The organism is Streptomyces sp. NPDC059906 (genome assembly GCF_042730645.1).
GTDB classification, from domain to species: Bacteria; Actinomycetota; Actinomycetes; order Streptomycetales; family Streptomycetaceae; genus Streptomyces; species Streptomyces rubrogriseus.
In genome coordinates this window covers 169,972-225,988 of record NZ_JBHWKU010000004.1, presented here as the reverse complement: position 1 = coordinate 225,988, position 56,017 = coordinate 169,972, and the positions used below count along the sequence as shown (strand labels likewise).

The 56,017-nt window shown below is 72.3% G+C and carries 52 protein-coding genes, 1 tRNA gene and 2 pseudogenes (2 of these 55 running past the window's edge); 27 read left to right on the top strand and 28 right to left on the bottom strand.

All coding sequences use genetic code 11. The annotated features are described in order from the left end of the window. A protein-coding gene (locus tag ACFV9J_RS08735; protein ID WP_385351824.1) for an MHYT domain-containing protein crosses the window boundary here: on the bottom strand, positions 1–173 show its start. 706 nt of this gene lie to the left of the window's left edge; the window shows 173 of its 879 coding nt (coding positions 1–173); it begins with the start codon at positions 171–173; its stop codon lies off the left edge, out of view. Between the two features lie 290 nt (positions 174–463). Here ACFV9J_RS08735 and ACFV9J_RS08730 point away from each other — a divergent pair, with 290 nt between their 5' ends. Together ACFV9J_RS08730 and ACFV9J_RS08725 are read left to right on the top strand one after the other, a co-directional pair. Then, the gene (locus ACFV9J_RS08730) at positions 464–1,333 is read left to right on the top strand and encodes a glycerophosphodiester phosphodiesterase (protein WP_385351821.1); all 870 of its coding nucleotides are present in this window, start codon (positions 464–466) and stop codon (positions 1,331–1,333) included. Positions 1,334–1,370: 37 nt separating this feature from the next. Continuing rightward, positions 1,371–1,925, top strand: a complete 555-nt coding sequence (locus ACFV9J_RS08725; protein WP_385351819.1) for a methylated-DNA--[protein]-cysteine S-methyltransferase — start codon at positions 1,371–1,373, stop codon at positions 1,923–1,925. 24 nt (positions 1,926–1,949) lie between these two features. Here ACFV9J_RS08725 and ACFV9J_RS08720 read toward each other — a convergent pair whose 3' ends face one another. Further along, a complete protein-coding gene (locus tag ACFV9J_RS08720; protein WP_385351816.1) occupies positions 1,950–2,378 on the bottom strand; it encodes a VOC family protein in 429 nt (142 codons plus the stop codon). Between the two features lie 141 nt (positions 2,379–2,519). Here ACFV9J_RS08720 and ACFV9J_RS08715 point away from each other — a divergent pair, with 141 nt between their 5' ends. Then, on the top strand, positions 2,520–3,425 hold the full coding sequence (locus ACFV9J_RS08715; protein WP_385352230.1) for a pseudouridine-5'-phosphate glycosidase: 906 nt from the start codon (positions 2,520–2,522) through the stop codon (positions 3,423–3,425). Next, the gene (locus ACFV9J_RS08710; RefSeq protein WP_385351813.1) at positions 3,422–4,357 is read left to right on the top strand and encodes a carbohydrate kinase family protein; all 936 of its coding nucleotides are present in this window, start codon (positions 3,422–3,424) and stop codon (positions 4,355–4,357) included. The genes ACFV9J_RS08715 and ACFV9J_RS08710 overlap by 4 nt, the downstream gene beginning before the upstream one ends. Before the next feature lie 13 nt (positions 4,358–4,370). On the opposite strand, the gene ACFV9J_RS08705 is transcribed toward ACFV9J_RS08710, so the two are convergent. Further along, a complete protein-coding gene (locus tag ACFV9J_RS08705; protein WP_385351809.1) occupies positions 4,371–5,165 on the bottom strand; it encodes a methyltransferase domain-containing protein in 795 nt (264 codons plus the stop codon). Between the two features lie 245 nt (positions 5,166–5,410). On the opposite strand from ACFV9J_RS08705, the gene ACFV9J_RS08700 reads away from it, so the two are divergent. Then, positions 5,411–6,535, top strand: coding sequence for a magnesium and cobalt transport protein CorA (locus tag ACFV9J_RS08700; RefSeq protein WP_385351806.1), 1,125 nt, complete (start codon positions 5,411–5,413; stop codon positions 6,533–6,535). An 18-nt stretch (positions 6,536–6,553) separates the two neighbouring features. Here ACFV9J_RS08700 and ACFV9J_RS08695 read toward each other — a convergent pair whose 3' ends face one another. Further along, complete coding sequence (locus tag ACFV9J_RS08695) at positions 6,554–7,186, bottom strand: uridine kinase (RefSeq protein WP_385351803.1); 633 nt, start codon at positions 7,184–7,186, stop codon at positions 6,554–6,556. A gap of 214 nt (positions 7,187–7,400) precedes the next feature. Between ACFV9J_RS08695 and ACFV9J_RS08690 the strand changes: the two genes are divergently transcribed. Then, a complete protein-coding gene (locus tag ACFV9J_RS08690) occupies positions 7,401–7,880 on the top strand; it encodes a DUF1772 domain-containing protein (protein ID WP_385351800.1) in 480 nt (159 codons plus the stop codon). 177 nt (positions 7,881–8,057) lie between these two features. After that, positions 8,058–9,548, top strand: coding sequence for a glutamate synthase subunit beta (locus ACFV9J_RS08685; RefSeq protein WP_385351797.1), 1,491 nt, complete (start codon positions 8,058–8,060; stop codon positions 9,546–9,548). A 137-nt stretch (positions 9,549–9,685) separates the two neighbouring features. Here ACFV9J_RS08685 and ACFV9J_RS08680 read toward each other — a convergent pair whose 3' ends face one another. Together ACFV9J_RS08680 and ACFV9J_RS08675 are read right to left on the bottom strand one after the other, a co-directional pair. Then, the gene (locus ACFV9J_RS08680) at positions 9,686–9,961 is read right to left on the bottom strand and encodes a DUF397 domain-containing protein (protein WP_003976841.1); all 276 of its coding nucleotides are present in this window, start codon (positions 9,959–9,961) and stop codon (positions 9,686–9,688) included. Next, positions 9,962–10,822 (bottom strand): helix-turn-helix transcriptional regulator, encoded by an 861-nt coding sequence (locus ACFV9J_RS08675; RefSeq protein ID WP_003976840.1) that lies wholly within the window; start codon positions 10,820–10,822, stop codon positions 9,962–9,964. A 292-nt stretch (positions 10,823–11,114) separates the two neighbouring features. Here ACFV9J_RS08675 and ACFV9J_RS08670 point away from each other — a divergent pair, with 292 nt between their 5' ends. Both ACFV9J_RS08670 and ACFV9J_RS08665 read left to right on the top strand, forming a co-directional pair. Beyond that, on the top strand, positions 11,115–11,837 hold the full coding sequence (locus ACFV9J_RS08670; protein WP_385351792.1) for an ATP-binding protein: 723 nt from the start codon (positions 11,115–11,117) through the stop codon (positions 11,835–11,837). Continuing rightward, entirely contained in the window at positions 11,828–12,268 is a 441-nt protein-coding gene (locus ACFV9J_RS08665) for a hypothetical protein (RefSeq protein WP_385351789.1), read from the top strand. The genes ACFV9J_RS08670 and ACFV9J_RS08665 overlap by 10 nt, the downstream gene beginning before the upstream one ends. Positions 12,269–12,286: 18 nt before the next feature. Here the strand turns inward: ACFV9J_RS08665 and ACFV9J_RS08660 are convergent, their stop codons facing one another. From ACFV9J_RS08660 to ACFV9J_RS08640, 5 genes are all read right to left on the bottom strand, one after another. Next, positions 12,287–12,469: a hypothetical protein gene (locus ACFV9J_RS08660; protein WP_385351786.1), complete on the bottom strand. Its 183-nt coding sequence runs from the start codon at positions 12,467–12,469 to the stop codon at positions 12,287–12,289. A 155-nt stretch (positions 12,470–12,624) separates the two neighbouring features. Next, complete coding sequence (locus ACFV9J_RS08655; RefSeq protein ID WP_385351783.1) at positions 12,625–13,314, bottom strand: DUF899 domain-containing protein; 690 nt, start codon at positions 13,312–13,314, stop codon at positions 12,625–12,627. 137 nt (positions 13,315–13,451) lie between these two features. After that, positions 13,452–14,867, bottom strand: coding sequence for an amidohydrolase (locus ACFV9J_RS08650; RefSeq protein ID WP_385351781.1), 1,416 nt, complete (start codon positions 14,865–14,867; stop codon positions 13,452–13,454). Further along, positions 14,867–16,723 (bottom strand): FUSC family protein, encoded by a 1,857-nt coding sequence (locus ACFV9J_RS08645; RefSeq protein WP_385351778.1) that lies wholly within the window; start codon positions 16,721–16,723, stop codon positions 14,867–14,869. Before ACFV9J_RS08645 ends, ACFV9J_RS08650 begins: the two co-directional genes overlap by 1 nt. Before the next feature lie 230 nt (positions 16,724–16,953). Next, on the bottom strand, positions 16,954–17,736 hold the full coding sequence (locus ACFV9J_RS08640; RefSeq protein ID WP_385351775.1) for a nucleotidyltransferase domain-containing protein: 783 nt from the start codon (positions 17,734–17,736) through the stop codon (positions 16,954–16,956). 187 nt (positions 17,737–17,923) lie between these two features. Between ACFV9J_RS08640 and ACFV9J_RS08635 the strand changes: the two genes are divergently transcribed. Further along, positions 17,924–18,337 (top strand): RidA family protein, encoded by a 414-nt coding sequence (locus ACFV9J_RS08635; protein ID WP_385351772.1) that lies wholly within the window; start codon positions 17,924–17,926, stop codon positions 18,335–18,337. After that, positions 18,334–18,825: a GNAT family N-acetyltransferase gene (locus ACFV9J_RS08630; RefSeq protein ID WP_385351769.1), complete on the top strand. Its 492-nt coding sequence runs from the start codon at positions 18,334–18,336 to the stop codon at positions 18,823–18,825. Before ACFV9J_RS08635 ends, ACFV9J_RS08630 begins: the two co-directional genes overlap by 4 nt. Positions 18,826–18,829: 4 nt before the next feature. Here ACFV9J_RS08630 and pip read toward each other — a convergent pair whose 3' ends face one another. Continuing rightward, positions 18,830–19,801 carry a prolyl aminopeptidase gene (gene pip, locus ACFV9J_RS08625; RefSeq protein ID WP_385352228.1) on the bottom strand — a complete coding sequence of 324 codons (972 nt, stop codon included), beginning with the start codon at positions 19,799–19,801 and terminating at the stop codon, positions 18,830–18,832. A 55-nt stretch (positions 19,802–19,856) separates the two neighbouring features. Beyond that, complete coding sequence (locus ACFV9J_RS08620; RefSeq protein WP_385351766.1) at positions 19,857–20,570, bottom strand: uracil-DNA glycosylase; 714 nt, start codon at positions 20,568–20,570, stop codon at positions 19,857–19,859. A gap of 129 nt (positions 20,571–20,699) precedes the next feature. Here ACFV9J_RS08620 and ACFV9J_RS08615 point away from each other — a divergent pair, with 129 nt between their 5' ends. After that, positions 20,700–21,260, top strand: a complete 561-nt coding sequence (locus tag ACFV9J_RS08615) for an RNA-binding S4 domain-containing protein (protein ID WP_385351763.1) — start codon at positions 20,700–20,702, stop codon at positions 21,258–21,260. Between the two features lie 26 nt (positions 21,261–21,286). On the opposite strand, the gene ACFV9J_RS08610 is transcribed toward ACFV9J_RS08615, so the two are convergent. Further along, positions 21,287–21,742, bottom strand: a complete 456-nt coding sequence (locus ACFV9J_RS08610; RefSeq protein WP_385351761.1) for a DoxX family protein — start codon at positions 21,740–21,742, stop codon at positions 21,287–21,289. A gap of 121 nt (positions 21,743–21,863) precedes the next feature. Continuing rightward, positions 21,864–22,550 (bottom strand): class I SAM-dependent methyltransferase, encoded by a 687-nt coding sequence (locus ACFV9J_RS08605; protein ID WP_385351759.1) that lies wholly within the window; start codon positions 22,548–22,550, stop codon positions 21,864–21,866. Between the two features lie 172 nt (positions 22,551–22,722). Here ACFV9J_RS08605 and ACFV9J_RS08600 point away from each other — a divergent pair, with 172 nt between their 5' ends. Then, the gene (locus ACFV9J_RS08600) at positions 22,723–22,980 is read left to right on the top strand and encodes a DUF6343 family protein (protein ID WP_361007619.1); all 258 of its coding nucleotides are present in this window, start codon (positions 22,723–22,725) and stop codon (positions 22,978–22,980) included. A gap of 8 nt (positions 22,981–22,988) precedes the next feature. Here ACFV9J_RS08600 and ACFV9J_RS08595 read toward each other — a convergent pair whose 3' ends face one another. The 4 genes from ACFV9J_RS08595 to rpsA all read right to left on the bottom strand — a co-directional run bounded on the left by ACFV9J_RS08595 (position 22,989) and on the right by rpsA (position 26,661). Further along, positions 22,989–23,369, bottom strand: coding sequence for a M48 family metallopeptidase (locus tag ACFV9J_RS08595; protein ID WP_003976823.1), 381 nt, complete (start codon positions 23,367–23,369; stop codon positions 22,989–22,991). 49 nt (positions 23,370–23,418) lie between these two features. Beyond that, the gene (coaE, locus tag ACFV9J_RS08590) at positions 23,419–24,021 is read right to left on the bottom strand and encodes a dephospho-CoA kinase (RefSeq protein WP_385351756.1); all 603 of its coding nucleotides are present in this window, start codon (positions 24,019–24,021) and stop codon (positions 23,419–23,421) included. 32 nt (positions 24,022–24,053) lie between these two features. After that, positions 24,054–24,992, bottom strand: coding sequence for a PAC2 family protein (locus tag ACFV9J_RS08585; protein ID WP_385351753.1), 939 nt, complete (start codon positions 24,990–24,992; stop codon positions 24,054–24,056). Between the two features lie 157 nt (positions 24,993–25,149). Next, a complete protein-coding gene (gene rpsA, locus ACFV9J_RS08580) occupies positions 25,150–26,661 on the bottom strand; it encodes a 30S ribosomal protein S1 (RefSeq protein ID WP_109031901.1) in 1,512 nt (503 codons plus the stop codon). A gap of 375 nt (positions 26,662–27,036) precedes the next feature. Between rpsA and ACFV9J_RS08575 the strand changes: the two genes are divergently transcribed. Continuing rightward, the gene (locus ACFV9J_RS08575) at positions 27,037–27,849 is read left to right on the top strand and encodes a class I SAM-dependent methyltransferase (RefSeq protein WP_385352226.1); all 813 of its coding nucleotides are present in this window, start codon (positions 27,037–27,039) and stop codon (positions 27,847–27,849) included. Between the two features lie 66 nt (positions 27,850–27,915). Then, positions 27,916–30,951, top strand: a complete 3,036-nt coding sequence (locus ACFV9J_RS08570; RefSeq protein ID WP_385351749.1) for an ATP-dependent helicase C-terminal domain-containing protein — start codon at positions 27,916–27,918, stop codon at positions 30,949–30,951. A gap of 51 nt (positions 30,952–31,002) precedes the next feature. On the opposite strand, the gene ACFV9J_RS08565 is transcribed toward ACFV9J_RS08570, so the two are convergent. From ACFV9J_RS08565 to polA, 3 genes are all read right to left on the bottom strand, one after another. Then, on the bottom strand, positions 31,003–32,808 hold the full coding sequence (locus ACFV9J_RS08565; RefSeq protein WP_385351747.1) for a lytic transglycosylase domain-containing protein: 1,806 nt from the start codon (positions 32,806–32,808) through the stop codon (positions 31,003–31,005). Between the two features lie 301 nt (positions 32,809–33,109). After that, entirely contained in the window at positions 33,110–33,478 is a 369-nt protein-coding gene (locus ACFV9J_RS08560; RefSeq protein WP_385351744.1) for a hypothetical protein, read from the bottom strand. 319 nt (positions 33,479–33,797) lie between these two features. Then, complete coding sequence (gene polA / locus ACFV9J_RS08555; RefSeq protein ID WP_385351742.1) at positions 33,798–36,521, bottom strand: DNA polymerase I; 2,724 nt, start codon at positions 36,519–36,521, stop codon at positions 33,798–33,800. Between the two features lie 210 nt (positions 36,522–36,731). On the opposite strand from polA, the gene ACFV9J_RS08550 reads away from it, so the two are divergent. The 9 genes from ACFV9J_RS08550 to ACFV9J_RS08510 all read left to right on the top strand — a co-directional run bounded on the left by ACFV9J_RS08550 (position 36,732) and on the right by ACFV9J_RS08510 (position 46,935). Next, the gene (locus ACFV9J_RS08550; protein WP_385351739.1) at positions 36,732–39,011 is read left to right on the top strand and encodes an FdhF/YdeP family oxidoreductase; all 2,280 of its coding nucleotides are present in this window, start codon (positions 36,732–36,734) and stop codon (positions 39,009–39,011) included. Between the two features lie 90 nt (positions 39,012–39,101). Beyond that, complete coding sequence (locus tag ACFV9J_RS08545) at positions 39,102–39,590, top strand: PaaI family thioesterase (protein WP_385351736.1); 489 nt, start codon at positions 39,102–39,104, stop codon at positions 39,588–39,590. A gap of 452 nt (positions 39,591–40,042) precedes the next feature. After that, on the top strand, positions 40,043–40,288 hold the full coding sequence (locus ACFV9J_RS08540) for a hypothetical protein (protein WP_385351733.1): 246 nt from the start codon (positions 40,043–40,045) through the stop codon (positions 40,286–40,288). Next, positions 40,285–40,881, top strand: a complete 597-nt coding sequence (locus tag ACFV9J_RS08535) for a Tat pathway signal sequence domain protein (protein WP_385352224.1) — start codon at positions 40,285–40,287, stop codon at positions 40,879–40,881. Before ACFV9J_RS08540 ends, ACFV9J_RS08535 begins: the two co-directional genes overlap by 4 nt. A 287-nt stretch (positions 40,882–41,168) precedes the next feature. Then, positions 41,169–42,407: a branched-chain amino acid ABC transporter substrate-binding protein gene (locus ACFV9J_RS08530; RefSeq protein WP_385351730.1), complete on the top strand. Its 1,239-nt coding sequence runs from the start codon at positions 41,169–41,171 to the stop codon at positions 42,405–42,407. 115 nt (positions 42,408–42,522) lie between these two features. Beyond that, positions 42,523–43,455 (top strand): branched-chain amino acid ABC transporter permease, encoded by a 933-nt coding sequence (locus tag ACFV9J_RS08525; protein WP_385351727.1) that lies wholly within the window; start codon positions 42,523–42,525, stop codon positions 43,453–43,455. A gap of 5 nt (positions 43,456–43,460) precedes the next feature. Continuing rightward, the gene (locus ACFV9J_RS08520; protein WP_385351725.1) at positions 43,461–45,287 is read left to right on the top strand and encodes a branched-chain amino acid ABC transporter permease; all 1,827 of its coding nucleotides are present in this window, start codon (positions 43,461–43,463) and stop codon (positions 45,285–45,287) included. Positions 45,288–45,292: 5 nt separating this feature from the next. Further along, entirely contained in the window at positions 45,293–46,222 is a 930-nt protein-coding gene (locus ACFV9J_RS08515; RefSeq protein ID WP_385351722.1) for an ABC transporter ATP-binding protein, read from the top strand. Beyond that, positions 46,219–46,935, top strand: a complete 717-nt coding sequence (locus ACFV9J_RS08510) for an ABC transporter ATP-binding protein (protein WP_356864234.1) — start codon at positions 46,219–46,221, stop codon at positions 46,933–46,935. The genes ACFV9J_RS08515 and ACFV9J_RS08510 overlap by 4 nt, the downstream gene beginning before the upstream one ends. An 82-nt stretch (positions 46,936–47,017) precedes the next feature. Here the strand turns inward: ACFV9J_RS08510 and ACFV9J_RS08505 are convergent, their stop codons facing one another. Beyond that, the gene (locus tag ACFV9J_RS08505; RefSeq protein ID WP_385351718.1) at positions 47,018–47,674 is read right to left on the bottom strand and encodes an ANTAR domain-containing response regulator; all 657 of its coding nucleotides are present in this window, start codon (positions 47,672–47,674) and stop codon (positions 47,018–47,020) included. Between the two features lie 100 nt (positions 47,675–47,774). On the opposite strand from ACFV9J_RS08505, the gene ACFV9J_RS08500 reads away from it, so the two are divergent. Both ACFV9J_RS08500 and ACFV9J_RS08495 read left to right on the top strand, forming a co-directional pair. After that, positions 47,775–47,849, top strand: a tRNA-Leu gene (locus ACFV9J_RS08500). Between the two features lie 106 nt (positions 47,850–47,955). Then, positions 47,956–48,732, top strand: a complete 777-nt coding sequence (locus tag ACFV9J_RS08495; protein ID WP_385351714.1) for a transcriptional regulator — start codon at positions 47,956–47,958, stop codon at positions 48,730–48,732. On the opposite strand, the gene pyk is transcribed toward ACFV9J_RS08495, so the two are convergent. Then, positions 48,733–50,169: a pyruvate kinase gene (gene pyk, locus ACFV9J_RS08490; RefSeq protein WP_385351711.1), complete on the bottom strand. Its 1,437-nt coding sequence runs from the start codon at positions 50,167–50,169 to the stop codon at positions 48,733–48,735. It abuts the gene before it with no gap. A gap of 214 nt (positions 50,170–50,383) precedes the next feature. On the opposite strand from pyk, the gene ACFV9J_RS08485 reads away from it, so the two are divergent. After that, positions 50,384–52,192 carry a bifunctional metallophosphatase/5'-nucleotidase gene (locus ACFV9J_RS08485; RefSeq protein WP_385351708.1) on the top strand — a complete coding sequence of 603 codons (1,809 nt, stop codon included), beginning with the start codon at positions 50,384–50,386 and terminating at the stop codon, positions 52,190–52,192. A gap of 37 nt (positions 52,193–52,229) precedes the next feature. Here the strand turns inward: ACFV9J_RS08485 and ACFV9J_RS08480 are convergent, their stop codons facing one another. The 4 genes and pseudogenes from ACFV9J_RS08480 to pepN form a co-directional block, all read right to left on the bottom strand. Next, on the bottom strand, positions 52,230–53,642 hold the full coding sequence (locus tag ACFV9J_RS08480) for a lysine N(6)-hydroxylase/L-ornithine N(5)-oxygenase family protein (RefSeq protein WP_385352222.1): 1,413 nt from the start codon (positions 53,640–53,642) through the stop codon (positions 52,230–52,232). Beyond that, a pseudogene (locus ACFV9J_RS08475) lies at positions 53,639–54,028 on the bottom strand (aspartate aminotransferase family protein); the annotation flags it as partial. The pseudogene ACFV9J_RS08475 and the gene ACFV9J_RS08480, both read right to left, overlap by 4 nt. Before the next feature lie 187 nt (positions 54,029–54,215). After that, positions 54,216–55,184, bottom strand: a pseudogene (locus ACFV9J_RS08470) (pyridoxal phosphate-dependent decarboxylase family protein); the annotation flags it as partial. Between the two features lie 166 nt (positions 55,185–55,350). Further along, positions 55,351–56,017, bottom strand: the 3' portion of a protein-coding gene (gene pepN, locus ACFV9J_RS08465) for an aminopeptidase N (RefSeq protein ID WP_385351706.1). 1,832 nt of this gene lie beyond the right edge of the window; 667 of the gene's 2,499 nt are visible here — the last part of the coding sequence; its start codon lies off the right edge, out of view — the gene reads right to left on this strand; it ends in the stop codon at positions 55,351–55,353.

Below are 56,017 nucleotides of genomic sequence, written 5' to 3'. Positions count from 1 at the left end.
CCGGAGCCGATCGCCGCCGAGCCGAGGGCGAGCCAGCCGGGGCGCCAGGAACGGCTGACCAGCACGGCCCTGGCGGTGCAGCGCAGACCGAGGGCGCCGCCGAGACAGGCCATGAGGTAGGCCACCAGCGGTGTGACGAGTCCGTAGCTGAATCCGTGGACCGTGCTGTGCATGTGCGGCTGCCCTTCCGCCTTCTTACGCCCCGGTGGTGTTCCGGATTCTCCTGATGTGCGCCCCTCCCAGGACCGCGCGAACGATTCAGGGTCGAGGCAGAGAGTATGGCGTCCACCGGAATGGTCGAACGATTCTCCGGCAAAGAATCACGGTCTCGCCCCAGTTGTGCCGCCCCCGTGAGCGTAGTTGAGCAACTCCATTCAGCCTGTGGCCACTCCGCACCCCTCTTTTGTTGAATCTCTGATGTCACAGTGGTGCTGTCCGTGATCGTTCGACGCGAGGAGTACGCATGCACGTGCGCGCAGTAGCCGTCACGACCACCGCCCTTCTTGGAGTCGCCCTCACGGCTCCGCTCTCGCACGCGCGAGCGGACGAGGCGGGGGACGACGGGCCCACGGTCGTGGCCCACCGGGGTGCTTCCGGTTACGCGCCGGAGAACACGCTGGCCGCCGTCGACCGGGCGGCCGAGCTGGGCATCCGCTGGGTGGAGAACGACGTCCAGCGCACCCGGGACGGCGAACTGGTCGTCCTTCACGACGAGAGCCTGGCCCGGACGACCGACGTGGAGCAGGTCTTCCCCGACCGCTCGCCCTGGAAGGTGAAGGACTTCACCGCCGCCGAGATCGCGCGGCTGGACGCGGGGAGCTGGTTCGGGTCCCAGTACGCGGGCGCGCGCGTGCCGACGCTGGAGCAGTACGTGCACCGCGTGGAGCACAACCACCAGAAGCTGCTCCTGGAGCTGAAGAGCCCGGGGCTGTACCCGGGCATCGAACGGCAGACCCTCAAGGTCCTCGCCAACGAGGGCTGGCTCGACCGGCGGCACGTGGCCGGGCGGCTGGTCGTGCAGAGCTTCGACGCCGACAGCATCCGGACGGTCCACGACCTCAAACCCGCCGTCAAGACCGGGTTCCTCGGCACCCCGGCCGTGTCCGAGCTGCCGGCGTACGCGGAGTTCGCCGACCAGATCAACCCGTCGTACGGCTCCCTCTCCATGAGCTACGTGTCCGCGGTCCACGCGTTCACCGGGCCGCACGGCAGGCCGCTCGAGGTCCTCACCTGGACGGTGAACGACGCGGACACCGCGCGCCGGGTCGCCGGGTACGACGTCGACGGCATCATCACCAACAAGCCCGACGTGGTGCGGGACGCCGTGGACTGACCCGGGCGTTGTCGGTGGCGGGCCGTACCGTGGGCACATGGACAGCCACGGGCAGTACGAGCAGCAGGTCGTGTGGACCGTCGTCGGCACCGGCATAGGTCCGCTGCTGCTGGCCGCCACCCACGACGGCCTCGTCAACGTCGTGTTCCACGCCACCGACGCCGCGCGCGGCCGGGCGCTCGAAAGGCTCGCGGCCCGGCTGGGCACGGAGCCCGTCGAGGCGCCCGGCTCCCCGCTGCTCGCCGAGGCGGTACGCCAGGTCGAGGCCTACTTCGCGGGCCGGAGGCGCGACTTCGAGCTGCCCTTGGACTGGTCGCTGATCTCGGGCTTCAACCGGCAGGTGCTGCGCGAGCTGGCGTCCGGCGTCCCCTACGGCTCGGTCGTCGGCTACGGCGACCTGGCCGGCCGGGTGGGCCAGCCGGGTGCCGCCCAGGCGGTGGGCCTGGCCATGGGGGCCAATCCGCTGCCGGTCGTCGTGCCGTGCCACCGGGTCGTGGAGAGCGACGGCGGCATCGGCGGGTTCGGCGGCGGCGTGGACACCAAGCGGCGGCTGCTCGCGCTGGAGGGGGTGCTGCCCGAGCCGCTGTTCTGAGGGGCGGACAGCGGCCGGGCGGGGCTATTCGTAGTGCCGGGCCTCGATGATGTTGCCGTCCGGGTCGCCGAAGTAGAAGCTTCGCCTGGCCATGCCGCGGGCGCCGTAGGAGTCGTACGACAGGTCCGAGACCGGGACGGACTGCTCCTCCAGGCGGGTGCGCAGGGCGTCGAAGTCGTGCGGGGACAGGGACACGCAGATGTGGTTGACGGGATGCCCGGCACTGGCGTCGGCGCCGGGGAGCATGCGCATGCGGTCCGCCATGGCGTGCGGTGCGAGGTCCAGGATGGTCTCGTCGTTGAGGCGCACGGAGGGGAAGCTCACGGTCCCCGCGGCGTACTCGGTGGTCCGCAGGGGCTCGAGGCCCAGGTTCTTCTCGTAGAAGCCGGCCGCGGCGACCGGGTCGCGCACCCAGAGGACGATGTGGTCGAGACGTGTCGTGTTGTCCGTCATGGCTCCCAGGCTCACGGCCGGTCCCCGGGGCCGCAAGGGGTCGGTTCCGGGGCCGTCGGGGTTTGGCCCGGTCCCGCACCCGCCAGGGATGAGGGGAGACCGGAGCTGAGGGAGAACCGTCGGACAGGAGGCAGGCGCGTGATGCTGGTGGTGTCGGAAGAGGTGCGGGAGGCGGTGGACGCGCGTCGCCCCGTGGTGGCCCTGGAGTCCACGATCATCGCGCACGGCTTGCCCCGCCCGCGCAATCTGCTGGTGGCGCGGGAGCTGGAGGAGGCGGTGCGGCGGGAGGGCGCCGTACCGGCGACGATCGCCGTGCTGGACGGCCGGCCGCATGTCGGCCTGGACAAGGAGCAGCTGGAACGGGTCGCCAACGAGGACGGCATCCGCAAGCTGGGACACCGGGACCTGCCGCTCGCGGTGGCCTGCGGCGCGAGCGGGGCGACCACCGTGTCGGCGACCGCCCTGCTGGCGGACCTCGCGGGCGTACGGGTGTTCGCGACGGGAGGGCTGGGCGGCGTCCACCGGAAGTGGACGGTGACGCAGGACGAGTCGGCCGACCTGGGTCTGCTGGCCCGCACCCGGATCACTGTGGTCTGCGCGGGCGTGAAGTCGATCCTGGACGTACCGGCGACGCTGCAGCGGCTGGAGACGCTGGGGGTCGCCGTGGCCGGTTACGGAACGGACCGCTTCCCCGGCTTCTACCTGTCCGACTCGGGGCATCCGGTGGCCTGGACGCTGGACGACCCGGGGCAGGTGGCGGCGGTCATGCGGGCGCAGGACGCGCTGGACGGGCCGCGGTCCGCGCTCGTGGTCGCCAACCCCGTTCCCGAGCAGGAGCAGCTCGATCCCGCGCTCCACGCGCGCGTGCTCGCCGACGCGCTGCACGCCTGCGAGGCGGAGGGTGTCACGGGCCAGGCGGTCACGCCGTTCCTCCTCGAACGCCTGGTGCGGCTCACCGACGGCGCCTCGCTGAGCGCCAACCTGGCGGCGGTGCGGGGGAACGTGCGGCTGGCGGCCCGGATCGCGGCGGCCTGGACCGGGGCATGAGCCTGGCCCCGGGCGGTGCGCTGCTGGTCGTCGGGGACGTGGTCACCGACATCGTCGCCCGGCATCGGGGACCGCTGGCCCCCGGCACGGACACCGCTGCCGCGGTGCGGCGGCTGCCCGGCGGGGCGGGCGCCAACGTGGCCTGCTGGGCCGCGCACGAGGGGTGCGGGGACGTGCGGCTGCTGGGCCGGGTGGGCACCGACGCGTCCGCGTGGCACGAACGGGAGCTGACGGCGTGCGGGGTGCGTCCGCTCCTCGTCGTCGACTCGGCGGCGCCCACCGGGACCGTGATCTGCCTGGTCGACACCGCCGACTCGGCCGAGCGGACGTTCCTCACGGACAGCGGGGCGGCGTTGCGGATCGGGCCGGGCGACTGGTCGGACACGCTGCTCGACGGAGTGGGCCGGCTGCACCTCTCGGGCTACCTCCTCTTCTCGGAACCGGGCCGCGCCCTGGTGTCGGTCGCTCTGGGGGCGGCCCGCGCGCGCGGGGTGCCGGTCAGTCTGGACCCGGCGTCGGCCGGGTTCCTCACCACGCTGGGCGTCGACCGTTTCCTCGGCCTGGTCGAGGGCGTGGACGTGCTGCTGCCCAGCCGTGACGAGGCGCGTCTGCTCACCGGCCTGCCCGACGTGGCGGACGCGGCGGCGAAGCTCAGCCGGCACGTACCGCTGGTGATCGTCAAACAGGGGGCCAAGGGGGCCCTGGTGGCGCGGTCCGGCACCGTGGGCGCGCGGGTCGCCGCGGTCACGGCGGCACCGCGGGACAGTACAGGCGCCGGTGACGCCTTCACCGGCGCGTTCCTCGCCGCACTGCTCGCGGGCGCGGAGGCCGAGGAGGCCACGGCCGCCGGGTGCCGGGCGGGCGCACGGGCGGTCGAACGGGTGGGCGGGAGACCGCCACGAGCGGCCGGCCGGGAGCCGGGCGACGGTTAGCGGGGTTCAGGGGTCAGCCCTTGCGTCCCCACGCCGAGATCATCGGCGCCGTCGCGAGGTCCATGCCGCCGGACGCGACGTTCGCGAGGTGGCGGTCGATGTCGTCGTGGGTGGCCACTTGGGCGGCGACCAGTTGGTCGCGGATCTGTCGTACCGTCGCGGACTCCAGCGCGGCGCACGCGGGTGAGGTGACCGGGAAGTAGGCGTCGGCCTCCACCCTGCGCAGTCCCGCCTCCCGGAGCATCCGGGGCAGCCGGCGGCCGTAGGAGAGGTCGGCGCCGCGACCGGACAGAAGTTGGCGGAAGCCGTGCCGGAGCCGGTTCGCCAGCTCCTGCTCGGGTCCGTGCTCGTCGGGGCAGAGCAGGGGCTGGAGTGCCGGGTCGGCGTCCTCGACCAGGAGGCGGCCACCGGGACGCAGGGCCTTGATCATCGACCGCAACGCCCGGTCCCGGTCGGGGACATGGACGAGGACGAGTCGGGCGTGGACCAGGTCGAAGCCCTCCCCGGGCGGTTCCTCCGCGCCCACGTCGTGCACGCGCACCTCGACCGGCGGCCGGCCGGCCGGGGCGACCCGTGAGGTGTCGATGTCCGTCGCGAGGACCCTGCCGGTCGGCCCCACCCGCTTGGCCAGCCACGACGCCACGGAGGTGCCTCCGGCGCCGACCTCCCAGCAGCGCCAGCCGGGGCCGACGCCGAGTGCCTCCAGGTGCCGGAACGTCGTGGGATCGAAGAGGCTGGCGAAGGCGTCGAAGCGCTCCGCCGCCTCGGACTGCCCGTTGTCGAGGAGGTATCCGTCGGTTCGCGTCATGCTGCGATCATCCCAGTTGTCCCGCTTGCCCGATGGGGGCGACGCTCCGGCAGGCGGGCCACCTCCGCGGCGGCCGGACCGGTTGGGGCCGGGGCGTGCGGGCGCCCGGGCGGTCCGTCCACAGGCGGGAACAAAGCGGAATCCCCCGTTTCCACAGGCTCGTTCGCCGGTTCCACCGGCCTGGCAGACTGGCCTGCCAGGGCGCGGGAAGCACAGCGCGAGGGGACATACGCGGGGAGATTCGGATGACCATGGCGGGCAATCTGCGGAAGGTCACGGGGCTGGGCAGGGTCGGCGGCCTGCGGAAGGTGGCACGGCTGGCCCGTCGGCGGCGGGTGGACCTGAGCCACCCCGCCCGTTCCCCGCTGGGCTCCTCGGTGGTGAACTGCGTGACCTACCGGGACGGTGTCCGCATGCCCGAGGCCGGCGATCCGGTCGACGTCGTGGCGCGGATGCGCAGGCGCGGGGCGGGCTTCGTCTGGCTCGGTCTGCACGAGCCGACGGACCAGGAGTTCGCGGGTGTGGCGGAGCTCTTCGAGCTGCATCCGCTGGCGGTCGAGGACGCGATCGAGGCCCATCAGCGGCCCAAGGTGGAACGGTACGGCGAGACGCTCTTCGCCGTGTTCAAGACGGTCTGCTACGTGGAGCACGAGGAACTGACGGCCACGAGCGAGGTGGTGAGCACCGGCGAGATCATGGTGTTCGCCGGGCCGGACTTCGTGATCACCGTGCGGCACGGGAGGCACGGCTCGCTGGGGCCTCTGCGGGAAGGACTGGAGTCCGATCCGGCCCAGCTCGCCAAGGGCCCCTCGGCGGTGCTGCACGCGATCGCGGACCATGTGGTGGACGACTTCCTGAGCGTCATCGAGTCGGTCCAGGAGGACATCGACCATGTCGAGACGGAGGTGTTCGCGGAGAACGGCGCGCGGGTCGACCCGGGGCGCATCTACCAGCTCAAGCGTGAACTCCTGGAGCTGCGGCGGGCCGTGGTGCCGCTCGGCCGGCCGCTGGAGGAGCTGGCCACCCGGCCGTTCCGGGTGGTCGAGCCGGAGATACAGGCCTACTTCCGCGACGTCGCCGATCATCTGCTGCGGGCCACCGAGCAGATCGCGGCGTTCGACGAACTCCTCAACTCCATCCTCCAGGCCCACCTGGCGCGCGTGACGGTCGCGCAGAACGAGGACATGCGGAAGATCACGGCCTGGGCCGCCATCGTCGCGGTGCCCACGATGGTCTGCGGCGTGTACGGCATGAACTTCGACCACATGCCGGAGCTGGGCTGGCGGTACGGCTACGGCCTGGTCATCGGCGTGATAGCCGTCGGCTGCCTGGCGCTGCACCGGGGCTTCCGGCGCAACGGCTGGCTCTGAGGTGCCGGCCGCACCGGGTCAGCCGCTCCAGGCGGGATGCCGTGGATCGTCGGCGCGCACCAGCACGTCGGCGGTGCCCGACGGGTCGGCCTCCTGGTCGTAGCGCTCGAAGGCGGGCAGGGTCCACTGCTCCGTCTCGGGGGTGCGGCGGCGCAGGGCGCCCGGGGTGAGGACGAGATGGACGCTCAGATCGAGGGGGAACCAGTGACGGAGCAGAAAGGGACCGTGGAGCAGCAGCGCGCCGCCGGGCGGGAGTCGGGCGTAGGGGCTGCGGGTGGCCCGGTCGGTGACCGGGTCCCACAGGTCGGGCAGGACCCGCCCGTCGCCGCCGGGACCGACGGGATCGAAGACCTCGCGCCACAGGGCACCGGTGTCGTACCAGCCGTTGTAGTAGGACTCGGCGTCCTGGTGCCCGTACTCCAGACGGAGCGAGGCGGGTCGCAGGAAGCCCTGCGTTCCGACGACGAGGGAGGGGCGTCCGCGCACGCGCAACGCCTCACCGACCCGTTCGGCGAGGTCGCCGGGACGGGCGGCGGGTGCGCCGTCCAGGGCGACGCGCGTCCAGGCACTGCCGTCGGTGGGCTCCAGGTCGAGCAGTCGCTCGGCGAGACGGTCGCCGAGCCGGTCCCAGGTGATCGCTTCCAGTCGCACCCGCCCATGATGCGTCAGCTCCGGTGTCGGTCGGCACGACGGTTGCCGCGCCGGGCAGCGCCCCGCCCTCCTGGACGCTCGCGCATGGGTTCGCGGCGCTCGGCCATGGTCACCGTGCCGGTGCGGCGGTTGACTTGGGGTGATCGACGGGCGGTGCCGCCGCGAGGGCGTGCTCCGGGCCGACAGTTACTCGACGGGTGGGAGTTGACGCGACATGGGCGAGGGACCGTACTTCGTACTGACGGTGCTGGGCGTGCTCGGGACCGGTGTGGCCGCTGGTGTCTTCTGTGCCTTCTCCACCTTCGTCATGCGGGGGCTCGCCGCGCTGCCGCCCGCCCAGGGGGTCGCCGCGATGAACGCGATCAACACGGCCGCGGTGCGGCCGGCCTTCATGTCCGTGTTCCTCGGGACGGCGGTGCTGGCCGCGGTGATCGCGGTGGTCACGCTGGTGCTGTGGCCGGAGGAGGCGGCGGTGGAGCTGCTGCTGGGCAGCGGGCTGTACCTGGTCGGGTCGTTCGGGGTGACCGCGGCGGCCAACGTGCCGCGCAACGCCGCGCTGCTCCGGCTGGAGCCGGGCGCCGCGGAGGCGGCCGAGCGCTGGCCGGCCTATGTGCGCGAGTGGACGGCCTGGAACCACGTGCGCGCGGTTGCCTCGGCCGCCGCGGCGGTGGCGTACGTGCTGGCCCTCGCCTGAGCCGGCCGCGGCACGGGCCGCGGCGCACCGACCCGGCGCGGCCCGGTCCGGCGCGGTCCGGTCCGGGCGAGGAGCAGTCCGGCGCTCTGCGGGCGGAGCGGACCGGTCGTATCGTGGAGCGCGTGAGCGCCGCCCCCCGGCGCACGGCCAGCCACCGCGCACGCAAGGAAGACGGCCATGGCCGATCCCAAGGGTTTCCTGACGACACCCCGCGAGGAGTGGCCCCGCAGACCGGCCGACGAGCGGGTCCGGGACTGGGACGAGGTGTACGTCCCGGGTGCGCTGCTGCCGATCGTCGGCCGGCAGGCCGACCGGTGCATGGACTGCGGCGTCCCCTTCTGCCACGAGGCATGTCCGCTGGGCAATCTGATCCCGGAGTGGAACGACCTGGTCTCCCGGTCGGACTGGCGGGCGGCGAGCGAGCGGCTGCACGCCACGAACAACTTCCCGGAGTTCACCGGCCGGTTGTGTCCGGCGCCGTGCGAGGCGGGCTGTGTGCTCGCCGTCAACCAGCCCGCCGTCACCATCAAGAACGTCGAGTGCGCGATCGCGGACACGGCCTGGGAGGAGGGCTTGGTCCCGCCCCTGCCGCCGGAGCGGCTGTCCGGGAGGACGGTGGCGGTGATCGGTTCGGGACCGGCGGGGCTCGCGGCGGCGCAGCAGTTGACCCGGGCCGGGCACACGGTCGCGGTGTACGAGCGCGACGACCGGATCGGTGGGCTGCTGCGGTACGGGATCCCCGCGTTCAAGATGGAGAAGCGGCACCTGGAGCGGCGCGTCGGCCAGATGCGGGCGGAGGGGACGAGGTTCCGTGCGTCGACGGCGGTCGGACGGGACGTGGACGCCGCCGCGCTGCGGGCTCGCTACGACGCGGTGGTGATCGCCACCGGGGCGACGGCGTGGCGCGAGCTGGCCGTGCCCGGCCGGGAGCTGGCGGGGGTGCATCAGGCGATGGAGTACCTGCCGCTGGCCAACCGGGTGTGCGAGGGCGACCTCGAGTGCTCCCCGCTGTCCGCCGCCGGGCGGCACGTGGTCGTCGTCGGTGGTGGCGACACGGGCGCGGACTGTCTCGGCACGGCGGTGCGGGAGCGGGCCGCCTCGGTGACGCAACTGGACATCTACCCGCGGCCGGGTGCGGAGCGCGACGAGCAGGCCGAGCCCTGGCCGACCTATCCGCGCCTGTACCGGCTGTCGGTGGCGCACGAGGAGGCACGCGACCTGCGGTCCGCGCCGGCGGCGGACGCGGACGCGCGGCTGTTCGCGGCGTCCACGCTCCGCTTCACCGGCGACGAGCGGGGGCACGTGCGTGCGCTGCACCTGGTCGGGGTGGACGCCGGGCGCCGTCCGCTGCCCGGCAGCGAGCGGTCGCTCCCCGCGGACCTGGTCCTCCTCGCCCTCGGCTTCTCGGGGCCCGACCGGCAGGACGGGCTCGTCGACGGGCTGGGACTGGACATGGAGCCCCGTGGCACGATCGCCCGGGACCGGGGCTTCGCGACCAATGTCCCCGGGGTGTTCGCCGCCGGGGACGCGGCGCGCGGGCAGTCACTCGTCGTCTGGGCGATCGCGGAGGGGCGGGCGGTGGCGGCGGCCGTGGACCGCCACCTGTCCGGCGGCAGCACCCGGCTGCCGGCCCCGGTCGGCCCGTACGACCGGCCGATGACGGCCTGACCGGGGTGCGGCCGGACGTCGGCCTGGAGGTACTCGGTCCTTTCCGCCGGGATACCGGCCGTACGTCCGCGCGGGGCGATGGGTGATCAACTCAGTGCCTAACAGCTTAAAAACAACAATCCAAGGGGGTGCACGTTTCAGGACAGAAGGAAGTCCGCCTCTCCCGCCTTCGCTCCCTCGATGAAGGCCGTCATCTCGGCGGAGGTGTAGATCAGCGCCGGCCCGTCCGGGTCGGTGGACTGCCGTACCGCGATCCGGCCGTCGGCGAGCTTCATGGCCTCCAGGCAGTTGCCTCCGTTGCCTCCGCTCCACGGCTTGTGCCAGCCCTCGCTGCCCAGGTCACGGGCGGGCATGCCGTTGTAGATCCGCTCGGCGCGGTTGAGTGGTGAGCGCTGGGGCTTGATGCGGTTCATTCACAGCTCCTTGCGGAGATCCCGGAGGATCTCCTTCGTGCGATGTGCCGTGGCGGCCTGCGCCGCCATGCGGTCCATGACCTCGAGGTGGGTCGCCACCTCCGCGCGCGCGTCGAGATAGACGGCGCCGGTCAGGTACTCGCTGTAGACCATGTCCGGCAGTTCCGGCATGGCGAATCGGAACAGCACGAAGGGCCCGTACGTGCCGGGGTGCGGCCCGCTCGAGAACGGGGCGATCTGCAGCGTCACGTTGGGCAGCTTCGTGGCCTCGAGCAGCCGGTCGATCTGGGCACGCATCACCTCCGGCCCCCCGACGGGGCGGCGCAGCGCGGTTTCGTCCATCACGACCCACAGCCGGGGTGCGTCCTTACGGGTGAGCAGTTCCTGGCGTTGCATGCGCAGGTCGACGTGGCGCTCGATGTCGTCGGGCCGGGTCTGCCCGATGGCTCCCGAGCGCAGTACGCCGCGTGCGTAGTCCTCGGTCTGCAGCACTCCGGGGACGAAGTGGGGCTCGTAGGCACGGATCAGGGAGGCCGCGCCCTCCAGGCTGACGTACAGCGAGAACCAGCCCGGGAGGATGTCGTGGAAGCGCTGCCACCACCCCGGTTTGTTGGCGTCCTCGGCCAGCTGGACGAAGGCGTCGGCCTCCTCGTCGCCGACGCCGTAGGCCTTCAGCAGGAGCTGGAGGTACGGGATCTTGAGGGCGACCTCGGCCATCTCCATGCGGCGGACCGTGGCGGGGGCGACGCGCAGGATGCGGGCGGCTTCCTCGCGCTTGAGACCGGCACGTTCCCGCAGGTCCAGCAGGCGCCGGCCGAGTACGACCTGGCCGACCGTCGGCGCGGACCGCGGCTCGCTCACCGCCCACCTCCTGAAGAGTCCCGGAAGATTCCCTGCGTCCCAGAGTCCTTGCGTCCCTGTTTTCCCGTACGGACAGCCTCGGCGAGACCCGGCGTGTCCTGGCGCGGACAGCCCGGCGGCGCCATTCGAAGATCTGTTCGAAAACCTGGCGAGGTCTTCGACGACCTGAAGTGGCGCCGCTCGACGTGCTGTTGCGAGCAGTGTGCCACGGCCGTCCAGAACGTCACACAGCACTCTGCATTTTTCAGAGTGACACTTGCCAAGTGTTCACGGCGGGGCGATAGTGGCAAGCGTGATTCCGTCCGCGCCCTTAGGAACAGACGCCGCCGCGGGCTCCCTGGGCCTCGGTGCCGCCATGGGAGCCGGCGCTTCGGGAGCCGCCGCCGCCGAGCGCCGGTTCCGTTTCGAGCTGGCCGCTCATCCGGGTTCTCCCTCACAGGCCAGACGCCTGACACGGGCCCGGCTGAGCGGCTGGGCAGTGTGCGAGGACACCTGTGACACCGCGGCCCTGGTGGTCTCCGAGCTGGTGACCAACGCGATCGTGCACACGGCGAGCAGACACATAGTGTGCGAGCTGCACGACGCCGACGACCTGGTCCGCATAGCCGTGCGCGACGAGGGCTGCGCCCCGGGCCAGCCCCACCCCTCGGCCGATCAGCAGCCCGAGGACGAGCACGGCAGGGGCCTGATCCTCGTCGACGCCCTGTGCGAGGCCTGGGGCGCCCACGAGCACGGTCCCGGACTGCTGGTCTGGGCGGAGCTGCCGCGCAAGGCCGACGAACCGCGCGACCCCGCGGAGCCCCGCAACGACCTGGGCTGGGGCGCCCGGCCGAAGCCCGCCCCGACGGATGACACGGGGGACGAGGGCGAGGCCGAGTCCCGCCGCAGGGAAGACCACCGACCGCGCGAGGCCCGGGTGACCGCAGAGGCCCGGGTGACCGCAGAGCCGCGGGGGACCGCCGAGAGCCGCAAGGGCCTGGAAACAGTCCGTGGAACGGGGACCGAATGGCTATGAGGGCCGCGTCCGGCGTCCGACCTCTGGGTCTGGACACGATGGTCCGCCTCCAGCGCGGACGGCACACCGCCGGAACACCTCGGAGACTGCCCGTGCCGGATGGTATGACCGCACCGCTGGGCTGCGACGCGGTGGCCGTTCCCGCCCGCCTCGGCCAGCAGGTGCTGCCCCGGCTGCCACGCGTGGGGTGCGTCTACGCCGATGACACGCACTGGTGGTGGATCGTTCCGTCCGACTCCGACTACGCGCTGGAGTGGCCCGCCCCCGCGCGCTACGCGACCGGTGCGGTCGTACCGGGCTCGACGAGCCTGCCCGCCCTCATCCACCGCTCGGACGGCACGGTTCCCTACACGCCGCCGATCCCGCTGTACCTGGCCCTGTGCCGGCTGACGAACACGACGCCCACCTGGTCGCGGACGGTGAGCGCGTAGGAGCCGGGCGGCGGCGCGTCAGGCCGCCGCGTCACCCGCGCTGTCCCGGCGTACGACGACCAGGAACATGTCCGTCGCGAGGTCCATCACGACCTCGGCGGGCATACCTTCCAGACGCCGCGCCTGTGCGAACTCCTCCGCCGGCCAGGATCCCCGCGGTCCGCCGGCGGGAAAGCGTTCGAGCACCGTTCGCCCGTTCACTCCGCACCTCCATGTAGCGCTGCACTCGTAGAGTTAAACGCCAACCATGGAGCGGACGCCTCGCGTGGTGATGGTACTGAGACACAGTTGACACCTGTTCACCGCAAAGGGTGAGCGGCGCCTCAGCCGTCCGGCCGTTTTCGCCACCGAGCGTCTCAGTCCTCGTACTCGTCGTGATAGCGCACTCCCCCGCTGCCCGCGGGCGCACCGAGAGCCGACGCGCGCCCCTCCGGTTTCTCCCACGGCTCCCGCCGGCCGAGCGCGGTCAGGTCGAGCAGGCTGGTGGTGGATCCGAGCCCGTCGAGGCCGCGTTCGTACGTCGAGTAGGTGTGGAAGACCCGTTCGCGGTCCCGCAGGAAGCAGCTGAGCCCCGGCCGCTCGACCAGCTCGCCCTCGTGCTCCAGGGTCGCCTCGAAGTCGGTGTTGAAGTCGCTGACGTACGACGAGTACCAGGGCAGTGTCCAGCCCATCCGCGCCTTGAACGGCAGGATCCTCGGGTACGGCGCCCGGGAGACGGCCGCGAAGGACGTACCGCGGGCCCTGAGGTGCGCGAGGTGGGCGATCTGGTCCAGGAACGCCGAGCAGCTGCGGCAGCCGGCGTCCCACTCGGGCGCGAACATGAAGTGGTAGACGACGAGCTGCTCCCGGCCCTCGAAGAGGTCGAGCAGGGTGGCCTTGCCGTCGCCGCCCTCGAACACGTACTCCTTGCCGACCTCCACCATGGGCAGCCCGCGACGCTCGGCGTTGAGGGCGTCACGCGCGCGGGTGGCCGCCTTCTCCTTGGCCAGTAAGGCCTCGCGCGCCGCGCGCCAGTCCGCGCGGGTGACGATCTCGGGCAGCGACATACTCCAGCCTCCTGTACGACGACGCGGTCGGGCCGTCCGGGTGGTGACCGAAGGGCGGAGCGGAACTCATCGCTGCCCGGCAAGATTCTTTTCAGCGGTCCGCCGAACAGGCCCTGAACAGGCCCTGAACAGGCCTTTCAGGTGTCGTACTCCTGGATGCGCCGGCCGTGCCCGCGGTCGGTCAGGGCGGGCAGCCGCTCCCCCAGCTCCCGGACCACCTCGGGCACGTCCACGGTGAGCAGTTCGCGGTCCCGCATGAGGACGCGTCCGTCGACGATCGTCGTGCGCACGTCGGCGGAGCGCGCGCTGTGCACCAGGGTGGCGGCGAGGTCGTGCACGGGCTGGGTGTGCGGTCCGGTGAGGTCGACCAGGATCAGGTCCGCCCGCCGCCCGGGTGCGATGCGTCCCACGGTGTCCCCGAGCCCGACGGCCCGGGCGCTCTGCACGGTGGCGTGGTGGAGGGCCTGGCGGGAGGTCAGCCAGCGCGGATCGCCCTCGGCGGACTTCTGGATCAGGGACGTGAGCGCCATCGACTCCCACACGTCGAGGGAGTTGTTGGACGCGGCACCGTCCGTGGCCAGCCCCACGGGGACGCCGATGTCACGCAGCGCGCGCACCGGTGTGGTGCCGGGCCAGCCGAACTTGAGGTAGCCGCGGGGCGCGGTCGCCACCGCCGTACGGCCGCCCGCGCGCGCGAGGAGCGGCAGGTCGCCCTCGGTGATGCCGGTGCCGTGGGCGATGAGCACGTCGGTGTCGAGGACTCCGGTGCGTTCCAGGACGCCGATGGGGGTGACGCCGTGCCGGGCGAGGCTCGTGTCGGTCTGGTCCCGGTTCTCGGCGGCGTGCAGGTGCACGGGCAGTCCGTGCTCGCGGGCGAGTTCCGCGGTCGCGGCGAGGTCGGCGTCGACCACCGTGTAGGGGGCGTGCGGGGCGAGGGCGGTGGTGATCCGGCCACCGGCGGAATCGCGGCGGCGCAGCGCGAACTCCAGTGACGCCGCCAGCCCCTCGGGCCCCTGCGAGGAGAAGTAGGCCTGCCCGAGTTGCGCCCGCATCCCGCACTGGTTCACGACCGCGGCCACGGCGTCCATGTGGAAGTAGCTGTCCGCGAAGGTCGTGACGCCCGCGCGGATCATCTCGGCGCAGGCCAGCCGGGCGCCCAGGAGCACGTCCCGCACGGTGAGGTTGGACTCGACGGGCCAGACGACGTCGTTGAACCACTCCTCGGTGGGCAGGTCCTCGGCGAGTCCGCGCAGGGCGACCATGGGCGTGTGCGTGTGGCAGTTGATCAGCCCGGGGAGGGCGACCTGGCCGCGTGCGTCGATGCGGTCGGCGGCGGGTACCGCGGCCCCTGCCGCGGCGGTGGTCACGGAGTCGACGACTCCGCCGCGTACGACGACGGCCGCGTCCTGCTCGAAGCCGATCCGTTCGCGGTCGTCGTGCACGAGCACGGTGCAGCCGGTGATGACGAGATCGGCGATCCCGGCGGGCTCGGCGGGCTCGATGGGCTCGGCGGGCTCGGCGGGCTCGGCGGGCTCGGGTGAGGAAGGCGTCATCACGCCAACGTACGGTGCCGTCCCACGCGCCCGCGCCGCTCGGCGAGTTCGTCCCGCAGCGCGGCGAGCCGTTCGGTGTGGCGGGGTGTGAGCCGCCCGGTGTCGTCGAGGTGCACGGCGCACGCGGTGGTGGTGTCGACGAGCCGTTCGAGGACCGCCGCGACCTCGTCGGTGCCCTCGGAGTGCCGGGCGAGGGCGGGCAGTTCGGCGGCGGCACGGGCGATGGCTGCGCGGGCCTCGGCGAGCGTGCGGTAGGCCTCCCGGCGCAGCGTCCACCGGGCGGCGCGGTCGTCGGACTCGCTCAGTACGTGCGTGAGGTAGGCGTGCGCGGCCACGTCGGCGGCGTCGACACCCGCCCGGATACCGGCGCCCCGCGGCCCCGGCATCGGCAGGTGCCCGGCCACCAGCACGATCGCGCAGGCCAGCAGCGTCTCCCCGATGCGGCCGGCGGATGCCTGCGGTTCGCCGCCGACCATGACCAGGGCGAGGACGAGAACGGTGACGACGGTGGTCTGGGCGGCGAAGTGCCGCGCGGCGACCGGCACCAGGGCACCGCAGACCGCGACGAGGACGACCAGACCCTCGGGCCGGGGCAGTACGGCCGCGAACCCGGCGAACAGCAGCGCCCCGAGCACCGTCCCGGCCGCCCGGCACAGCACCCGGGACACGAGCGGGCCGAGGTCGGGCTTGACGAGGAAGACGGCGGTGGCGGGCAGCCAGTACCAGTGCTGGTGGGAGCCGTACCAGTGACCGTGGTGCAGCGCCTGCGCGACGGCGGCACTGGCGCCGAAGCACAGCCCGGCCCGCAGCCCGTACTCCCGCCCGCCCGGGCCGAGCACCGCCCGCGCCACCGAGCGGGGCGATCGCCTGCGGACGTGCAGGTCGGGGCCACTGCCCCGGTCGAAGGCCTGCGCCGCGTGCAGCAGGGCGTCGTCCAGGGCGCGCAGGGCCGGATCGGTCCGGCTGGGGGCGGGCAGCGGCCCGGCGTGGGTGTTGCCTCGGACGGCCGCCGCGAGCCGCCGGGGGCCCTCGCCGGCCCGCGCGGGCACCGCCCGCTCCGCCCACGCGAGCGCGGTCGCGGCCTCGCCGAGGGGCAGCGCGGCGGCGTACTGGGCGTGCAGCCGGCGTTCGGCGGCGGTGGCGGCGCGGCGCCGCAGCCGGGGTCCGGCGAGCGCGTCCTGCGCGTGGTCGAGGGCGGCGGTGAGCGCGGTCCGGCGGGCCACGGCGTGCTCCGTGCCGACCGCGTCGAGGAGCGCGGCGACGGCCTCGTAGACGTCGGCGACGGCTGCCCGTTCCCCGTCGAAACGGAAGTCGAGACGGAGGTCGCCGGTGACAGAGGTGGGTGTGGGCAGCACCAGCCGCAGCAGGAGCAGCCATCCGGCACCGGCGAGGAAGGCGAGGACGCTCCGCCACCCGGGGTCGGGCAGCGGCATCCCGGCGCCCACGGCCGCGGTGACCAGCAGCTGCGTCCCCGTCCCGGACGCCACGGGCCCGACGGCGCTGACGCACCCGGCGACCAGTCCGAGCCCGGTCAGCACCAGGGTCAGCACCACGGCCCCGAGGTGCTGCCCGGCGTACGTCCCGACGAGCAGTCCGAGCGCGCCCGCGAGCGCGGGTACGCCGATCCGCCGCACGGAGGTACGGCGGCTGCCCGGCCGGTCGTTGACGCCGGCCAGCATGGCGGCGATCGCGGCGACGACTCCGAGGGAGGCCCGCCCGGCGACCAGGGCGGCGATCAGCAGCGGCCCGCCGGCCAGTGCGCCCCGGACCACCGCGTTCCAGGGCACCGGGCCGCGCTGGGCGTTCAGGGCGTGGCCGAGCCAGGGCGGGAGTGCGTGGGCGGCGGTGCGGAACACGGGGTGCGGGGCTCCTGTCGTCCGGGCGAGGCGGTGGTGAGCCTTCGGGCGACGGTGGCCGGGCTGGGCGGTGCGCTGTCAAGCGTACGACGGGTTTTCAAAGGCGCGGAAACGGGCTTGTTTCGCGGGGGTGACGGCCGTTGAGCGCCACGGAGCACTGCGGTCCGGGGCGGTTCCGTGTGGTGCGGTGGGTGCGGTGGGTGCGGTGGGTGCGGGGCGGGGCGGGGCTCTCAGGAGCGGGCGGCCTCCAGAGCGTCCCGCAGCAGGGTTCCGGCCCGTGTCACCGCGTCGTCCAGAGCCCGCGGCTCCGGCGTCAGACCGGCGAGCAGCACGTCCATCCCGTCCAGCCCGGCCCGCTCGACCAGCCCCTTCTCGTTCGTCACCCACTCCCCCCGTGCCGCCAGCACCGCGTGGGCCGTCTGGGTCGTGGCGAGGGCGAGCGCGCCGGCGACCTGGGTGAGGGCTCCCTTGGGGGCGTGGCCGGCCCGGGCGTAGGCGAGGGTGGCGGTGGCCGTGCCGTACCAGCGTTCGGGCGCGGTGGTGCGCAGGGCCTCCGGGTAGGCGGCGGGACGGGGCGGGTCCCCGCGCAGCACCTTGTTGATCGCCAGCTCGGCGACCACGAGGTAGGTCGGGATGCCCGCCAGGTGGAACATCAGCGGCTCGACGCCGAAGCGGCCCGCCGCCGCCTCCGCCGTCTCGTGCTCCACCACGTCGAGGTCGCGGTAGTGCACGTCGACCCGGCGCTCGTCGATCGTCAGCCAGGCGCCCCCGTTGAAAACGCCGCCGCCCCAGGCGCCGAGCTCCGAGACCTCTCCCGGCCAGCCGGCGGCGCGCAGGTCCTCGGGGTCGAAGGCGCCCCGGTAGTAGACCGCCAGGTCCCAGTCGCTGTCCGGCCTGTGCGTGCCCTGGGCCCGGGAGCCGCCGAGGGTGACCGCGCGGACCGCGGGCAGGGCGGCGAGCCGGTCGGCCGTGGTGTCGAGGAAGGCCTGGTCCGTGAGGGTGGGCGTGGGCACTGGTGGGGGCTCCTGACGGCGGGGCGGGGACGGGACGGGAGCGGGACGGGAGCGGGGCGGGGACGGGAGCGGGCCGACGCCGGGGAGCCTAGGCGGCCGGCGTGCGGGCCGCGAGCGAAATTCGGGTGCGCGGCACGGCCGGAGAACGGACGATCGGGAGGTTGCCCGCCGTCATCCAGGAGTCCACGTGATCCAACGCGTCACCGTGCCCGGCCTCTTCCCGCCGCCCGTCTACTCCCACGCCTCCGTCGTCGAGGCCGGGACCAGGCTCGCGTTCCTCGCCGGTTCCGTTCCGCTCGACGCGGAGGGCAAGCTGGTCGGCGAGGGCGATCCGGTCCGTCAGGCCGAGCAGGTGCTCGCGAACCTCACCGAGCAGCTGCGTGCCGTCGGGAGCGGGCTGGAGCACGTGCTGTCGACCGATGTGTACGTCGTGAGCGCGGAGACCGCCGCGCTGTCCGCCGTCTGGGACGTGGTCGAGGCGTCCGGGCTCAGCACCGGTCCGCACTCCTCGACACTGCTCGGGGTGAGCTGCCTCGGCTACCCGGGTCAGCTGGTGGAGATCACCGCGACCGCGTCCGTGCCGGAAAGCGGCCGACCGTGAACCGGGGTACGGGAACCGACGCGGGAGCCGAAGCGGTGGTGCTGCGGCGCGCCCGGGCCGTCGACGCGCGTGCGGCGGCCGACGTGTGGCTGCGTTCCTTCGCCACCGCGCTGCCGACCGTGGTCCGGCCCCGCTCCGACTCCGAGGTCCGTGCGTACTTCCGGCACGTGCTGGTGGAGCGCCACGAGACCTGGGTGGCGGAGGGGGCCGACGGCGCGGTGGCCGGTGTGATGGTGCTGGAGGGCGCGGAGCTGTCGCAGCTGTACCTCGCCCCCGAGCGGCGCGGGCGCGGGATCGGGGACCGGTTCGTCGCCCTGGCCAAGGAGCGCCGGGCGGACGGGCTGTCGCTGTGGACCTTCCAGGTCAACGCGCCCGCGCGGCGCTTCTACGAGCGGCACGGGTTCCGGGCCGTGGAGTGGACGGACGGCGACCGGAACGAGGAGCGGGAGCCGGACGTGCGCTACGAGTGGCAACCTCGGTCCGTCTAGTCCGTCATTCCGCGGTGCCACCGCGCGCGTATTTGTCCGTCGCCGCCAGCAGGGCCTCGTCGCCGGTCGCCCCGGCGTCGTGTCCGGCCTCGTCCACGATCACCAGGTCGCTGTCGGGCCAGGCGTGGTGGAGCCGCCAGACGATGCCGAGGAGGTTGCCGAAGTCGAGGCTGCCCTGGACCAGGGTGCCGGGGATGCTCTTCAGCAGGTGCGCGTCCCCGAGGACCACGCCCTCGTCGTTGCCGTCGCCGAGGAAGTGGTCGTTGCCCCAGTAGTGCGTGACGGTGCGGGCGAAGCCCATGCGGAAGTCCTGGTCCTCGTAGCGGGCGACCGAGCGGGGCGGCGCGGGGACGATCGCCGTCTCCCAGTCGGTCCAGGCACGCGCGGCCCGCTCGCGGACCGCCGGGTCCGGGGACTCCAGCAGTCGGTTGTAGGCGGCGGGGAGGTTTCCGTCGCGGGCGTCAGGGGGCAGTTCGGCGAGGAACCGCTCGTGGGCCTCGGGGAAGATCTTCCCCAATCCTCTCGTCAGGAGGGCCACTTCGGCGTTGGAGCCGGTGGCGACCCCGGTCAGCACCAGCTCGCTCACCACGCCGGGGTGCGTCTGCGCGTACCGCAGGCCCAGGACCGAGCCCCAGGACACGCCCCACACCAGCCAGCGCTCGATGCCCAGGTGGGCCCGCAGCCGCTCCAGGTCCGCCATGAGGTGGGCGGTCGTGTTGACGCTCATGTCCGTGTCGGGGGCGCTCGCGCGGGGCAGCGAACGCCCGGCGCCGCGCTGGTCGAGGAGGACGATCCGGTAGGCGGCGGGATCGAAGTAGCGCCGGTGCCCCGGACTCGCGCGGCTGCCGGGTCCGCCGTGCAGCACCAGCGCGGGTTTGCCGTGCGGGTTCCCGCAGGTTTCCCAGTACACGTGGTTGCCGTCCCCGACGTCGAGCATGCCGTGGTCGTACGGTTCGATCTCCGGATACAGGCCCATCGGAGCACCGTAGCGGCGGTGGCCCCGCTCGCTCATCCGCTTTACGGTGCGGCCCTCACCGCGCGGGCAGCCCCGCCGTGTCCGCCGCCGTGCGCAGCACGTCGCGCAGCATCCCGGGGGTGAGCCGGCCGGTGAAGGTGTTGCGCTGGCTGACGTGGAAGCAGCCGAAGAGGTGCAGGCCCGGCCCGTCGGCGGCGTCCAGCGTCACCTGCGCGCCGTGGGCGAAGGCCGGACGGGGGCGGGGTACGGCCCAGCCCGCCCCGGCGAACGCGGGCAGCGCCGCCTGCCAGCCGAAGGCCCCGAGGACGACCACCGCCCGCAGTGTCGGCCGCAGCAGCCCCAGTTCCTGGACGAGCCAGGAACGGCAGGTGTCCCGTTCGGCGGGCGTGGGCTTGTTCGCGGGCGGGGCGCAGTGCACGGGCGAGGTGACGCGCACGCCGTACAGTTCCAGGCCGTCGTCCACGTCGACCGCGGTGGGCTGCGAGGCGAGGCCCACGTCGTACAGCGCCTGGTACAGCACGTCGCCGGAGCGGTCGCCGGTGAACATCCGCCCGGTGCGGTTGCCGCCGTGGGCCGCGGGCGCCAGGCCGACGATCAGCAGCCGCGCGTCCGGCGGGCCGAAGCCGGGCACGGGCCGGCCCCAGTACGTCCAGTCGGCGAAGGCGGCCCGTTTGGTACGGGCCACCTCTTCCCGCCACTCCACCAGCCGCGGGCAGGCGCGGCACCCCGCGATGCGCTGGTCGAGTACGCGGAGGCCGCCGGTGTCCATACCTCCACCGTAAGACCCTCTCCGGCACGGGCGGGACGTACGAGCCCCTGGGTGCCCCGTCCGCGGGGGCCGTCGTCGGCCGCCGAAATTGCGGCCCGCCGCGCCGTGCCGGGCGGTTAGGGTCGAACCATGGCTTCCGAGCATGACGAAGGCGGGAGCGGCCAGGTGGCCGCACCGCGGGACGGCGCCGCTGCCGCGGCCGGGACACCGGACCCGAAGACGCCGACACCGGACCCGAAGACGGCCGCGGCGGTCGCCGCCGCCGAGGCGGCCGGGCCGCAGAACGGCGAGAGCGTCCGCGTGGACAGCTGGATCTGGGCCGTCCGCCTGATCAAGACCCGTTCCCTGGGCGCGACCGCCTGCCGCGGCGGCCATGTCCGGGTGAACGGCGAGCGGGTGAAGCCCGCGTACTCGCTCCGCGTCGGCGACGAGGTGCGCCTGCGACAGGAGGGCCGGGAACGGGTCGTCGTCGTGAAACGGCTGATCCGCAAGCGCGTAGGTGCCCCGGTCGCCGTCCAGTGCTACGTCGACAACTCGCCGCCGCCCCCGCCCCGCGAGGCCGTCGCCCCGGCCGGCATCCGCGACCGCGGCGCCGGCCGCCCGACCAAGCGCGACCGCCGCGAGATGGACCGGCTGCGCGGGCTGGAGGGCCTGAGCAGCTCCCGGAGGGACGCGGAGACCAGGCCCTGAGCGGTCCGTGCACGGGTCACGCCCGGTCAGCCGCGTCGGACCCGGGGGCGCGGGCGCAGCAGTCGGCGCAGCTCCTCGTTGTGCCCGCGGCGGGCCCGGGCGACGACCAGGAGCGGCACCATGAGGATCAGCGGTGTCGCCGCGCCCGCACCGTCGAAGTAGGTGAGCTGGACGACGAACGCGCCCACCATCAGCGCGCTCAGCGCCGTCGCCGCCACCGACTGCAGCACCGGCACGAGCAGGGCGACCGCTCCCGTCAGCTCGAGGACACCGATCGCGTACATGCCCGCGTCGCCCCAGCCCATCTCGGCGAAGGTGTCGGCCGCCGAGGAGTGCGCGATCAGCTTGGGCAGGGCGCTCGCGAGAGCGAAGAACAGCGCGAGGAGCATCTGCACGACGCGCAGGGCGACCCGGAGGCCGCGCGGGCGGGCCGAGACGGTGGGGGCTGGGACGGGGGCGGGGGAAGCGGTGGTGTCGGACATGGCTATCTCCTGGGCCGAGCGGTCCGTGCTGCTGTCGGGACACAGACCGCCCGCCGCCCCGGAACTCATAGCCGGACCGCGCCCCGACTCCCCTCCGCCCATGCCGGGCCTGCCCTTGCCACTACCCCTGCCGCACAGGCACGGCCCTCACCCACGTCCCGTCGTCGGTGAGATACCGGTCCACCGCGAGCCCCGCCTCCCCCAGTGCCCCCTCGAACTGCTCCCTGGTCAGTGGCCGGGCCCGGAAGGTCTGGGTCCAGACCGCGTCCGGGAACTCGTACTCCGCCCGGACCGAGTTGACGCCGTCACCCACCGGGTCCGCGGACAGGATCCGGATGGTGAAGCCGCTGGGGTCCACCCGTTCCCTCGGCAGATTCGTGTGGTAATCCGCCCCCTCCCGCTGGATCAGTACGCAGCCGTCCTCCGCCACATGCCGGGCGCAGGTGCGCAGCAGGCCCCGCCGCACCTCGACGTCCCCGGCGTGCACGAGGAACGACGCCAGCATCACGGCGTCGAAGCGCTCGCCGAGGTCGAGGTCCTCGATCGGGCTGCATAGGGTGCGCGCCCCGCGCACGCGCTCCAGCATCTCGGCGGACTCGTCCACCGCGGTGACCCCGAACCCCCTCTCCAGCAGCGGGTGCGTCATTCGCCCCACCCCGCTGCCCAGCTCCAGTATTCGCGCGCCCTCGGGCACGGCGGCGGCGACGATGTCCGGCTCGGCTCCGACCGGCAGCCTCGAATAGAGCTCGACGGCGCAGCCGTCCGGGGTGATGGCCCCGGGTCCCGTCCCCTGGTGTCCCTCTCGCATGCTCAGCTCCATACCCGTCCAACGGCCCGCCCCCGCACACCCGTTCCCCCACGCCCTCGGTTCACCCGACCGAGTGAACGCGTGCCGTCCCGTGGTGCGGTCGGTCCGTGGATGCGCCTCGTTTCCCCCTCGGGGCGCGCCGCAGTACGTTCGAAACAGGAGTGGTGAACCGATGCGTACGGGCAGTGAACCGGCCACCGCGCGCAGTGCCCTGCGGGCGCGGTTCTGGCTGAGCCTGTGGGGGCTGGTCTGGGCGGTCTTCGGCACGGCCGTCTTCGCGCTCACGGGGCACTTCGGCTGGGCGCTCGCCTGCGGGGTGCTGTGGCTCGTCGTCACGGCCGACCTGACGGTGATCCTCCGGCACCTCCGCCAGGGCCCGCACTACCAGCCGGGCCGGAACATCCCGCCGTACCTGCCACCGAGGCGCTGACCGCGCGGTCAGGAGTCGAAGCGCGCCTGCTGCAGGTACTCCGGGTTCGGGTCCAGGGCCGCCGCCAGCCGGAAATGGCGCCGGGCCTGGCCGGGGCAGCCCCGGCGCTCGTAGGTGCGGGCGAGGGCGAAGTGCGCGAACGCGTTGTCCGGCTCGCGCTCCAGGACGATGGTGAACTCCAGCTCGGCCGGACGCAGTTGCGCCGCCGCGAAGAAGGCACGCGCGCGCAGCAGCCGTGCGGCGGTGTTCTCGGGGTGGGCGCCGATGACACCGTCGAGCAGTTTCACCGCGCCGCGCGGGTCCCGCGCCGCGAGCAGTTGCTCGGCGGCACGGAAGTCGATGACATCCGTCTCCGGAGTACGTCCGGTCGGACCGCTTGTCTCGGGCACGGCTGAGTCCTTCCCTCGCTGGAAGGGATCAACGCACGCGCCGGACCCGCTATTCCGTGTGCGCCCCGCTCACCAGTTCGTCCCAGACCTCCTTGACGCGCCGCCGCAGCTCCTGAAGCGGTACGTCGTTGTCGACGACCACGTCCGCGATCTCCCGGCGCTGCTCGCGCGTCGCCTGGGCGGCCATGCGGGCCCGTGCGTCCTGCTCGCTCATGCCGCGCAGCCGCACCAGCCGGTCGAGCTGGGTGGCGGGGGCGGCGTCCACGACGATGACGAGGTCGTACAGCGGCGCCAGGCCGTTCTCCGTGAGCAGGGGGACGTCGTGGACGACGACGGCGTCCTCGGCGGCGGCCTCCTCGAGGGCACTGGAGCGCTCGCGGACCAGGGGGTGCACGATGCCGTTCAGGACGGCCAGCTTCTCGGGGTCGGCGAACACGATCGAGCCGAGTTTCGGCCGGTCCAGGCTGCCGTCCTCGGCCAGGACGTCCTCGCCGAACGCCGCCACGACCGCGGCGAGCCCCGGTGTTCCGGGGGCGACGACCTCGCGCGCGATCCGGTCGGCGTCGATCAGTACGGCACCGTGCTCGACGAGGAGCCGTGACACCTCGCTCTTGCCGGCGCCGATCCCGCCGGTCAGGCCAACCCTCAGCATGAGCGGAAGCTTAGAGGGTGCCGGTCACGGCGTCAGCCGTCGCCCTCCCGCTCGGCGAGGAACCGTTCGAACTCGCGGCCGATCTCGTCGGCGGAGGGGATCTCGACGGGTTCGGCGAGCATGTTGCCCCGGGTCTCGGCACCGGCGGCCGCGTCGTACTGGTGCTCCAGGCCCTGGACGAGGGCGATGAGCTCCTCGTCGCCCTCCTGGATCTGCCGGTCGATCTCCGTCTGGGTGCGGTGGGCGTCCGTGCGCAGGGAGTGCGCGATGCCCGGCAGGACCAGGCCGGTCGCCGCGGTGATCGCCTCCAGGACGGTCAGCGCCGCGTCCGGGTACGCGGAGCGGGCGACGTAGTGCGGGACGTGCGCGGCGACGCCGAGCACGTCGTGGCCGGCCTGCGCGAGCCGGTACTCGACGAGTGCCTCCGCGCTGCCGGGAACCTGCGCCTCCTCGAAGGGGCTGCGATGACCCGGCACGAGGTCGGTCCGGCTGCCGTGCGGGGTGATGCCGACCGGCCGGGTGTGCGGGACGCCCATGGGAATGCCGTGGAAGCTCACCGACAGGCGGACGCCCAGCCGCTCCACGATCTGCCCCACGGCCGCGGCGAAGCGCTCCCACTCCACGTCCGGCTCGGGGCCGGACAGGAACAGGAAGGGCGCCCCGGTGGCGTCCTGGACGAGCCGCACCTCGATGGTGGGTTCCTCGTAGTCCGTCCAGGTGTCCCGCTTGAAGGTCAGCAGCGGCCGGCGGGCCCGGTAGTCCACGAGCCGGTCGTGGTCGAAGCGGGCGACGACCTGGTGGGGCAGCGAATCGAGCACCTGGTCGACGATCTGGTCGCCGGTCTCCCCGGCGTCGATGTATCCGTCGAAGTGGTACAGCATGACCAGTCCGGCCGACTCCTGGGCGAGTGCCATGTCGACGACGGCAAGGCCCTTCGGCTCCCAGGTGTACAAATCCTGCGGATCAAGCACAGTGACCGCTCCCCTCCTCGTGTTCGTATGTCACAACACCCTTGTGGGGTGGGGCATTCCCGGAGGGAAGCACTGAAGGGGCCGCACCTCGAAAGGTGCGGCCCCTCAGTCAACCGTCGTGCTTCAACCGCTGTGCGTCAGCGGCCGGTGCAGAGCTTCAGCTCTGGCCGCCGGCCAGCTTCTCGCGCAGCGCGGCCAGCGCCTCGTCCGACGCCAGGGCGCCGGAGTTGTCGCCGCCCTCGGAGGAGTACGAGCCGCCGCCACCGCCGCCACCGGACGCGGCCTGAGCCGCACCCGCGGTGTCGACGCCCTCGGCAGCGGCCTTCTCGTCCGCCTCGCGGGACTTGATGACCTGCGCCTGGTGCTGCTCGAAGCGCTGCTGGGCCTCGGCGTACTGCGTCTCCCAGGCCTCGCGCTGGGTCTCGTAGCCCTCGAGCCAGTCGTTGGTCTCGGGGTCGAAGCCCTCGGGGTAGATGTAGTTGCCCTGGTCGTCGTAGGACGCGGCCATGCCGTACAGGGTCGGGTCGAACTCGACCGTGGACGGGTCGGCACCGAAGGCCTCGTTGGCCTGCTTCAGCGAGAGGCTGATGCGGCGGCGCTCGAGGTCGATGTCGATGACCTTGACGAAGATCTCGTCGTTGACCTGGACGACCTGCTCCGGGATCTCCACGTGGCGCTCGGCCAGCTCGGAGATGTGGACCAGACCCTCGATGCCCTCGTCCACGCGGACGAACGCACCGAACGGAACCAGCTTCGTGACCTTGCCGGGCACGACCTGGCCGATCTGGTGGGTGCGGGCGAACTGCTGCCACGGGTCTTCCTGGGTCGCCTTCAGCGACAGGGAGACACGCTCGCGGTCCATGTCGACGTCGAGGACCTCGACGGTGACCTCCTGGCCGACCTCGACAACCTCGGACGGGTGGTCGATGTGCTTCCAGGACAGCTCGGAGACGTGGACCAGACCGTCGACGCCACCCAGGTCCACGAAGGCACCGAAGTTGACGATCGAGGAGACGACGCCGGAACGGACCTGACCCTTCTGGAGGGTCGTGAGGAACGTCTGGCGGACCTCGGACTGGGTCTGCTCCAGCCAGGCACGGCGGGACAGGACCACGTTGTTGCGGTTCTTGTCCAGCTCGATGATCTTCGCCTCGAGCTCCTTGCCCACGTAGGGCTGGAGGTCGCGGACGCGGCGCATCTCGACCAGGGAGGCCGGGAGGAAGCCGCGGAGGCCGATGTCGAGGATGAGACCACCCTTGACGACCTCGATGACGGTACCGGTGACGATGCCGTCCTCTTCCTTGATCTTCTCGATGGTGCCCCAGGCCCGCTCGTACTGGGCACGCTTCTTCGAGAGGATCAGGCGGCCTTCCTTGTCCTCCTTCTGGAGAACAAGGGCCTCGATCTCGTCACCGACGGCGACGACCTCGTTGGGGTCGACGTCGTGCTTGATCGAGAGCTCTCGGCTCGGGATGACACCTTCGGTCTTGTAACCGATGTCGAGCAGGACCTCGTCCCGGTCGACCTTCACGATGACGCCGTCGACGATGTCGCCGTCGTTGAAGTACTTGATCGTCTCGTCGATCGCGGCGAGGAAGGCTTCCTCGTTACCGATGTCGTTGACCGCAACCTGCGGGGTGGTGGCGGTGGTCTCGGTGCTGCTCGTCATGTGGGAAAGGGCTCCGGTACGGACATTGAAGTCGTAGGTACTGCTTACGCCGGGAGCCCGTTTCGCTCTGCAGAAGCCGGACAGCCAAGGAAGCGTCACCGAAAACCACTGGTGACGCCTCGAGAACCGAGGGGACATACAACAGATGCGAGCGCGACCTGCTACGTCTGAGGTGCGCAGGCCCGCAGCGCAACTTGTAGCATACGGGGGCAGCCGGGCAGGGTCAATGCGCGAAGCCGCACACCCGGGGCGGATCGTCGCATACCCGGCACAAAAGCCGTCTCCCGAGGCCACACGGACCCCTGGATGCCCCCTGCGTGACACGAGGGGCGGGCGGCACGGAAGAGCCCGCAGACTAGTACGAGGGAGCCGGTCATCCAAGAGGGAGTCGAAGCATCCGAACCCGAGGCCACCCGGCGTGCCGCCGGTGTCACGGAGAGTTCCCGCGCCAACCGCGGCTGGTGGGACCGGAACGCGGACGAGTACCAGACCGAGCACGGCACCTTCCTCGGCGACGACCGCTTCGTGTGGTGTCCCGAGGGCCTGGACGAGGTGGAGGCCGAGCTGCTCGGCCCGCCGGAGGAGCTGAAGGGCAAGGACATCCTGGAGATCGGCGCCGGCGCGGCCCAGTGCTCGCGCTGGCTGACCGCACAGGGTGCCCGTCCGGTGGCCCTCGACCTCTCCCACCGCCAGCTCCAGCACGCCCTGCGCATCGGCGTCGCGTTCCCCCTGGTGTGCGCCGACGCGTCGGTGCTGCCCTTCGCGGACGGCTCGTTCGACCTGGCGTGCTCGGCGTACGGGGCGCTGCCCTTCGTCGCCGACCCGCGGCTGGTGCTGCGGGAGGTGCGCCGGGTGCTGCGGCCCGGCGGCCGCTTCGTCTTCTCGGTCACGCACCCGCTGCGCTGGGCGTTCCCGGACGAGCCGGGCCCCGAGGGGCTGTCGGTCTCCGCCTCGTACTTCGACCGGACGCCGTACGTCGAGCAGGACGACGAGGGCCTCGCGGTGTACGTCGAGCACCACAGGACGCTCGGTGACCGGGTGCGGGACGTGGTGACGTCCGGGTTCCGGCTGGTGGACCTGGTGGAGCCGGAGTGGCCGGACTGGAACACCTCGGAGTGGGGCGGCTGGTCGCCGCTGCGCGGGCAGCTGGTCCCGGGGACGGCGATCTTCGTCTGCGAGCGCGACTGAGCCGCACCGGGAGCCGGGTCCACGCGCGCGTGGAGGGCGCCTTCGCGGACGTACGACACTGGGGGCGTGATCCGTTACGACGCCCTGGACGCGCTGCCCGTGCGCGGCGCCCTGCCCGCGCTGCACGACGCCCTGGAGGGGCACGGCACGGCGGTGCTGGTCGCGCCGTCCGGTACCGGCAAGACGACGCTGGTGCCGCTGGCGCTGGCCGGGCTGCTGGGCGGGGAGGGCGCTCCGGCGCGGCGCGTGGTGGTGGCCGAGCCGCGCCGGATCGCCGCACGGGCGGCGGCCCGGCGGATGGCGTGGCTGCTGGGTGAGAAGCCGGGCGCGAGTGTCGGGTACACCGTGCGCGGGGAGCGGGTCGTGGGGCGCCACGCGCGCGTGGAGGTCGTCACGACGGGCGTGCTGTTGCAGCGGCTCCAGCGGGACCAGGAGCTGACGGGCGTCGACGCGGTGGTGCTGGACGAGTGCCACGAGCGGCATCTGGACGCGGACACGTCGGCGGCGTTCCTGTGGGACGTACGGCAGGCCCTGCGGCCCGAGCTGCGGCTGGTGGCCGCGTCGGCCACGACCGACGCGGCGGGCTGGTCCCGGCTGCTGGGCGGCGCGCCGGTGGTCGAGGCGCACGGCGTGTCGTATCCCGTCGAGACCGTGTGGGCACCGCCGGCGCGTGCGGTGCGCCCGCCGCACGGGATGCGGGTGGACCCGGCGCTGCTCGCCCACGTGGCCTCCGTGGTGCGGCGGGCGCTGGCCGAGCGGGACGGGGACGTCCTGTGTTTCCTGCCGGGGGTGGGCGAGATCTCCCGTGTCGCCGGTCTGCTCGGGGCGCCGGCGGACGTGGATGTGCTCCAGGTGCACGGGCGGGCGCCCGCTGCCGTGCAGGACGCGGTGCTGGCGCCCGGGGCGCGGCGCAGGGTGGTGCTCGCGACCTCGGTGGCCGAGTCGTCGCTGACGGTCCCGGGCGTGCGGGTGGTCGTGGACGCGGGGCTGGCTCGGGAGCCGAGGGTGGACCACGCGCGCGGGCTGAGCGCCCTGACGACGGTACGGGCCTCGCGGGCGGCGGCGCGGCAGCGGGCGGGCCGCGCCGGACGCGAGGCGCCGGGGGTGGTGTACCGCTGCTGGGCGGAGGCGGAGGACGCCCGTCTGCCGCGGTTCCCGGCGCCGGAGATCAAGGTGGCCGACCTGACGGCGTTCGCGCTGCAGGCGGCCTGCTGGGGCGATCCGGACGCGTCCGGTCTGGCGCTGCTCGATCCGCCGCCCGGCGGGGCGATGGCGGCCGCCCGGTCGGTGCTGGAGGCGGTCGGCGCCGTGGACTCCGCGGGGCGCGCGACGGAGCGAGGCGTTCGCCTGTCCCGCCTCGGCCTGCACCCCCGGCTGGGCCGGGCACTCCTGGACGCGGCGGAGCCGAGCGCGGGGGTTGCGCCCCGGGCCGCCTCGGGGGCGGCGGCGCCCGCGGGCCGCTCGGGTGCTCGTCCTGCGGGTACGGGCGCCTCGCCGACGGAGACCCCGGCACCGCGACACGCCGCCGGAGGCACCGCACGACCGGCCGCCGCCGGGGCCCGAGTCCCCGGGGCGGGCGGCTTCGGGAGCGGTGGGGCCGAGGTGGTGGCCGAGGTGGTGGGCCTGTTGAGCGAGGAGGCGCCGCGGGAGTACGGGGACGACCTCGTGTCCGTACTGCGGGCCGCCAGGCGCGGAGGAGACGCGTACGGAGCCCGGTGGCGGGCCGAGGTGCGGCGACTGAGGGCCGCTGCGGTGGACGGCGACGACCGGCGGAGACAGCGCGCCACCGCGAAAGGTGACGACAGCGGACCGGGCCAGCGCGCCACCGCGGAGGACGGCGACAAGCGGCGGAGACAGCCCGCCACCGCGAAAGGTGACGACAGCGGACCGGCCCAGCGCGCCACCGCGGAGGACGGCGACAAGCGGCGGAGACAGCGCGCCACCGCGAAAGGTGACGACAGCGGACCGGGCCAGCGCGCCACCGTGGAGGACGGCGACGACCGGCGCGGACAGCGCGCCACCGCGGAAGGTGACGACAGCGGACCGGGCCAGCGCGCCGCCGTGGAGGATGGCGACGACCGGCGCGGACAGCGTGCCGCCGTCGAGGGTGGCGACGGCGGGCGGGTTGGTGAGGGTGTTCTCGCCGGGCTGGTTGCCGCGCTGGCGTTTCCGGAGCGGGTGGCCAGGAAGGACGGCGGTTCGTATCTGATGGTTTCCGGCACCCGGGCGGAACTTCCGCAGGCGTCGGCACTGCGCGGGGCGCCGTGGATCGCCGTCGCCGTGGCCGACCGGCCCGTGGGAAGGGGGCACGCGCGCGTGCAGCTCGGCGCGGCTGTCGACGAGGAGACGGCCCGGCTCGCAGCGGGGGCGCTGCTGACGGAGCGCGACGAGGTGCACTGGGCCGACGGCGACGTGGTGGCCCGGCGGGTCGAACGGCTCGGGGCGGTGGAACTCGCGGTGCGGCCCCTCGCCGACGCCGACCCCGTACTCGTGCGGGGCGCCCTGCTGGAGGGGCTGCGGCGGGAGGGGCTCGGGCTGCTGCGGCGTTCGGCCGACGCCGGCCTGCTGCGCAAGCGGCTCGCGTTCCTGCGGCACCGGCTGGGCGAGCCCTGGCCGGACGTCACCGACGACGCCCTGCTCGCGCGCGCGGACGAGTGGCTGGAGCCCGAGCTGAGCCGGGCCCGGCGGCGGGCCGACCTGGGGCGGATCGACGCCGCGCAGGCGCTGACGCGCTTGCTGCCCTGGGCCTCGGGGGAGGCGGCGCGGCTGGACGAGCTGGCCCCCGAGCGGATCCTCGTCCCCAGTGGGTCCAGGATCCGGATCGACTACGACGACCCCGAACAGCCCGTGCTCGCGGTGAAGTTGCAGGAGATGTTCGGGCTCCAGCGGTCCCCCGAGATCGCCGGGGTGCCGCTCCTGGTGCATCTCCTGTCCCCCGCCGGCCGGCCGGCCGCGGTCACCGCCGACCTGGCCTCGTTCTGGAAGGACGGCTACACCGGCGTACGGGCGGAGCTGCGCGGCCGGTATCCGAAGCATCCGTGGCCCGAGGACCCGGCCACGGCGGAGCCGACCCGGTACACGAAGGCCCGGCTCGGCAAGTGACCGCGGCCCGGCGGGGCGGGAAGTGCCTCGCCGGGCGGACGGTGGCGGTGCCTACGCCTCAGGTCCGGTCGACGGCTCGGTGGAGGGGGTGGTCGAGGGACCGGTCGACGGGTCCGGCGTCGGGTCGGCCGCCTTGGCCACCTTCAGGGTGATGTCGAGCGCGGCGCCGCCCGGCGTGGTGAGGCGCAGGATGTACGTGCCCTCCGCGTCGTCGGCGTACAGCTTCGGCAGCTCCAGCAGGCCCTTGGCGTCGGTCTTCCGGCCGGTCAGCGTACGGACGGCCGTTCCGTCGGCGTCCTTGAAGTAGGGGCCCTTGTCGTTCTCGGCCGGGTCGTCCTCGGACTTGATGAGGGTCGCGGTGACGGCGACCTGGTCCGCGACGACACCCTTGAGCGTGGCCTTCACCTCGATCGGGTCGGCGAACTCGCCGCCCGGCGTGCACGTCAGCTCGGTCTCGGTGGTGCGGGTGAGGGCGTCGGCGACGCGCTCGGTGACGGTGGCCTTGTAGTCGAGGCCCGGGACGGTACGGCCGATGACGGTGGCGCGGACGGTGAACCCGCCGGTCTGCTCGCCCGCCACCAGCGCGGGCGCGACGGCCACGCCGGAGGCGTCGGTGGTGACCGCGGCGACCTTCTCACCGCCGGTGAAGGTGGCGTCCGTGTCGCCGAGGACGGTGAAGCGGACGCGCACCTTGCCGACGGCCTCTCCGGCCTTGGTCTCGGCGCGGGTGCTGATCTTCTCGGCGAACGTGTCGCCCGCGATCGCGCTGAACCCCGTGGCGCCGGCGTTCTCCAGGTGGTGAACGGTGTCGGTGGGCGTGGGGGTCTCGGTCGGCGGCGCCGGGTCCGTGGGCGGCGTGGAGGGGCTGGTGCTCGGGCCTCCGGGATCGGGATCGGTGGGCCTGCCCGACGCCGGCGGCTTGCTCGGGCTCGGGTCCGGACTGGGCGTCGCCGTGCCGGGGGTCTGGGGCCGGCTGCTCGCGCCCGTGCCGCGCCCCCGGGAACCGGTGCCGGTGCCGGTGGTGGCGTCGTCGCTGCGGCCGACCGGGAGGCTGCCGGTGCCGTCCGGGATCTCGTGGGTGCCCTTGCGGTAGTACTCCAGCCACGACAGGACCGTGTGCAGGTAGTCCTGCGAGTTGTTGTAGCTGAGGATCGCGCGCTTCAGGTCGGCCTGGTCGGCCAGGTCCCAGCTGTAGCGGCACAGGTAGTGGCCGGCGGCGAGGGCGGCGTCGTAGACGTTGTTGGGGTCTGCCTTGCCGTCGCCGTTGCCGTCGCGGCCCGCCCACGCCCAAGTGGACGGGATGAACTGCATCGGGCCGACGGCGTTGTCGTACCTGCTGTTGCCGTCGTAGACGCCGTTGTCGGTGTCCTGGATGAGCGCGAAGCCGTTGCCGTCGAGCTGCGGGCCGATGATGCGGCCGATGGTGGTGCCGTCGGCGTCCACGCGGCCGCCGCGGGCCTGGCCGGACTCCACCTTGCCGATGGCGGCGAGCAGTTGCCACGGCAGGTTGCAGCCGGGCTTGGCCCGGCGCAGCTCGGACTCGGCCTTCTTGTAGGCGTCGAGGACGGTCGCGGGGATGCCGGCCTCGGACGAGCCGCGCGAGGCGGGGGTGCCCGTGGTCGGAGCCGGGCTGGGGCTGTTGAGGGGCGGCAGGTCGGTGTAGTAGCGCGAGTTGCCGGTGGCGCTCTCCTCGGGGGGAGTGTCGGACGTCGGCGCGTTGTCGGCGGTGGTCTGTCTGCCGTTGCCGTCGGCCGTGACGTCCGGGGCCTGGGACGCGGACAGGGCCGCGACCGCGACCGCCGCCACGGTGGTGGTGACCGCCGCCTTGCGGAGCCTCCTGTCGAAATGCGCCGCCATAGAGTGAACCCCTCCCCTGGACGCCCGTGCGTCCGTCTCCGTCCGTGTTCTGCTGTCGTGCTCGCCCGTCGTACCCGCTGTATCCGCCCTGTTGGGACGAGCGACCGGTGCGAACGGTTGCACCGCCGTCCCGCGAGCACCGTGGTCGTCAGTTCGACCAGTACGGTGCCGCAGGCGACCCTACGGCAACTTTCTTTGCACGGGCACCCGTTCCTGCCCGACATTCACCACTTGGCCATATGAGGGGTTCTGTTGTCGTTCGCCCTCGGTCGTCCGGCAGGCATGCCGCCCGGGGCCGCCGTCAGTACGGAGCCGGGCCGCCGGGACGGGTGCCGAGGGTGTCGGCGGGCGCGACGAACACGGTGAAGGTGTGGGCGGGCCGGGGCCGCGGCAGCAGGGCGAGGGCCAGCGCGAGGTAACCGCGGGCCAGGTCGGCCCAGAGCTGCCAGGCGGGTGGTCCCTGCGGGGTGGCGGTCGCGGGGGCCCGGTGGGCGAGCCTGCGGCGGAGGTCCGTCGCGGTGCGGTGCAGGACCGTCGTGACGGTGGCGGGGATGCGGCCGGTACTTGCGCCCGGTGCGAAGACCGGGACCGGGAGGAGTGGCACGCGGGCGGGTCCGTCGGTGCGTGCCCGTGCCGGTTTCGTCCGGTGGTGGAGCATGCGTATACCCATGCCCGCATCCTCACGGGAGACCGGGGCGGGGGCGTTTCCTCGGGGGCCACCGGAGTGACGGGGCGGGCCGGGCGGCGCTGGGGACGGGTGCGCAGCCCGGCGCCGACGGGGTGACCGGCGCGGGCGGGGCGGGGGTGCGCAGCCCGGCGGTGCGGGGTGCCTCCCCCAGTGCCTGAACGGCCTGGGAGGTGCCCCACCGCCCACCCGTGCCGCCTGGGGGTACCTCCCAGGCCCTTTAGGCACTGGGGGAGGCACGACTGCCCGCAGCGGCGGTGGGTGGGGGTGCACGACTGCCCGCAGCGGCGGCGGGCGGGGGCGGCTAGTGCGCTGCCGACTCCCAGTCCGGGCCCGCGCCCACGGAGACGCCCAGCGGCACGCTGAGCTGCACCGCGTCGGCCATTTCGCGGCGGACCAGCTCCTCCGCCGCGGCGCGCTCGCCCGGAGCGATCTCCAGGACGATTTCGTCGTGGACCTGGAGGAGCATGCGGGACTTGAGGTCGGCCTCGCGCAGCGCCTTGTCCACGTTGAGCATGGCGATCTTGACGATGTCGGCCGCCGTGCCCTGGATCGGCGCGTTCAGGGCCATCCGCTCGGCCGCCTCGCGGCGCTGGCGGTTGTCGCTGTTGAGGTCGGGGAGGTAGCGGCGGCGGCCGAAGAGGGTCGCCGTGTATCCCGTGGCCCGTGCCTCGTCGACGACCCGGCGCAGATAGTCGCGCACGCCGCCGAAGCGCTCGAAGTAGGCGTCCATCAGGCCGCGGGCCTCGGCCGCCTCGATGTTCAGCTGCTGGGAGAGGCCGAAGGCGGACAGCCCGTACGCGAGTCCGTAGGACATGGCCTTGATCTTGCGGCGCATCTCCGCGTCCACGGCCGACTGCTCGACGGAGAAGACCTGGGCCGCCGCGGTGGTGTGCAGGTCCTCGCCGGACGTGAACGCCTCGGTCAGGCCCGCGTCCTCGGACAGGTGGGCCATCACGCGCAGCTCGATCTGGCTGTAGTCGGCCGTCATCAGGGACTCGAATCCCTCGCCGACCACGAAGCCGCGGCGGATGGCCCGGCCCTCGTCGGTGCGGACCGGGATGTTCTGCAGGTTCGGGTCCGTGGAGGAGAGGCGGCCGGTCGCGGCGACCGTCTGGTTGAACGTGGTGTGGATGCGGCCGTCCGCGGCGATCGTCTTGATCAGGCCCTCCACCGTGACGCGCAGCTTGGCCTGCTCGCGGTGGCGGAGCATGATCACCGGCAGTTCGTTGTCCGTCTGGGCGGCGAGCCAGGCCAGGGCGTCGGCGTCGGTGGTGTAGCCGGTCTTGGTCTTCTTGGTCTTCGGCAGGTTCAGCTCGCCGAAGAGGACCTCCTGGAGCTGCTTGGGCGAGCCCAGGTTGAACTCGCGTCCGGCCGCCGCGTGGGCCTCCTTGACCGCCTGCTGGACGGCGCCCGCGAACATCTGCTCCATGGCCTGGAGGTGCTCCCGGTCGGCCGCGATGCCGTGCCGCTCCATGCGGGCGAGCAGCGCGGACGTGGGCAGCTCCATGTCGCGCAGCAGGTCGCCGGCGCCCACGTCGGCCAGGCGGCTCTCGAAGGTCTCGCCCAGGTCGAGGATGGCGCGGGCCTGCACCATCAGCACCTCGGCCTCGGCGCCCTCGTCCGCGCCGAAGGCGAGCTGTCCGTCGGCCGCGGCGGCGGGGGCCAGCTCGCGGTGCAGGTACTCCAGGGACAGCGCGTCCAGGTCGAAGGAGCGGCGGCCCGGCTTGACCAGGTAGGCGGCCAGCGCGGTGTCCATGCCCACGCCGGCGACGCTCCAGCCGTGCTCGGCGAAGACGCGCATCGCGCCCTTGGCGTTGTGGAAGACCTTCGGCCGGTCCGGGTCGCAGAGCCAGGAGCGGAACGCGGTCTCGTCGGCCTCGTCGATCTCCGTCGGGTCGAACCAGGCGGCCTTGCCGTCGGAGGCGGCGAGCGCGACCTCGGCCACCGAGCCGGTGCCCAGGGCCCAGGTGCCGACGGTGGCCACGCCGAGCGGCCGCGCGCCGTGCTCGGCGAGCCAGCCGGCCAGCTCGCCGGTGCCCAGCACGGTGCCGTCCAGCTCCACGCCGTCCGCGACCACCGGGGTGGCCTCGGCCTCCTCGGCGCCCGGGTCGACGGCGTAGAGCCGCTCGCGCAGCGAGGGATTGCGGATCTCCAGGGTGTCCAGGATCACCGCGACGCCCTTGCGGTCGTACGCCGTCCGCTCCAGGTCGGTGACGGTCCTCGGCAGCTCGACCCGCCGCTCCAGCTCGGTGAGCCGGCGGTTGAGCTTCACGGACTCCAGGTGGTCGCGCAGGTTCTGCCCGGCCTTGCCCTTGACCTCGTCGACGCGCTCGACCAGCTCCGCAAACGATCCGAACTGGTTGATCCACTTCGCGGCGGTCTTCTCGCCGACGCCCGGGATGCCCGGCAGGTTGTCGGACGGGTCGCCGCGCAGCGCCGCGAAGTCGGGGTACTGGGCGGGGGTGAGCCCGTACTTCTCGAAGACCTTCTCCGGGGTGAAGCGGGTCAGCTCGGAGACGCCCTTGGTCGGATACAGGACCGTGGTGTGCTCGCTGACCAGCTGGAAGGAGTCCCGGTCGCCGGTGACGATCAGGACGTCGAAGCCCTCGGCCTCGGCCTGGGTGGCGAGGGTGGCGATGACGTCGTCCGCCTCGAAGCCCCCGACGGCGAACCGGGGCACGTGCATGGAGTCGAGCAGCTCGCCGATCAGCTCGACCTGCCCCTTGAACTCGTCCGGGGTCTTGGAGCGGTTCGCCTTGTACTCGGTGAACTCCTCGGACCGCCAGGTCTTGCGGGAGACGTCGAACGCCACCGCGAAGTGCGTGGGCGCCTCGTCACGCAGGGTGTTGGCCAGCATCGACGCGAACCCGTAGATCGCGTTGGTCGGCTGGCCCGTCGCGGTCGTGAAGTTCTCCGCGGGCAGCGCGAAGAACGCGCGGTACGCCAGCGAGTGCCCGTCCATGAGCATCAGCCGCGGTCGGCCGCCGGAGGTGCTGTCGGTCTTCTTCGATGCTGTCTTCGCCACGACACCGATCCTGCCACGTGCCACTGACACTCGGCTCCGCCCTCGCCGTCCCGCCACGTCCCGCACCGTCCGGCGCCGGGCGCGCGGCGACGGCACCGCGGGTTCCGCAACCTTTGCTCACCGCCTCCGCCCCTCCCGGACGGCCTCGGTGTCGGCAGCGCGTGCGAGGATCGGAGACGTACTTCACACGTGTACGCGAAGGAGCGCGCGATGGCCACCAAGCCGCCCAAGGGTGATCCGGTTCAGGACGCGCCGCAGGTCTCGGAGCCCCAGCACGCGGCGGCGGGCATCCCGGCCATCGGCCACACCCTGCGGGTCGCGCAGCGGCAGATGGGTGTGCGGCGCACGGCGCTGACGCTCCTGCGCGTCAATCAGAAGGACGGCTTCGACTGCCCGGGCTGCGCCTGGCCGGAGGGGGACCACCGGCACAAGGCGGAGTTCTGCGAGAACGGCGCGAAGGCCGTGGCCGAGGAGGCCACCCTGCGCCGCGTCACCCCGGAGTTCTTCGCGGCGCACTCCGTGGCCGACCTCGCGACCCGCAGCGGCTACTGGCTGGGCCAGCAGGGCCGGCTGACGCACCCGGTGTACCTGCCGGAGGGCGGCGAGCACTACGAACCGGTCACCTGGGAGCGCGCCTTCGGCATCGTCGCGGAGGAGATCGCCGCGCTCGACTCGGCCGACGAGGCGGTCTTCTACACCTCGGGGCGCACCAGCAACGAGGCGGCGTTCCTGTACCAGCTCTTCGCACGCGAGCTGGGCACCAACAACCTGCCGGACTGCTCCAACATGTGCCACGAGTCGTCCGGCTCGGCGCTGTCCGAGACCATCGGCGTCGGCAAGGGCAGCGTCCTGCTGGAGGACCTGTACAAGTCCGACCTGATCATCGTGGCGGGCCAGAACCCGGGCACCAACCACCCGCGGATGCTCTCGGCCCTGGAGAAGGCGAAGGCGAACGGCGCGCGGATCATCAGCGTCAATCCGCTGCCCGAGGCGGGTCTGGAGCGCTTCAAGAACCCGCAGACCCCCAAGGGGCTCACCGCGGGCGCCTCCCTGACCGACCTGTTCCTGCAGATCCGCCTCGGCGGCGACCAGGCGCTGTTCCGGCTCCTCAACAAGCTGATCCTCGAGACGAAGGGCGCGGTCGACGAGGCCTTCGTCGAGGAACACACGCACGGCTACGAGGAGTTCGCCGCCGCGGCCCGCGCCGCCGACTGGGACGACACGCTCGCGGCGACGGGTCTCACGCGCGCGGAGATCGAGGAAGCGCTGCGCATGGTGCTCGCCTCGGAGCGCACCATCGTGTGCTGGGCGATGGGCCTGACCCAGCACAAGCACTCGGTGCCCACGATCCGCGAGGTGGTGAACTTCCTGCTGCTGCGCGGCAACATCGGCCGCCCGGGGGCGGGCGTGTGCCCGGTGCGCGGCCACTCCAACGTGCAGGGCGACCGCACGATGGGCATCTTCGAGCGGCCCGCGCCCGCCTTCCTGGACGCCCTGGAGAAGGAGTTCGGCTTCGCCCCGCCGCGCGAGCACGGCTACGACGTCGTACGGGCGATCCGCGCGCTGCGCGACGGCGAGGCGAAGGTCTTCTTCGCCATGGGCGGCAATTTCGTCTCCGCCTCCCCCGACACGGAGGTCACCGAGGCGGCCATGCGCCGCGCCCGGCTCACCGTGCACGTGTCGACGAAGCTGAACCGCTCGCACGCGGTCACGGGCGCGCGGGCGCTCATCCTGCCGACGCTGGGCCGCACGGAGCGTGATCTGCAGGGCGGCGGCGAGCAGTTCGTGACCGTCGAGGACTCCATGGGCATGGTGCACGCCTCGCGCGGCCGTCTGGAGCCCGCGAGCGGGCAGTTGCTGTCCGAGCCCGCGATCGTGTGCCGGCTGGCGCGGCGGGTGCTGGGCGAGGAGAGCCGCACGCCGTGGGAGGAGTTCGAGAAGGACTACGCCACGATCCGCGACCGCATCGGGCGTGTCGTGCCGGGCTTCGAGGACTTCAACGCGCGCGTGGCGCACCCCGGGGGCTTCGCGCTGCCGCACGCCCCGCGCGACGAGCGCCGCTTCCCGACGGCCACCGGGAAGGCCAACTTCACCGCCGCTCCGGTCGAGTTCCCCGAGCTGCCCGAGGGGCGGCTGCTGCTGCAGACGCTGCGCTCGCACGACCAGTACAACACCACGATCTACGGCCTGGACGACCGTTACCGGGGGATCAGGAACGGCCGCCGCGTCGTCCTGGTCAACCCGGAGGACGCCCGGAAGCTGGGCGTCGAGGACGGCTCGTACGTCGACCTGGTGAGCGAGTGGCGGGACGGGGTGGAGCGGCGGGCGCCCGGCTTCCGCGTCGTGCGGTATCCGACGGCCCGGGGCTGCGCGGCGGCGTACTACCCGGAGACCAACGTGCTGGTGCCGCTGGACGCCACCGCGGACACCAGCAACACCCCGGCCAGCAAGTCCGTGGTCGTCCGTCTGGAACAATCGGCGACCGACTGAGCGTTTGCTCAGCGGACCGGCCGGCCGGCGCCTCCGAGCGAGCGGCCGGCCGGCGGACACGCAGACGGATCGACGAAACGGAGCCGGCCCATGGGCGAGCAGCAGCAGGTGCAGTTCCCGCAGGAGGTCATCGACGAGTACGCCGCGCTCGGGGTCGACCTGCCCGCGCTGTTCTCCGCCGGGCACCTGGGGACGCGCATGGGTGTCCAGATCGTCGAGGCGTCCGCGGACCGGGTCGTCGGCACGATGCCGGTGGAGGGCAACACCCAGCCGTACGGACTGCTGCACGGGGGCGCCTCGGCCGTGCTGGCCGAGACGCTCGGGTCGGTCGGCTCGATGCTGCACGGGGGCGCCTCCAAGATCGCCGTCGGGGTAGACCTGAACTGCACCCACCACCGCGGGGCCCGCTCCGGTCTGGTCACCGGGGTGGCGACGCCGGTGCACCGCGGCCGGTCAACGGCGACGTACGAGATCGTGATCAGCGACGAGCACAAGCGCCGGGTGTGCACCGCCCGGCTCACCTGCCTGCTGCGGGACGTGAGCCCCGGCGACGGAGTCCGGGCGGCCACGGCGGGCTAGGGGGCGTCCGGCGGGTCATGCCGCAGACGCGGGGTCCGGCACGCGAGCGCCAGGCGCCCACCGCGCCCTCCGCCCCCGCCAAGCCCGGCCCAGCGCAGCCCAGCCCAGCCTCAAGCATTGCCCCCTGCCGCCGGGCGCTCTAGCGTCGGGGCATGGGACGGGGAGGGGGCCCTCGGCCGGGGGCGGCGGCGCTTCGGCGCCGTGTCGTGCGGGGGCGGACCGTGCCCGGAGGGGGCGTACGCGCTCCCGCGGCCCCAACTCCCCACCCGGCCCGGGCCTTGGCCCGGACCCTGGCTCTGACGCTGCTGATCGGCGTCTCCGCCGCCGGGTGCGGCGGCGGCCCCGACGACCGAGCGGGCGGTTCCGCCGGTACCGCGCCCAGCGCTTCTGCGTCGTCCCCGTCGGGCGCGTCGTCCGGGCCCCCGCGCCCCTTGTCCGGCGCCGAGTTGTGCGTGAGCGCCGTCGGGTACTGGGCGCGCGAGATACTGGACGGCGGCGTGCCCTACGGCGACTATCAGTCGATGGGGCTGTCCAACCGGCAGTACGACATCCTGCGGGAGGTCGTGGCCGCGGCGCGGGCCGCGAAGCGGGAGCAAGGCACCCGCGCCGCAGGCGAGTTGGCCGAGCGCCAGGTGCGCCGGACGTGTGCCGAGCGGTACCGCGACGGCGGGCCGAGCGTCGGCCCGTGGCAGCGATGAGCGGCGTCGGACCGGTCGAGCCGGGCGAGGACACCCACGTCCAGGACGTCCCGCGGCCCCGCCCGCGCGGCCGACTGGCCCTGCGCTACGACCGCCACCGCCGGACCGTCCTCGCCTTGGCCGCCGCCCTCGTCGTCCTGTCCGGCGGCGGCTACCTGTACGCGAGCCGTCCGCAGCCGCCCCCCGCTCCCCCGCCGCCCTACCCGTCCCAGGCGGTCGACCTGGTCTACGTGGCCCCGCTGACCGGCTCGCCCGGGACCCGGGCCGCCGGCTACAGCTTCACGGTGCTGCTGAGCGTGCGCAGCGGGCCGCCCGTCACCGTGACGCGGCTGACCCAGCCCTACGACGGCCTGTCGGTGACCACCTCCCCCGCGGCACCTTTCCAGACAAATTCGCATTCCGCCCGCAAGATCATTGTCACGCTACGGGTGACGGAATGTGAAAAAGCGCCCCGGAATCCCGGGCTCCCTTTCCTGGATGTAACACTGCGTAATGTGCGCGCAATAGAAGCCCACAGTTTCATCCTGGGGTCGCGCTATGCGCAGGACCTCTCCCGGGCCCTTGAGGTCGCCTGCAGCAACGATTCGAGGTAATCACCAAAACGCCCCAGACGCCTGAACCGGGGCGGTCCGTCCTGCGGGTTCTCAGCATGCGGACAGGGCGAATCGGCCTGAATTCAGCCCTTCTTCCCAGCCAGTACCGCTCTGCAATACCCGGTGTCATAACAAGAGAGTCACAGCCTCAGTCAGACCCTCCTCCACCTTCCCCACACACGCTTAGAGTCACGGCCAGTCACCGCGCCGTCGGATTGTCATTTCGGCTCCGCGCTCGACTCGACCGCCTCCACGGGGAAGCGGCCGTGCCAGGGAAAGGACTGATCGTGCGTCAACGTTCGCTCATCGCCATCACCGCCGCTCTGGCGGCGGGAGCGCTCACCCTCACCGCCTGCGGCTCGCGCGACGACGACGGCGGCGGCTCGGACTCCGGCAACGGCGGCGGTGGCACCACCGTCGTCATCGGTGTCGACGCCCCGCTGACCGGCGACCTGTCCGCGCTCGGCCTCGGCATCAAGAACTCGGCGGACCTCGCGGCCAAGACGGCCAACAAGAACAAGACCGTCGAGGGCATCACCTTCAAGGTCGAGGCGCTCGACGACCAGGGCCAGCCCTCCGTCGGCCAGCAGAACGCCAGCAGCTTCGTCGCCAACGAGGACGTCCTCGGCGTCGTCGGCCCCCTGAACTCGTCCGTCGGCGAGTCCATGCAGAAGGTCTTCGACACCGCCAAGCTGGTCGAGGTCTCCCCGGCCAACACCGGCCCCTCCCTCACCCAGGGCCCGGACTGGCGGACCAAGAAGGTCCGCCCGTACAAGTCGTACTTCCGCACCGCGACCACGGACGCCATCCAGGGCCCGTTCGCCGCGCAGTACGTCTACAACGACGCCAAGAAGAAGAAGGTCTTCGTCATCGACGACAAGAAGACCTACGGCGCGGGCCTCGCCGGCACCTTCACCGACGAGTTCAAGAAGCTCGGCGGCCAGGTGGTCGGCACCGAGCACATCAACCCCGACACCAAGGACTTCTCCTCGGTCGCCACCAAGGTGAAGAACTCCGGCGCCGACGTCGTCTACTACGGCGGTGAATACCCGCAGGCCGGTCCGCTGAGCAAGCAGATCAAGGAGGCCGGCGCCAAGATTCCGCTGGTCGGCGGCGACGGCATCAAGGACGACACCTTCATCAAGCTGGCCGGCGCCGCCGCCAACGGCGACCTCGCCACCTCCGTCGGCGCACCCGTCGAAGAACTCCCGTCGGCCAAGAAGTTCGTGGCCGACTACAAGGCGGAGGGTTACAAGGAGGACTACGCGGCCTACGGCGGCTACTCCTACGACTCCGCCTGGGCGATCATCGAGGCCGTCAAGAAGGTCGTCGAGGACAACGGCGGAAAGCTTCCCGACGACGCCCGCGCCAAGGTCACCGAGGCCATGCAGAACGTCTCCTTCGACGGTGTGACCGGCAAGGTCTCCTTCGACGAGTTCGGTGACGCGACCAACAAGCAGCTCACCGTCTACTCCGTCGAGAACGGAGCCTTCAAGTCCGTCAAGTCCGGTACCTACACCGGCTGACCGACCCGCACCACAGCCCACGAGCCGCGCGGGGCGCTGTTCCACTGGCGCCCCGCGCGGACTCGCATCCGGCCACACCATCCGTCGAACGTCCGAAAGTCTCGGAGGACATGCGGTGAACGAACTGCCGCAGCAGCTGGTCAACGGCCTGCTACTGGGATCCATGTACGGGCTCGTCGCCATCGGCTACACAATGGTCTACGGCATCGTCCAGCTCATCAACTTCGCCCACGGCGAGATCTTCATGACCGGCGCCTTCGGCGCACTCACGGTCTACATGTACATCCTGCCCGACGGCACCTCCATGCTGATCGCCCTGCCCCTGATGCTCATCGGCGCGGTGATCGTCTCCACCACCGTCGCCGTCGGGGCGGAACGGTTCGCCTACCGCCCCCTGCGCGGCGCACCCCGACTCGCCCCCCTCATCACCGCGATCGGCCTCTCCCTCGCCCTGCAGCAGGCGGTGTGGGCCTGGTACCCGGACGCCAAGTCCGCACGGCCCTTCCCGCAGATCGACGGCGGGCCCTTCCACATCGGCAACGTCACCCTCCAGACCGGCGACATCTTCCTGTTCGTCGTCGCCCCGGTGAGCATGGCCATCCTCGGCTTCTTCGTCATGCGCACCCGCACCGGACGCGGCATGCAGGCCACCGCCCAGGACCCGGACACCGCCAAACTCATGGGCGTCAACACGGACCGCATCATCGTGATCGCCTTCGCCCTCGGCGCCGTCTTCGCCGCCGTCGGAGGCGTCGCCTACGGCCTCCGATACGGCCAGATCGAGTTCAAGATGGGCTTCATCCTCGGACTCAAGGCCTTCACCGCAGCGGTCCTCGGCGGCATCGGCAACATCTACGGCGCCATGATCGGCGGCATCGTCCTCGGCGTCGCCGAGACCCTGGCCACCGCCTACGTCGCCGACATCCCCGGCCTGGACAAGTTCGGCAGCCAGTCCTGGGCGGACGTCTGGGCCTTCATCCTCCTCATCCTCGTGCTGTTGTTCAGGCCACAGGGCCTGCTCGGCGAACGCGTTGCGGACAGGGCGTGACACCGATGACCACACAGACCACCGCACCGAAGAACACCGGCGCCCCCACACCCGGCGACACCTCCGGCCTCATCGGCATACCCGCCAACCTCGGCCGCGCCCTCGCCACCGGCGGCGGCGTCCTCACCGTCGTCTCCACCTTCCTCGCCTGGACCTGGACCGCCGAGTTCCCCGGCGACCTCACCGTCTACGGCTACCCCGGCGGCCTCCAGGTCCTGGTACTGATCGCCGGCGCCCTCACCGCCCTCTTCGGCCTCGCCTCCTACGGCGTCAAGGGGCTCGGCTGGCTCGCACCCGCCGGCGCCGACGCCTCGCTCAAGTTCGCCGCCCTCGCCGCCTTCGCCACCACCTGGTACACGATCATCGCGATCAGCACCAAGCTCGGCGGCCTCGTCAACCTCGAACCCGGCGGCTACATCGCCGCAGCCGTCACCCTCGTCGCGTTCCTGGGCGCCCTCGCGCTGCCCTTCGAACACCCGGAACCCGACCCGTTCGACCCCGACGACACCGGCTGGGACCAGTTCAAGCACACCAGCTCGCAGAACTGGCAGACCGTCCGCGCAGCCTTCGCCTCCAAAGAGCCGCGGCCCGTGCGCGCACTCCCCTCCTACGTCGAGATCCTCGTCATCGTCGCGACCCTCGCCGTGGCCCTGCTGGTCTTCACCTACGGCATCGGCACCGAGTACGACGAACTGTTCATCGGCTTCCTGATCGTCGCCGGTTTCGGCTTCACCGCCCTCCACCGGTCCGGACTGATCAGCCACATCACCGAGATCACCGCACGACACCAGAACATCACCGTCTGCGGCGGCTTCATCGCGGCGGCCTGCTTCCCCTTCACACAGTCCGACGACCAGTACGCCACCCTCGGCGTGTACATCCTGATCTTCGCCACCGTGGCGCTCGGCCTGAACATCGTCGTCGGCCTCGCCGGCCTGCTCGACCTCGGCTACGTGGCCTTCCTCGGCGTCGGCGCCTACGCCGCCTCCATGGTCTCCGGCTCCCCCAGCTCCCCCTTCGACCTGCACCTGCCCTTCTGGGCCGCGGTCCTGGTCGGCGCAGCCGCCTCCCTGGTGTTCGGCGTCCTGATCGGCGCCCCCACACTGCGGCTGCGCGGCGACTACCTCGCCATCGTCACCCTCGGCTTCGGTGAGATCTTCCGGATCACCGCCAACAACCTGGACGGCACCTCGGGACCGGACGTCACCAACGGCTCCAACGGCATCTCGTCCATCCCCGACCTCAAGATCCTCGGCTTCGACCTCGGCGTCTCGCACGACATGGGCGGCTTCACCCTCGGCCGGTTCGCCAACTACTTCCTGCTGATGCTCGTCATCACCGCCGTCGTCGTCCTCGTCTTCCGACGCAGCGGCGACTCCCGCATCGGCCGCGCCTGGGTCGCCATCCGCGAGGACGAGACCGCCGCACTCGCCATGGGCATCAACGGCTTCCGCGTCAAACTCATCGCATTCGCCGTCGGCGCCTCGCTGGCCGGACTCGCCGGCACCGTCCAGGCACACGTCACCTACACCGTCACCCCCGAGCAGTACCTCTTCGCCGGCACCACACCGCCCAACTCGGCCTTCCTGCTCGCCGCCGTCGTACTCGGCGGCATGGGCACCATCGCCGGCCCCCTCATCGGCGCGGCGCTGCTCTTCCTGATTCCCAACAAGCTCCAGTTCCTCGACGACTACCAGCTCCTCGCCTTCGGGCTCGCGCTCGTCCTGCTGATGCGCTTCCGCCCGGAGGGCCTCATCGCCAACCGGCGCCGCAAGCTGGAGTTCCACGAAGAGAACGAAGCGCCCGCAGTCCTGAGCAAGACAGGGGCCTGACCACCATGACCACCGACACCACCACCAAGGACACCGCACCGGGCGCCCCCGCCCCCGGCACCACCATCCTCGACGCGCGCGGTGTCACCATGCGCTTCGGCGGACTGACCGCCGTCAACGGCGTCGACCTCACCGTGAACAGCGGCGAGATCGTCGGCCTGATCGGCCCCAACGGCGCCGGCAAGACCACCTTCTTCAACTGCCTGACCGGCCTCTACATCCCCACCGAGGGCGAGGTCCGCTACAAAGACCAGATCCTGCCCGCCAAATCCTTCAAGGTGACCGCCGCCGGCGTCGCCCGCACCTTCCAGAACATCCGGCTGTTCGCCAACATGACCGTCCTGGAAAACGTACTCGTCGGCCGGCACACCCGGACCAGGGAGGGCTTCTGGTCGGCCGTGCTGCGCGGACCCGGCTTCCACCGGGCGGAGAAAGCCTCCCGGGAACGCGCCCTGGAACTGCTGGAGTTCGTGGGCCTCGCGCCCAAGGCCGACCACCTCGCCCGCAACCTGCCCTACGGCGAGCAGCGCAAGCTGGAGATCGCCCGCGCGCTGGCCAGCGAGCCGGGACTGCTGCTCCTGGACGAGCCGACCGCCGGCATGAACCCCCAGGAGACGCGGGCCACCGAGGAACTGGTCTTCGCCATCCGCGACCAGGGCATCGCCGTCCTCGTCATCGAGCACGACATGCGGTTCATCTTCAACCTCTGCGACCGCGTCGCCGTACTCGTCCAAGGCGAAAAACTCGTCGAGGGCGACAGCGCCACCGTGCAGGGCGACGAACGCGTCGTCGCCGCCTACCTCGGCGAACCCCTCGCCGACGACCCCGGCGCCGCGGAGGCGGCCGAGGTCGAGGCCGCCGAAGCCGCACAGGCCGAAGCCGCCCGGGCCGACACCACCACGGACACCGCGGCCGGCAAGGAGAACGACCGATGACCGCACTGCTCGAGGTCGAGGACCTCCGCGTCGCCTACGGCAAGATCGAGGCCGTCAAGGGCATCTCCTTCAAGGTCGACGCCGGCGAGGTCGTCACCCTCATCGGCACCAACGGCGCCGGCAAGACCACGACACTGCGCACCCTGTCCGGGCTGCTCAAGCCCGTCGGCGGCCAGATCAAATTCGGCGGCAAGTCGCTCAAGAAGGTCCCCGCACACCAGATCGTCTCGCTGGGACTCGCCCACTCACCCGAGGGGCGGCACATCTTCCCGCGCATGACGATCGAGGACAACCTGCGCCTCGGCGCCTTCCTGCGCAACGACCGGCCAGGCATCGACAAGGACATCCAGCGCGCCTACGACCTCTTCCCCATCCTCGGTGAACGCCGCAAGCAGGCCGCGGGCACCCTGTCCGGCGGAGAGCAGCAGATGCTCGCCATGGGCCGCGCCCTGATGTCCCAGCCCAAGCTGCTCATGCTCGACGAGCCCTCCATGGGCCTCTCCCCGATCATGATGCAGAAGATCATGGCGACCATCGCCGAGCTGAAGTCCGAGGGCACCACCATCCTGCTCGTCGAGCAGAACGCCCAGGCCGCCCTCTCCCTGGCCGACCACGGCCACGTCATGGAGGTCGGCAACATCGTCCTGTCCGGCAGCGGCCAGGACCTGCTGCACGACGAATCGGTCCGCAAGGCCTACCTGGGCGAGGACTGACGGCCGCCACGGAGCACCGTACGGCTGAGGCCCGCGCCCCCACACCGGGGACGCGGGCCTCACTCGTACGTCGGGGCGGGCCTCAGCCCTTGGACGCCTTCTTCTCCTCCGCGTCCTGGATAACCGCCTCGGCCACCTGCTGCATCGACATCCGCCGGTCCATCGAGGTCTTCTGGATCCACCGGAAGGCGGCCGGCTCGGTCAGCCCGTACTCCGTCTGGAGCACCGACTTGGCTCGGTCCACCAGCTTGCGGGTCTCCAGGCGCAGGCTGAGGTCGGCGACCTCCTTCTCCAGCGCCTTCAACTCCGTGAACCGCGAGACGGCCATCTCGATCGCCGGCACGACGTCGCTCTTGCTGAACGGCTTCACCAGGTACGCCATGGCCCCGGCGTCCCGGGCCCGCTCCACCAGGTCGCGCTGCGAGAAGGCGGTCAGCATCAACACCGGCGCGATGCTCTCCTCGGCGATCTTCTCGGCCGCCGAGATGCCGTCCATCTTGGGCATCTTCACGTCGAGGATCACCAGGTCGGGCCGGTGCTCGCGGGCCAGCTCCACGGCCTGCTCACCGTCACCGGCCTCACCGACGACGGAGTACCCCTCCTCCTCCAGCATCTCTTTGAGATCCAGCCGGATCAGGGCCTCGTCCTCGGCGATGACAACACGGGTCGTCAGCGGAGGAACGTGCGACTGGTCGTCGTCGGGCACGTCTACGGGCTGGGGCGACTCGGGGGCGGTCACGTGGGCTCCTCGTTCGGGGCAGGGGTACTGCTGACAAGAGCCTACCTAGCTGCGGTAAGGTGTACGCGCGGAGGGTCGGGGGAAACCTTCGATTCCGCGGGCCCCGGTAGCCCAATTGGCAGCAGGCAATGGATTCAAAACCCATACAGTGTCGGTTCGAGTCCGACCCGGGGCACTTTTCCTTCGTTTCCAAGGTTGTCATCAGCAAGTGGATGTCCACGTTCTCGTGAACATCCATTTTTTACTGCGCGTCGCAATTCCCACACTCGCAAAGTGGTCGCATGTACGACATGAGCACGCGCGAGCGAACACTGGCACTGGTGGCACAAGGACAAAGCCTCAACTCGGTCAGCAAAACGACCGGCATATCCCGCGCTGCCATCCGCTCGTGGCAGGCGCGCATCGAGCCTCTGCCACGCATGCGGCAAACACTCTGCTCGCTGTGCGGCCCAACAGCCGAGCCGCCCCGGAACCAGGCGGCATACGCCTACCTGCTAGGCCTTTATCTCGGAGATGGCTGCATCAGTCCCGGCGTGCGGTCGGGCTACTTCCTCCGGATCGCGTGCGCCGATGCGTGGCCCGGCCTCATCGATGCGTGCGCTGCCGCCATCGAGGCCATCAACCCCAGCGGCAAGGCCCACCGGGTCCAGGCCGTCGGATACACCTCTGTGGTCGGCTACAGCCGACACTGGCCCTGCTTCTTCCCTCAACACGGCCCCGGCAAGAAGCACGATCGCCGGATCGTTCTCGAACCCTGGCAACAGGCGATCGTCGACGCTCACCCCTGGGCGTTCGTCCGGGGCCTCATCCACTCCGACGGCTGCCGTATCACCAACTGGACCCAGAGGAGCGTCGGCGGGGTACTCAAGCGCTACGAATATCCCCGGTACTTCTTCACCAACGTGTCGGCCGACATCCGCCTCCTGTACACCGACACCCTCGACTCTCTCGGCGTCGAGTGGACGCGCTGCACCCGCCACGGCAACGCGTACAACATCTCCGTAGCCCGCAAAGCCTCCGTTGCCCTCATGGACGTGCACGTCGGCCCCAAGTACTGATCACTTGGGACTGTCGTCCTCCCCGATGTGGTGCACCCGCACCAGGTTTGTCGTGCCGGACACCCCCGGCGGGGAGCCGGCCGTGATGACCACGACGTCGCCCTTCTCGCAGCGGCCGTACTTGGTGAGCAGTTCGTCCACCTGGTCGACCATCGCGTCCGTGGAGTCCACGTGCGGGCCGATGAAGGTCTCCACGCCCCAGGTCAGGCTCAGCTGGGAGCGGGTCGCCGGTTCCGGGGTGAAGGCGAGCAGCGGGATGGGTGAGCGGTAGCGGGAGAGGCGGCGGACGGTGTCGCCGGACTGGGTGAAGGCGACCAGGAACTTGGCGCCGAGGAAGTCGCCCATCTCGGCGGCGGCGCGGGCGACGGCACCGCCCTGGGTGCGGGGCTTGTTGCGTTCGGTCAGCGGGGGGAGCCCCTTGGCGAGGATGTCTTCCTCGGCCGCTTCGACGATGCGGACCATGGTGCGCACGGTGTCGGTCGGGTGCTTGCCGACGCTGGTCTCGCCGGAGAGCATCACGGCGTCGGTGCCGTCGATGACGGCGTTGGCGACGTCGGAGGCCTCGGCGCGGGTCGGGCGGGCGTTGTCGATCATGGAGTCGAGCATCTGGGTGGCGACGATGACCGGCTTGGCGTTGCGCTTGGCGAGCTTGACGGCGCGCTTTTGGACGATGGGCACCTGTTCGAGGGGCATTTCGACGCCGAGGTCGCCGCGGGCGACCATGATGCCGTCGAAGGCGGCGACGATGTCCTCGATGTTCTCCACGGCCTGCGGCTTCTCGACCTTGGCGATGACGGGGAGGCGGCGGCCTTCTTCGTCCATGATGCGGTGGACGTCGAGGATGTCGCGTCCGCTGCGGACGAAGGAGAGGGCGACGACGTCGAAGCCGGCCCGCAGCGCCCAGCGGAGGTCGTCCTCGTCCTTTTTCGAGAGGGCGGGTACGGAGACGGCGACGCCGGGCAGGTTGAGGCCTTTGTGGTCGGAGACCATACCGCCCTCGATCACCCGCGTCCGCACCCGGGTCCCGTCGACGCCGGTCACCTCCAGGCAGACCTTGCCGTCGTCGACGAGGATGCGCTCACCGGGGGTGACGTCCTCGGCCAGGCCCGCGTAGGTGGTGCCGCAGATGTGGCGGTCGCCCTCGACGCCCTCCTCGACGGTGATGGTGAAGCCGTCGCCGCGTTCAAGGAGTACGGGTCCTTCACCGAAGTGGCCGAGGCGGATCTTCGGGCCCTGAAGGTCGGCGAGGGTGCCGACGCTGCGGGCGGTCTCGTCGGACGCCTTGCGGACACGGTGGTAGCGCTCTTCGTGTTCGGCGTGGGTGCCGTGGCTGAAATTGAAGCGGGCGATGTCCATTCCGGCGTCGACCAGGTCCTTGATCTGGTCGTACGAGTCGGTGGCGGGCCCAAGAGTGCAGACGATCTTTGCTCGGCGCATGGTTCGAGCCTATGACTTACTGCCGGGTAGCGAATTGGCCACGCATGACCACTCAACAACCTTTGAGTAAAGGGTTATTGACAAGTGTTGAATTGTGCGCACTGCCGCTCCGATGAGCATTCGGATGGTCCGCCACCCCTTGACAGGAGGCATGTTCAGGACAGAATCTACGCGCGTTGCCACTGTCTGCACGGGTCCCCGAGGAGAGTCAGTCATGCCGTTGAACCGCCGGAAGTTCCTGAGCAGGTCCGCCGTGACGGGGGCGGGGGTCGCCCTGGCCGGTGCGGCGGCGGCTCCGGCGGCCGAGGCCGCGGCCCCCGCGCACCGGGGCCACCGGAAGCCCAAGCGGTACGCGCTCACCGTGCTCGGCACCACCGACCTGCACGGGCACGTCTTCAACTGGGACTACTTCAAGGACGCCGAGTACACGGACGCGGCGGGCAACGCCCAGGGCCTCGGCCGGATCTCCACCCTGGTGGACCAGGTCCGTGAGGAGAAGGGCCGCCGCAACACGCTGCTGGTGGACGCGGGCGACACCATCCAGGGCACCCCGCTGACGTACTACTACGCGAAGGTGGACCCGATCACCGCCGAGGGCGGTCCGGTGCACCCGATGGCGCAGGCGATGAACGTCATCGGCTACGACGCGGTGGCGCTCGGCAATCACGAGTTCAACTACGGCATCGAGACGCTGCGCAGGTTCGAGGAGCAGTGCGACTTCCCGCTGCTCGGAGCGAACGCGGTGGACGCGAAGACCCTGAAGCCCGCCTTCCCGCCGTACTTCATGAAGACGTTCCGGGTGAAGGGCGCGCCGCCGGTGAAGGTGGCGGTGCTGGGGTTGACCAATCCGGGCATCGCGATCTGGGACAAGGCGTACGTGCAGGGGAAGCTGGCCTTTCCGGGGCTTGAGGAGCAGGCGGCCAAGTGGGTGCCGAGGCTGCGTTCGATGGGCGCGGACGTGGTGGTGGTCTCGGCGCACTCGGGTTCGTCGGGCACGTCCTCCTACGGTGACCAGGTCCCGTACGTCGAGAACGCGGCGGCGAACGTGGCCCGGCTGGTGCCGGGCATCGACGCGATCCTGGTCGGGCACGCGCACGAGGAGATCGCCGAGCTGAAGGTCGTCAACGAGGAGACCGGGAGGACGGTCGTGCTGTCGGAGCCGCTGTGCTTCGCCGAACGGCTCACCCTGTTCGACTTCGAGCTGGTCTTCGAGCGGGGCCGCTGGCACGTCGAGTCGGTGAAGGCGTCGCTGCGCAACTCCAACGCGGTCGAGGACGACCCGAGGATCACGAAGCTGCTGGCGGACGAGCACGAGAAGGTCGTGGCGTACGTCAACCAGGTCGTCGGCACGGCGACCGAGACGCTGACGACGGTCGAGGCGCGGTACAAGGACGCCCCGATCATCGACCTGATCACCAAGGTGCAGGAGGACGTGGTCAAGGAGGCGCTGGCGGGTACGGAGTACGCCGCGCTGCCGGTGCTTGCGCAGGCGTCGCCGTTCTCGCGGTCCTCCGAGATCCCGGCCGGCGATGTGACGATCCGGGACCTCTCGAGCCTGTACGTGTACGACAACACGCTGGTCGCGAAGCTGCTGACGGGCGCGCAGCTGCGGGCGTACCTGGAGTACTCGGCGGAGTACTACGTGCGGACGGCGGCCGGTGCGCCGGTGGACGTGGACAAGCTGACCAACGCGAACGGCCGCCCGGACTACAACTACGACTACGTGTCGGGGCTGGCGTACGAGATCGACGTGGCGCAGGCCGCCGGTTCGCGGATCAGGAATCTGACGTACGGCGGTGCCCCGCTGGACGACGCCCAGCAGTTCGTGCTGGCCGTGAACAACTACCGGGCCAATGGCGGCGGCGCCTTCCCGCATGTGGCGTCGGCCAAGGAGCTGTGGTCGGAGTCGACGGAGATCCGCACGCGGATCGCGGAGTGGGCGACCGCGAAGGGTGTGCTGGATCCGAAGGACTTCGCGTCCGCGGACTGGTCGCTGACGCGCGAGGGCGTGCCCGTGTTCTGACGCGCGGGGCCCGAGGCGGCCCTGGATCCCTGGATCCCTAGATCCCGTCCGCCAGGGGGGTCAGTGCCCGGTGGTGGCGCGCCGAGGGGATCTGGGGCAGGCCGCCGTCCAGGCCGAAGGTGGTGAAGGCGGTGCGGGCGGGCAGTGGGTACGGCTCCCGCCCGGTGAGGTCGTTGAGGATGGTCGCGCTGCGCCAGGCGGCGAGGCCCAGGTCGGGTGTGCCGACACCGTGGGTGTGCGTCTCGGCGTTCTGGACGTAGACGTGGCCGGTGACGGAGGGGTCGAGGACGAGGCGGTGGCGGTCGTCGACGCGGGGGCGTTCGGAGCTGTCGCGCCGCATGTAGGGGTCGAGGCCGGCGAGGAGGCGGCCCAGGGGGCGTTCGCGGTGGCCGGTGGCGAGGACGACGGCGTCGGTGGTGAGGCGTGAGCGGGTCTTCTGCTGTTCGTGCTCCAGGTGGAGTTCGATCTGGGTGGCGGCGAGGCGTCCGGCGGTGCGGACGTGGACGCCGGGGGTGAGGGTGGTGTCGGGCCAGCCGCCGTCGAGGGTGCGGCGGTACAGCTCATCGTGGATGGCGGCGGTGGTGTCGGCGTCGATGCCCTTGTGGAGCTGCCACTGGGCGGCGACGAGGCGGTCGCGGACCGGTTCGGCCAGGCCGTGGAAGTAGCGGGTGTAGTCGGGGGTGAAGTGTTCCAGGCCGAGCTTGGAGTACTCCATGGGGGCGAGGGCGCCGGTGCGGCCGAGCCAGTGCAGCCGTTCCCGTCCGGCGGGGCGGTGGCGGAGCAGGTCGAGGAAGACCTCGGCGCCGGACTGGCCGGTGCCGATGACGGTGACGTGTCCGGCGGCCAGGAGCGTGTCGCGGTGGCGGAGGTAGTCGGCGGCGTGGACGACGGGGACGGCGGGGTCTTCGACGAGGGGTCTGAGCGGGTCGGGGACGTGCGGTTCGGTGCCGACGCCGAGGACGACGTTCCTGGTGTGGGTGCGGCCGAGGGCTTCTGCCTCTCCGGCGGTGTCGAGCTGGGTGTAGTCGACTTCGAAGAGGTCGCGTTCGGGGTTCCAGCGCACGGCGTCGACCTGGTGGTGGAAGTGCAGGGCGGGCAGGTGCTCGGCGACCCAGCGGCAGTAGGCGTCGTACTCGGCGCGCTCGATGTGGAAGCGCTCGGCGAAGTAGAACGGGAAGAGGCGTTCTCTGGCCCTGAGGTGGTTGAGGAAGGTCCAGGGGCTCGCCGGGTCGACGAGGGTGACCAGGTCGGCGAGGAAGGGCACCTGGACGCGTGCGCCGTCGATGAGCAGGCCGGGGTGCCAGCGGAAGTCGGGGCGCTGGTCGTAGAAGACGGCGTCGAGGCCGGTGAGGGGGTCGGCGAGGGCGGCGAGGGAGAGGTTGAAGGGTCCGATGCCGATGCCGACGAGGTCGCGTGGGGCGTCGGGGGTGTGGTGCGCGGGGGTGTTCATCGCGGGACGTGTCCTTCCACGAGCGTCAGGAGGGCTGCGAGGTCGTCGGGGCGGGTGTGGGGGTTCAGGAGGGTCGCCTTGAGCCAGAGCCGGCCGTCGGCGCGGGCCCGGCCGAGGACGGCGCGGCCGGTGGTGAGCAGTGCGCGGCGTACGGCGGCGACGGTGTCGTCGCTCGCTCCGGCGGGGCGGAACAGGACCGTGCTGATGGTGGGCGGGGCGTGCAGTTCGAACCCGGGGTGGGTCTCGACCAGGTCGGCGAACTCCTGGGCGAGGGAGCAGACGGCGTCGACGAGGGCGCCCAGTCCGGTGCGGCCCAGGGTCTTGAGGGTGACGGCGGTCTTCAGGATGTCGGGGCGGCGGCTGGTGCGCGGGGAGCGCCCGAGGAGGGCCTGCCCGGCGGAGCAGGTCGCAGGAAATCGGCAGTACCCGGTCAGCGCCGGAGAGCGGGGTCTGGTGCGTGCATCTGCAAGGCGGAGGAGGGCGTCGACGCGGAGCGTCGGCAACCGACGACAACGCCGCAGATGCGTGTGCCAGACCCCGCGTCTGCGGCATGATCCGCCGGGCAGGCCCTGGGTCGGGCAGGCCGGCGTCGGTGTCGTCGTCGGCGTTGAGGTAGTCGGCGCGGTGGTGGAGGGCGGCGAGGTCGTCGGCGTCGGTGACCGTGAGGAGGCCGGCGGGGATCGGCTGCCAGCCGAGCTTGTGCAGGTCCAGGGCGACGGTGTGGGCGGCCTCCAGTCCCGTGAGCCGGGCGCGGTGCCGGTCGCTGAACAGGAGGCCCGCGCCGTAGGCGGCGTCGATGTGGAGGCGGGCGCCGTGGGCGGTGCAGCGGGCGGCGATCTCGGGCAGTGGGTCGATGAGTCCGGCGTCGGTGGTGCCGGCGGTGGCGGCGACGAGGTGCGGGCCGGGGACGTGGGTGAGGGCCTCGTCGAGGGCGGCGGGGTCGAGGGTGCCGGCGGGGGTGGGGACGACGACGGGCTCGGGCAGGCCGAGCAGCCAGGCGGCGCGGGGCAGCGAGTGGTGGGCGCCCGCCCCGTGGACCAGCCGCAGGCCGGCGCCGTGCCGCTCGCGGGCGAGGAGGACGGCGAGCTGGTTGGACTCGGTGCCGCCGGTGGTGACGAGGGCGTCGGCGGCGCCGGTCTCCCGGGCGAGGGCGCGGGTGACGAGGGTTTCCAGCGCGGAGGCGGCGGGTGCCTGGTCCCAGGAGTCGAGGGAGGGGTTGAGGACGCTCGCGGCGAGGTCGGCGGCGGCCGCGACGGCGAGCGGCGGGGTGTGCAGGTGGGCGGCGCACCGGGGGTGGGCGGGGTCGGCGGCGCCTTCGGCGAGCGCGGTGACCAGGACGCGGAGGGCCTCGGGGTCGCCCCGGCCGGGCAGGATGTCGCCGGCCGCGTCCGCCACCCGGGCGGCGACGGCGCGGGGGCCGCCGGCGGGCAGCGGGCCGCCGCGTGCGGCCGTGCCGGCGCGCAGGGCGTCGAGGACGGTGTCGAGCAGGGGCCGCAGGGCGTCGGCGCCGTGCGGGCCCGAGGCGAGGGGCGGCATGCCCATGAGCTGTCCTCCGGGCACGGGGGGCTGGGGTTCCAGCTTCCACGTGCCCGGGCGCGTACGCCCGGACAGCGCAGTGATCACAACCCGAAAGGGGTATCCGGGCGGCTCTCGACCGGGGACACGGCCGGTCCCGCAGCGCCGCGCGGGGGGACCGGCCGCGGGCGGGTCAGTCCGTGGTCGCCTCCCGTACCCGCAGGGCGCGTGCCAGGTCGTCGAGCTGGTCGGTGAGCTTGCGGCGCAGGGCGGGGATCGGGTCGGCGTCGGCGAGGCACTCCTGGCCCAGGCGCAGGGTGTCGGCGTCGACGGCGTGGGCGGGGAAGGCCCAGCGGCCGGCGGCGTCGGCCATGGCGGGGCCGCGGCGGGCGGCGAGTGCGACGGCCTCGGTGTAGTAGCGCGGTACGTAGTCGCGTACGAGGTCGGCCTGTTCGGGCTGCCAGAAGCCCTGGGCGGTGGCGGTGAACAGGTAGTTGGAGAGGTCGTCGGAGGCGAACATGGCCTCCCAGGCGCGGGCCTTGGCCTCGGCGTCCGGGAGCGCGGCGCGGCAGCGGGCGGCGCCCTCCTGGCCGGTGGCGCTCGGGTCGTTCGCCAGCTCGGCGGCGATGGCGGCCTCGTCGGTGGCGCCGAGGACGGCGAGCCGGGTGAGGATGCGCCAGCGCAGCTCGGGGTCGAGTTCGGGTCCGCCGGGGACGGTGCCGTCGGCGAGCCAGGCGGCGATGGTGTCGGGGTGCGCGGCGGTCGCGATGCGGTGCCGTACGGCGATCAGGCGCAGCCCGGGGTGGTCGCCGTCCTCGGTGCGGCGGATGAGGTCGCGGCAGAGGTCGGCGAGGGTGTTG

Coding starts and splice junctions, on each gene's coding strand:
- coaE (WP_385351756.1), bottom strand. CDS start 24,021: ATGCTGAGGGTTGGCCTGACCGGCGGGATCGGCGCCGGCAAGAGCGAG.
- ACFV9J_RS08700 (WP_385351806.1), top strand. CDS start 5,411: ATGACCATGGCGGGCAATCTGCGGAAGGTCACGGGGCTGGGCAGGGTC.
- ACFV9J_RS08605 (WP_385351759.1), bottom strand. CDS start 22,550: ATGCGAGAGGGACACCAGGGGACGGGACCCGGGGCCATCACCCCGGAC.
- ACFV9J_RS08650 (WP_385351781.1), bottom strand. CDS start 14,867: ATGACGCCTTCCTCACCCGAGCCCGCCGAGCCCGCCGAGCCCGCCGAG.
- ACFV9J_RS08535 (WP_385352224.1), top strand. CDS start 40,285: ATGAGCGGCGTCGGACCGGTCGAGCCGGGCGAGGACACCCACGTCCAG.
- ACFV9J_RS08665 (WP_385351789.1), top strand. CDS start 11,828: ATGGCTATGAGGGCCGCGTCCGGCGTCCGACCTCTGGGTCTGGACACG.
- ACFV9J_RS08730 (WP_385351821.1), top strand. CDS start 464: ATGCACGTGCGCGCAGTAGCCGTCACGACCACCGCCCTTCTTGGAGTC.
- ACFV9J_RS08480 (WP_385352222.1), bottom strand. CDS start 53,642: ATGAACACCCCCGCGCACCACACCCCCGACGCCCCACGCGACCTCGTC.
- pyk (WP_385351711.1), bottom strand. CDS start 50,169: ATGCGCCGAGCAAAGATCGTCTGCACTCTTGGGCCCGCCACCGACTCG.
- rpsA (WP_109031901.1), bottom strand. CDS start 26,661: ATGACGAGCAGCACCGAGACCACCGCCACCACCCCGCAGGTTGCGGTC.
- ACFV9J_RS08515 (WP_385351722.1), top strand. CDS start 45,293: ATGACCACCGACACCACCACCAAGGACACCGCACCGGGCGCCCCCGCC.
- ACFV9J_RS08495 (WP_385351714.1), top strand. CDS start 47,956: ATGTACGACATGAGCACGCGCGAGCGAACACTGGCACTGGTGGCACAA.
- ACFV9J_RS08655 (WP_385351783.1), bottom strand. CDS start 13,314: ATGTCGCTGCCCGAGATCGTCACCCGCGCGGACTGGCGCGCGGCGCGC.
- ACFV9J_RS08710 (WP_385351813.1), top strand. CDS start 3,422: ATGAGCCTGGCCCCGGGCGGTGCGCTGCTGGTCGTCGGGGACGTGGTC.
- ACFV9J_RS08715 (WP_385352230.1), top strand. CDS start 2,520: ATGCTGGTGGTGTCGGAAGAGGTGCGGGAGGCGGTGGACGCGCGTCGC.
- ACFV9J_RS08560 (WP_385351744.1), bottom strand. CDS start 33,478: ATGGGTATACGCATGCTCCACCACCGGACGAAACCGGCACGGGCACGC.
- ACFV9J_RS08725 (WP_385351819.1), top strand. CDS start 1,371: ATGGACAGCCACGGGCAGTACGAGCAGCAGGTCGTGTGGACCGTCGTC.
- ACFV9J_RS08510 (WP_356864234.1), top strand. CDS start 46,219: ATGACCGCACTGCTCGAGGTCGAGGACCTCCGCGTCGCCTACGGCAAG.
- ACFV9J_RS08545 (WP_385351736.1), top strand. CDS start 39,102: ATGGGCGAGCAGCAGCAGGTGCAGTTCCCGCAGGAGGTCATCGACGAG.
- ACFV9J_RS08690 (WP_385351800.1), top strand. CDS start 7,401: ATGGGCGAGGGACCGTACTTCGTACTGACGGTGCTGGGCGTGCTCGGG.
- ACFV9J_RS08705 (WP_385351809.1), bottom strand. CDS start 5,165: ATGACGCGAACCGACGGATACCTCCTCGACAACGGGCAGTCCGAGGCG.
- ACFV9J_RS08565 (WP_385351747.1), bottom strand. CDS start 32,808: ATGGCGGCGCATTTCGACAGGAGGCTCCGCAAGGCGGCGGTCACCACC.
- ACFV9J_RS08550 (WP_385351739.1), top strand. CDS start 36,732: ATGGCCACCAAGCCGCCCAAGGGTGATCCGGTTCAGGACGCGCCGCAG.
- pip (WP_385352228.1), bottom strand. CDS start 19,801: ATGGGCCTGTATCCGGAGATCGAACCGTACGACCACGGCATGCTCGAC.
- ACFV9J_RS08680 (WP_003976841.1), bottom strand. CDS start 9,961: ATGAACCGCATCAAGCCCCAGCGCTCACCACTCAACCGCGCCGAGCGG.
- ACFV9J_RS08720 (WP_385351816.1), bottom strand. CDS start 2,378: ATGACGGACAACACGACACGTCTCGACCACATCGTCCTCTGGGTGCGC.
- ACFV9J_RS08485 (WP_385351708.1), top strand. CDS start 50,384: ATGCCGTTGAACCGCCGGAAGTTCCTGAGCAGGTCCGCCGTGACGGGG.
- ACFV9J_RS08620 (WP_385351766.1), bottom strand. CDS start 20,570: ATGGACACCGGCGGCCTCCGCGTACTCGACCAGCGCATCGCGGGGTGC.
- ACFV9J_RS08685 (WP_385351797.1), top strand. CDS start 8,058: ATGGCCGATCCCAAGGGTTTCCTGACGACACCCCGCGAGGAGTGGCCC.
- ACFV9J_RS08520 (WP_385351725.1), top strand. CDS start 43,461: ATGACCACACAGACCACCGCACCGAAGAACACCGGCGCCCCCACACCC.
- ACFV9J_RS08615 (WP_385351763.1), top strand. CDS start 20,700: ATGGCTTCCGAGCATGACGAAGGCGGGAGCGGCCAGGTGGCCGCACCG.
- ACFV9J_RS08600 (WP_361007619.1), top strand. CDS start 22,723: ATGCGTACGGGCAGTGAACCGGCCACCGCGCGCAGTGCCCTGCGGGCG.
- ACFV9J_RS08610 (WP_385351761.1), bottom strand. CDS start 21,742: ATGTCCGACACCACCGCTTCCCCCGCCCCCGTCCCAGCCCCCACCGTC.